Source organism: Isoptericola sp. S6320L (genome assembly GCF_023015685.1).
GTDB lineage: Bacteria > Actinomycetota > Actinomycetes > Actinomycetales > Cellulomonadaceae > Isoptericola > Isoptericola halotolerans_A.
On the sequence record NZ_JALKAT010000031.1, the window covers coordinates 1 to 46,764 of the forward strand.

Consider the following 46,764-nt stretch of genomic DNA (forward strand, 5'->3'; position numbering starts at 1 on the left):
CGGGACCCGACACCCGGCGGAACCCCCACCGCGCCACTACCTCGACCCGCGAGGTACTACGTCGCGCAACGCAGCGCTACCTCGGCGTGAGCGTTACTACCTCGCGGAAGCCGGCGCTACCTCGCGGGAATGTTCGTGCGAGACATTTGCTTGACGCAAGCATCCATCATATGGTGCCCGAGGCAACGAAAGGGGTCGACGTGTCGGAACGTGCCTCCACAGCACTCGTCGCAGCGCTCGAGTCCCTCTCGCGCGCCCAGCGCGAGGCAGCGGCCCGGATCGCACGCGACCTCGACTGGCCGCGCTCCGGGCTCGGCATCGTGCGCATGGTCCGGGCGCGCGGCGCGGTCCAGCTCTGCGAGGTGGCCGAGGCCCTGCGGGTCGACGCCTCCGTCGCCAGCCGCCAGGTCAGCGCCCTGGTCGACGCCGGCTACGTCCGCCGCACCGTCGACCGCGCCGACCGACGCGCCCGCACCCTCGAGCTCACCGACGCCGGGCACGCGTTCGCCGCGGAGTCCGACCGCTACTTCGACGACTTCGTCGACGAGGCCTTCGCGGACTGGTCCGCGGCCGACCTCACCGACGCCATCACCCAGATCCGCAACGTCGCGGCCGCCATCAGCTCAGTGACCCAGGAGGCCCCGTCCCGATGACCGACACCACCAGCTCCACCCCTGCGACCGATCCTGACGTACCGCTCGTCGACGCCCTGGCCGACGACAACCCGGCGATGACGCGCCGCGAGACCCTCGAGGCGCTCTCCGGGATCCTGCTCGGCGTCTTCGTCTCGCTGCTCGCCACCACGATCACCTCGACCGCCCTGCCGCGCATCGTCGCGGACCTCGGTGGGTCGCAGCACTCCTACACCTGGGTCGTCACGGCCATGCTGCTGACGATGACCATCTCCACCCCGCTCTGGGGCAAGCTGGCCGACCTGACGAACCGCAAGGTCCTCATCCAGGTCGCCCTGGTCATCACCGTGGTCTCCGCCGCGGCCGCCGGGTTCTCCCAGGACATGACGACGCTGATCACCTTCCGTGCCCTGCAGGGCGTCGGCGCCGGCGGGCTCATGTCGCTGGCGACCGTCCTGATGTCCGACATCATCAGCCCGCGCGAGCGCGGCAAGTACATGGGTCTCATGGGCGGCGTCATGGCCGTCGCGCAGATCGGCGGCCCGCTGCTCGGCGGCGTCATCACGGACTCGTTCCTCGGCTGGCGCTGGACGTTCTTCGTGGGCGTCCCCTTCGCGATCGCGGCCCTCATCGTGCTGCAGAAGACCCTGCACCTGCCGCCCCGGGACCAGCGCAAGGTCACCATCGACTACCTCGGCGCCACGCTCATCGCCCTCGGGGTCGCGCTCCTGCTGGTCTGGGTCACCTTCGCGGGCGACCAGTTCGCGTGGGCGTCCTGGCAGACCGCCGCGATGGTGGGGGCCGCCGTCGTCTCCCTCGCCGTGGCGGTCCTGGTGGAGCGCAAGGTGGCGGAGCCGATCATCCCGCTGCACCTGTTCCGCAACCGCACCTTCGTGCTGTCGATCGTCGCCTCCGCGGCCGTCGGCGTGGCCATGTTCGGCACCGCCGTCTTCCTGTCGCAGTACCTGCAGCTGGCCCGCGGCAAGACCCCCACCGAGGCCGGGCTGCAGACCATCCCGATGGTCGTCGGCACGATGCTCGGAGGCATCGTGCTCGGGCGGATCATCTCCCGCACCGGCCGCTACAAGGCGATCATGGTCGGCGGCGCCGCGGTGCTGTCGCTCTCCCTGTTCGGCATGTCCACCATCAGCACGGACACGAGCTTCGTCATCATCTCCGTCTACCTGTTCGGGCTCGGGCTGTCCGTGGGCGCGCTCATGCAGAACCTGGTGCTCGCCACGCAGAACACGCTCGACGTCCGCGAGATGGGCGCGGGCACCGCCACCGTGGCGTTCTTCCGGTCGCTCGGCGGCTCGGTCGGCGTCTCCGTGCTCGGCGCGATCCTCGCGCTGAACGTCAAGGACGACATCGCCGCGGGCCTGGCACGGCTCGGCGTCCCGGCGTCCGCCATGGGCGACTCCGCCGGCGCCGTGCCGGACATGTCGCAGCTGCCCGCACCGGTCGCCGACGTCGTCGCCAACGCCTACACCGACGGCATCACGGGGATCTTCCTCATCGCCGTGCCGATGGCGCTGGTCGCCCTGGTGGCGATCTGCTTCATCCGCGAGATCCCGCTCGGGGAGCGCTCCGGCATCCAGCAGGCCCGCGACCTGACCGCTGGGCAGCCGGCCACCGAGCGCTGAGCGCCGAGCGCCGAGCGCCGGACCCGGCCCGGCGGTCAGGCTCCGTCGAGCCAGGCTCCCGGCCCGGGCAGCAGCGCTTCCGCCTCGGTCCAGAACTCCTCGGGCAGCGGTGCGGCGCAGGCCTCCAGCGTCTGCGCCACCCGCTGCGGCCGGGAGATCCCGACGATCGTGGAGGCCACCCGGGGGTCGCGCACCGAGAACTGCAGCGCCGCCGTCGGCAGCGTCGTGCCGAACCGGGTGCACAGCGCGCGCAGGGCGTCGACGGCGGCGAGCGTCTCGGGCGGCGCCTCGCGGTAGCCGTACCGCCGGGCGCTCGGCCGGTCCGACGACGGCGTCTGCTGCGCGAGGATGCCACCGCCGTAGACGGCCGCGTTGAGCACGCCGATCCCCCGCTCGGCCGCCGTGGCGATCAGGGAGCCGGCCGAGCGGTCCACGAGCGTCCACCGGTTGTGCACCAGCAGCACGTCGAAGACCCCGAGGTCCAGGTACCGGCGCATCTCGGGCACCGGGCCTCCCGCGAGGCCGATCGCGCCGACCTCCCCGGCGTCGCGCAGCGCCACCAACGCGTCGACCGCACCACCCGGAGCGGTGAGCTCGCCGATGTCGAAGTTCTCCGGGTCGTGCAGGTGCACCAGCGGCAGGTGGTCCAGGCCGAGCCGCTCGCGCGACTCGTCCACCGAGCGCCGCACCCGGTCTCCCGAGTAGTCGCCGTCGCGCGGGTCGACCTTGGTCGCGACGACGACGTCGTCCGGCAGCGCGCCGTGCCGCTCGCGGTAGGCGGCGAGCCCGAGGCCGACGCGTCGCTCGCTCTCGCCGTCGGAGTAGCCGTTGGCCGTGTCGAGGAACCGGACCGGGGACCCCAGCACGGCCAGCACGGTCTCGACGGCCTGCTCGGTGGCGACGTCGTAGCCGAACAGGCCCGGCATCGAGCCGAGCGGGCCGCCGCCGGAGCAGACGGCGCTCACGGTGAGGCCCGTCCCGGGCAGCGGCCGCTGCCAGCCGGGGGCGTCCGGGGCCGGGACGGCGTGCGGATCGGGGACGCGGTGCGGGGTGGTGGCGCTCATGCCAGGAGCGTAGGGGCGCCTTTTCACCCGGCGCGAGCGCGGAATCACCCGAATCGTGACCTGGAGAAGGCCCCGCAGGCCTCCGGACGAGTCCATGATGGGGCCATGCACGACGTCGACTCCGCAGCCACCGTCCCGGACCCGCAGGCCGATCCCTTCGGGTCGCTCGAGCGCGAGGTCCGTGTGCTCATCCGGCGCGCCCACTCCACCTCGGCGCAGATGGCACGGCTCGTCCATCCGGAGCTCGACGCGTCGGCCTACCCGCTGCTCGCGCACATCGCGATGCACCCGGGCACCCGGGGGTCCGACCTCGCGGCACACTTCGGCGTCGGCCGCGCCACGGTGTCACGTCAGCTCAGCCGGCTGTCCGAGCTCGGGCTCGTGCACCGCGAGACCGACCCCGAGGACACCCGCGGCCAGCGGATCACCCTGACCGACGACGGCGCGGCCCGCTTCCGGCGCGCGCGCGACGCCCGCGTGGCCATGCTCGAGGGCGCCCTGTCGCAGTGGGAGAAGTCCGACGTCGCGGCTCTCGCCCGCCTGCTGAACCTCTACTCCACGGACGTCGTCACCTGGCTGGGCAGCCAGCAGGCGGCCACCATGCTCAGCGCAGCAGACGCGCGCGCAGCGCGCTGACCGTGCCCGGCTCGCCGCCGTGCGCGGCGAACCAGCCGGCCGCACCGTCGTCGTGGGCCGCCAGGGCGTCCAGGACCGCCTCCATCGCGTGCGCCGGCGCCGTGAGCAGCTCGGGCGGGAGCGTGGCGAGCACGTGCGCGTCACGCTCCGGCGTCCGGTGCGCGGGCCGGGCGCGGGCGATGATCCCCGGCATGTTCGGCTCGGTGCGGACGTAGTCCGTGACGATGTCCGCACGGTCGACGCCGACCAGGGAGAGCAGGATCGCCACCAGCACGCCGGTCCGGTCCTTGCCGGCGGTGCAGTGCACCAGCACGGGGGCGTCGTCCGCCGCGACGGCGCGCACACCGTCGACGAGGTACGCGGCGCCCGCCCCGTGGAGCAGCTCGACGTAGAACCGGCCCAGGTCGAACGGGGCGACGTCGCCCGCCCGGTCGGCCCGGGTGGCGCCGGTGAGGACGGGCAGGCTGACGACCCGGGCGACCTCCCGGAGCGGGTGCTCGCGGCCGCCCTCGCCGACGTCGCGCAGGTCGAGCACCGTGCGCGGCGGCCAGACGACGTCCCGCGGCCCGACGTCGCCGGGGTGCGGCGCGTCGGAGCGCAGCAGCACGCCGCGCCGCAGCCGGTCGGACGCGGCGCCGACGTCGCGCAGGTTGACCAGGCGGTCCGGCACCACGGAGGTCTCGGCACTCATGGGGTCGACCGTAGCGGTCGCGGGTGCCCGGTGCCGTCAGCCGGATCAGCCGGTCACGCGGATCAGACGGGTCAGTCGCCGGCGGGCTCGAACGTCAGGCTGACCGAGTTCATGCAGAAGCGGTCGCCCGTGGGGGTCTGCGGCGCGTCGTCGAACACGTGGCCCAGGTGGGAGCCGCAGCGGGCGCAGCGCACCTCGGTGCGCACCATGCCGAGCGAGCGGTCCTCGATCAGCTCGACCCGGTCACCGGCCAGGGGCGTGTAGAACGACGGCCAGCCGCAGTGCGAGTCGAACTTCGACTCGCTGCGGAACAGCTCGTTGCGACAGGCCCGACACCGGTAGACGCCCTCGCGCTTCTCGTCGAGGAGCTCACCTGTCCAGGCGCGCTCCGTGCCCGCCTGGCGCAGCACCGTGAACTCCTGCGGCGACAGCTCGACGCGCCACTCGTCCTCGCTCTTCGCGACCTCGTACGTCATGCCCTGGTCAACAGACGACGGCCGGGCGGTGTTCCCGCCCGGCCGTCGTTCGTCCTGGAGTCTCAGCGACGCCCGCGGGCCCCGCCCTGCGCGGACCCCTGCGTGGTGCGGCCACCCGTCGCAGCGCCCTGGCCACCACGGCCCCGACGACGGCGGTTGCGGCCGCCGCCGGCACCCTGCGGGTTCGCGGCACCCGAGCGCGGCTGCCCACCGCCCGAGCGCTGGCCCTGCGGCTTCTTGCGGGCGGGCTGCTGCTGCTCGACCGGCGGAGCCGGCTTCACGTACGCCGCGACCTCGCCGACGAGCGCGGCCACCACGGGGTCACCCGGAGCCACCTGCTGCGGGCGGGCGGTGATGCGGGCCTTGCGCGTCAGGTCGCGCACGTCGCCGCGCTCCTCGGGGAGCATCACGGTCACGACGTCGCCGACCGAGCCGGCGCGGGCGGTGCGGCCGGAACGGTGCAGGTACGCCTTGTGCTCGGCCGGCGGGTCCACGTGCACCACGAGCTCGACCTCGTCGACGTGGATGCCGCGCGCCGCGATGTCCGTGGCGACCATGACCTTGACGTCGCCGGAGGAGAACGCCGCGAGGTTGCGCTCACGGGCGCCCTGGCCGAGGTTGCCGTGCAGGTCGACCGCGGGCACGCCCGCCGCCGTGAGCTGCTTGGCGAGCTTCTTGGCCTGGTGCTTGGTGCGCATGAACAGCACGCGGCGGCCGGTGCCCTGGGCGAGCTGGTGCACGACCTGCTTCTTCGCCTCCTTGTCGGCCACGGCGAGGATGTGGTGGGTCATCTGCGGCGGCGGGGCCGCGGCGTCGTCCACCGAGTGGGTGACGGGGTCCTTGAGGTACCGCTTGACCAGCACGTCCACGCCGTTGTCGAGCGTGGCGGAGAACAGCAGGCGCTGACCCGTGCGGGGCGTGCGGTCCATGATCCGCTTGACGCCCGGCAGGAACCCGAGGTCGGCCATGTGGTCGGCCTCGTCGAGCACCGTGATCGAGACGTCGTCGAGCGTGAGGACCTTCTGGTTGAGCAGGTCCTCGAGCCGGCCCGGGCAGGCGATGACGATGTCGACACCCTGGTTGAGCGCCGTGACCTGGCGCGACTGCGCCACACCACCGAAGATCGTCGTCGTGCGCAGGCCGAGCGCCTGGGCGATCGGCTTCATCACGGCGTCGATCTGGTTGGCGAGCTCGCGGGTGGGGCACAGCACCAGGGCGCGGGGCGCGGAGGAACGCAGCCCGCGCCGGCCCGCGGCCTTGTTCTGCGCCGTCTCGCGGGCCAGGCGCGTCACGACCGGCAGGGAGAACGCCAGCGTCTTGCCGGAACCGGTGCGGCCGCGGCCGAGCACGTCGGTCCCGGCCAGCGTGTCCTGCAACGACGCGGCCTGGATGGGGAAGGGGGTGGTGATACCGGCGTCCGTCAGGTGCTTCACGACGGGGGTCGGCAGGCCGAAATCGGCAAAGGTAGTCACAGATGAGCCTCTCTGGGGACGTCGTACGACGTCCGGGTCGGGGTCCGCCGCACGCAATCCGGGGGGATCTCCACGACGTGGGGCGCGCGGGTTCGCACTGCCCTCTCACGACCATTGTCGCACGTCGACGCCGATCGGCCGCATCGGCACCCAGCGGGGCGTGGTGCAATGTGGCGCGTGGACGACTTCTTCGCGACCGTCGGTGACGTGCTCGGACAGATCTGGACGGCGGCCACCACGCCGGTGGACCCGCCCGACCAGACCGTCGTGCTCGCCGTGGCCCTGGTGGCGCTCGCCGTCGTCGTCGTCGGCCCGGTGTGGCGGGTGGCGCGGCACGTCGTCACCATCGCGCACGAGGGCGCGCACGCCGTCGTCGCCATGCTCACCGGACGCCGCCTCGACGGGATCCGGCTGCACTCGGACACCTCCGGCCTGACGGTCACGGCCGGACGACCGCGCGGGCTCGGGATGGTCCTCACGGCGTTCGCCGGGTACGTGGGGCCGGGCCTGGTCGGACTCGGAGCGGCCTGGCTGCTCCGCGCGGGGTACGCCGTCGGCCTGCTGTGGCTCCTCGTGGCGCTGCTGGCGCTGCTGCTGCTCAAGATCCGCAACTGGTTCGGGCTGTGGTCGGTGCTCGTGAGCGGCGCCGCGCTGGTGGGCGTCTCCTGGTGGCTGGAGCCCGCGACGCAGTCCGCCGTCGCCTACGCCGTGACCTGGTTCCTGCTGCTGGGCGCGGTCCGGCCGGTCCTCGAGCTGCAGGCGCAGCGTGCCCGGGGCCGGGCACGCTCCTCCGACGCCGACCAGCTCGGTCGGCTCACGGGCGTGCCCGGCATCCTCTGGGTGGTCGTCTTCGGGCTCGTCACGCTCGGCTGCCTGGTCCTCGGCGCCGGGTGGATCGTGGGACCCGTCGCCGCCTGACGGCAGGGAGGCAGGTCAGAGCTTCGCGTACCGGGCCCGGGCGAAGGAGTAGACGCCGTACGCCGCGATGCCGACGCCGGTCACGACCAGCAGCACCGTGCCGAACGGCTGCTCCCGGATCGCCTGCAGCGCGTCGTCGAGCCCGCCGGCCTTGTCCGCGTCGTGCGTCACGCCCGCCGCGACGAACAGCCCGCCCAGCACACCGAGCGCCACGCCCTTGGCGACGTAGCCGATCTGCCCGAGCCGCACCACGGCCGCGCCGACGGAGCCGCCGCCCGTGCCGCGCAGGTCCTCGAGGAACTTCTTGCGCCAGCCCTTGACCACGTGGAACACGCCGACGCCGACGACCACCAGACCGACCGCGACGACGAGCCAGCGGCCTGCCGGCGCCTGCATGAGCTTCGCGGTCAGGCTCTCCTGCTGGCCGCCTCCCCCGCCGTCGCCCGTCGCGTAGCGCGCGGCCGAGAAGGCGAGGACGCCGTAGAGGACGCCCTTGCCGGCAGCCTTGACGCGGGCAGCCGCCTCCGTGGCGTCCTCCACGCCCGGGACACCCACGGCGGCCTCGGCGAGCTGCCACAGCGCGAGCGCGGCGAACCCGAGTGTCACCGCCCAGAGAGCGACCGTCCCGCCGGGGGCGCTCGCGAGCTGCTGGAACGCGCCCGACTCGTCCGCGCTGCCGGAGGAGGAGCCGAGCGCCAGCTGGACGGCCAGCCAGCCGATCAGCAGGTGCACCACCCCGGACGCCGCGTAGCCGCCGCGGGCCAGGGCGCGCAGCCCCGTGCTGTGCTGGGCGCGGCGAGCCGCTCCCTGGGCTTGTCCTCGTGCAGACACCAGTCACCTCCGTGGGCCGCGGATCTCGCGGCGTCGACGCCACCCTGTCGTAGATCCGTCGTGCACGCCATCATGAGCATCTCGCGCGCCGCCGGCCGCACCGCGCGAGACTGACGGAGGCACCACCCGGACCAGCACACCTGGAGACCCGACATGGCCGTGTTCACCCGAGGGTTCGGTGGCCACCACCCCGAGGCAGACCGACCGCTGCCGCCGGGGCAGCACCTCACCGCGGACTTCCCGGTCCTCTCGGCGGGGCCGACGCCGAACGTCGACGCCTCGCGCTGGGAGCTGACCGTCCGCACGGAGTCGGGCGCGGAGCACCGCTGGGACTGGGCCGGGCTGCAGGCGATGCCGGCCGAGGACGTGACGGTGGACATCCACTGCGTCACCCGGTGGTCCAAGCACGACACGCGCTGGCGCGGTGTGCCGGTCGACGCCTTCTTCGAGGACGTGGAGACGGCCGCCGACTTCGTCGTGGCGCACTCGTACGGCGGCTACACGACCAACGTGCCGTTGGACGACCTGCTGGACGGGCGCGCCTGGGTGGCCTACGAGTACGAGGGCGACCCGCTCGAGCCGGTGCACGGCGGACCGGTGCGGCTGCTGGTCCCGCACCTGTACTTCTGGAAGTCCGCCAAGTGGCTGCGCGGACTGACGCTGCACGAGCACGACGAGCCGGGGTTCTGGGAGCAGAACGGCTACCACCTGTACGGCGACCCCTGGTCGGAGCAGCGGTACTCGTGAACACCTGGCACGTCGCGCAGGTCGTCGCCGTCGGCCGCCTCACGTCGACCGCCCGCACGCTGACCCTGGCGGTGCCGGGCTTCGCCGGCGCCGTCGCCGGGCAGCACGTCGACCTGCGGCTCACCGCCCCGGACGGCTACCAGGCGGTGCGGTCGTACTCCCTGGCGCGGGTCGGCCGGGACGAGGTGGTGGAGCTCGCCGTGGACCGCGTGGACGGCGGCGAGGTCTCGACCTACCTGGTCGACGTCGCCGAGGTGGGCGACCGGATGGAGGTGCGGGGCCCGCTCGGCGGCTTCTTCGTGTGGCACCCGGACGACGTCGGCCCGGTGCAGCTGGTCGCGGGAGGCTCCGGCGTCGTGCCGCTGGCGGCGATGGTGCGGGCGCGCGCGACGTCGGGGTCGCCGGCCCCGTTCCGCCTGCTGTGCTCGGTCCGCTCCCCGGCCGACGCCTTCTGGGCCGACGAGCTCTCGGCGTCCGACGGCGTCGCGACGACGTGGGTGTACACCCGCGAGGCGCCCCCGGGCGTCATCCGCCCCGTGGGCCGGCTCTCGGCCGACGACGTCGCCGCGCACGTCATCCCGCCGGGCGAGCGCCCCCGCGTGTTCGTCTGCGGGCCCACGGGGTTCGTGGAGTCCGTCGCCGAGCTGCTGCTCGACGCGGGGCACGACCCGGCGCGGATCCGGACCGAACGCTTCGGAGGTACCTGATGACGGACGACGACGTGCTCGCCGGCGATGTTCTCGACGGCGATGCTCTCGACGGCAACGTGCTCGCCGGCCCGTTGGCCGGCGTCTGGGCGCTGGACGTCACGGTCGCGACCGGACGGTGCGCAGGGTGCGGCGACGTCGCCGTCCTCGCGGGCGCCGTGGTGTTCGCCCACCCCATGGGCCGGGTCGCCCGCTGCCGTGCGTGCGGGCAGGTGCTGATGGTCGTGGTCGAACGCCCCGACGGGGTCCAGGTTGCGGCCCGCGGGCTGGCGTGGGTGCGGGGCTGAGACAGCGCGACGGCGGGCCGCACCCGAGGGGCGACCCGCCGTCGGACAGGCTGGGGAGGCTCAGGCCTGCTGGGGCGTGAGCACGAATCCCGGGCCCTCGGTGGAGGGCTCGGCGTCGAGCTGCAGCGACTCCAGGGCGCCGGCAGCCTCGTTGTCGACGAAGACCTTGGTCTCGCCGGAGTCGTCGACGACCGTGTCGTCGGGCTGGGGCGCGGGCACGAGCGCGAGCTCGAAGTTCCCGGGCTGCCCCGAGGACTGCGCGATCCGCAGCCCTCCCTCGTGGGGGACGCCGGCCTGCTGGGCCAGCGATTCGACGGCGGTGCGGGCGTTGTCCGTCACGGTGAGCACGATTGCTCCTCTCGTCGGGTACGCGACCTCTCCACCGAAGCAGTACCCGGGGTCGTCGCGCAACGCGGGGACGAAATCGTCACGCGATCTCTCGGAGGCCGAGACATCCCCTGCCGGTGCTCCGCGCCCGCCGTATGCTGCCCTCCGGGCCTGCCGAGAGGCCGGTCACACCGGAGTCGGCACGTCCCGCGGGGCGTGCCGCCCGCGTAGGCTGGCCCGCAGCCGTCGCTCGCCGACCGAGCGGCCGCGGGCCTCTAGCTCAACTGGCAGAGCAGCGGACTTTTAATCCGCGGGTTGTGGGTTCGATCCCCACGGGGCCCACTCCCCCACGAGGCGGTCACTGGCCGTGCGCGACGACCCGCCGTGCAGTCGGCGCTGGCCCGACGGCGTCACGCGCGACAGGATGGACCGGGTGACCACGCTCCTGCCCGCCGCACCGCACCCGACCGGACCCGTCGTCGTCGCGCACCGCGGCTACTGCGCCGTCGCCCCGCAGAACACGCTCGTCGCCTTCGAGGCGGCCTGGCGCGCCGGTGCCCCGGCCCTGGAGCTGGACGTGCGCCGCACGGCCGACGGCGTCCCCGTGGTGATCCACGACCCCGTGGTCGACCGGGTCACCGACGGCGTGGGCGCGGTGGACGAGCTGGACGCCGCCACGGTGCGTGGCCTCGACGCGGGCTCCCGGTTCTCGTCGGTCCACGCCGGGCAGCGGATCCCCACGTTCGCCGAGGCGGTGGACTTCCTCGCCGCGCGCCCCGGCATGGACCTGCTGTGCGAGTACAAGGGGCTGTGGACGCCGGCGGAGCTCGAGCCCACCGTGGCGGCCATCGACGCCGCCGGGCTCAGTGGCCGCACCGTCGTGCAGGGGTTCGACCGCCGCACCGTCGCGGCGCTGCGGCAGGCGGCGCCGCACCTCCCCCGGGGCTACCTCTGCGAGGCAGCCCCGGCGGACCTCCTCGAGGTGGCGGCAGAGCTCGGCGTGGTCACCGTGAACCCGGCGGTCGCCGCCGTGCTCGCCGACCCGGGCCTGGTCGCCACGGCGCACGCGGCCGGCGTCCGGGTCATGCCGTGGACCGCGAACGAGGCGAGCGAGTGGGAGGGCCTGGTCGCGGCCGGTGTCGACGCGATCATCACCGACCGGCCCGGCGAGCTGCGGGGCTGGCTCGCCGGACGCGCGGGAGCGGCGCTGCGCTGACGGGGCTGCGCTGACGGGGCTGCGCTGACGGCGCTGACGGGCTACTGCCCGCCGTCGCCCCCGTCGCCCCCGTCGCCGCGAGCGCCACCCTCGCCAGGACCGTCCGTCGGACCGCCGTCCCCGGAGTCCGGGGCGACCCGGTCACGGGCGGTGCCGCGCGACGTCGCCCGCGGCTCGCCGTCGTCGTCGATCTCGATCTCGCCGGTCATCCGCCGCTCGGCCAGCGCCTCGCGCTCGGCGATGGCGTCCTCGCCCGGTCCCTCGAAGTTCTCCCGCCGCGCCTCGGCCTCCTCGCTGCCGCTGTAGAGGCCCGCGGGCTGCGAGGGCGGCATGATCGTGGTCTCGTCCACCCCGCGCTGGGGAGCCGGGACCTCGCCGAGCACGACCGTCGCGTCCTGGGCGGGCTCGACCGGCGGCACGCCGGACCGCATCCGCTGTCGGTGGAGCACGGAGGGGCGGCGAGGCCGGCTGGTGCCGGTCCGGCCGGGGACCACCACAGGTTCGCCGTCACGCCGGCCGACCCGAGGGGCCGGCGCGGAGGCGGCGGACGCGGCGCTCGACGGCGGCTCGACGGCGACCGGCAGCGGCTTGCGCTCCTCGTCGGCACCGGTGAGCGCCGACGCTGCGTCCGCGTCCCGCGCCGCCGGCGTGCCCTCGGGCAGTGCGGTCGCGCCCTCGTAGCGACGGCGGGGCAGGGCGTACGGAGCCTCCCGTTGGAGCCACTCCACGAGCCCCTCCCGCACGTGGCAGCGCAGGTCCCACAGCGTCCCGGCGTCGGCGGCGCTGACGAGCGCGCGGGCCTGGACCACGCCGCCGGTCGCAGCGGTGACCTGCAGGATGCCCATGCGGCGGTCCCAGAGCGGCGACGCCTCGAGCAGCCGTTCGAGCTCCGCACGCATCGCGGGCAGCGGGACGTTGTAGTCCACGTCGACCTCGACGGTGCCGAGGAGATCGGCGGCACGCCGGGTCCAGTTCTCGAACGGCGTGGTCGTGAAGTAGGTGCTGGGCAGGATGAGCCGGCGGTCGTCCCAGGCGTGCACGACCACGTAGGTGAGGGTGATCTCCTCGATCCGGCCGAACTCCCCGTCCAGGACGACGACGTCGTCGACGCGGATCGCGTCGGTGAAGGCGATCTGCATGCCGGCGAACGTGTTGGCGAGGCTCGACTGCGCGGCGATGCCGGCGACCACGGAGAGCACACCGGCCGAGGCGAGGATGGAGGCGCCGGCCGCGCGCATCGCCGGGAACGTGAGCAGCACCGCCGCGATGGCGAGGATGACGATGATCGCCACGGTGACCCGGCGCAGGATCGAGATCTGGGTCTGGACCCGCCGCGCGTGCCGGTCGTCGCCCGAGTAGCTGACCCGAGCCAGGGTGCGGTCCTCGACGACGAACGCCATCGCGCCGACCAGCCACGCTCCCGCGACGATGGTGGCGATGAGCAGGCCGTGCTGGAGGAAGTCGAACCACGCCTCGTCCTCGTGCGCCGAGAGCCGGAACGCGACCCACACCGCGACGATCATCAGCAGCACACGCATGGGTTGGCGCAGCCGGGTGGCGAGGTCACGCAACAGGGGGCGACGGCTCGCGAACCTCCGGACGAGCACCGAGAGCAGGGTCACGACGACGTAGGCCGCCACCAGGGCGGCGGCCGCCCACGCCAGGGTGACGGTGAGGGACACGGTGGACTCGACCGTGCCGGGATCGATCGGGGAGTCGGAGTCGGAGTCCAGGAACATGGCTCCACACTAGGACGGGCACCTGGACGCCCGCTGCGCGTCGGCGGTGCGGTCCCCGCTCAGCGCTCGCGGGGCGGCCGGTGCAGCCACCCCTGCAGCCGGCCGGTCACCAACGGCAGGACCCAGAAGGACATGATCGGCGTGAGGACGAGCGTGGAGACGAGCACCTGGAGCACCAGGAACAGGTCCCGGAAGCCGGGGACCAGCCAGGCGACGAGCGCGGTGAAGGCCAGGTTGACGGGGAAGAAGCCCAGCCAGATCGCCACGGACTGCTTCCACCGGGGCGGTGCGTGCAGCAGCGGCGGGCCCGACGGCTCGTCCTGACGCACGGGCGGGTCGAACCAGCCCTCGATGCCGGTGCGCTTCGTGACGGCCTGCTCGGAGACGAGGTGCTCTCCGCGGGCGAGCCATGCCTGGCGCTCGGCGGAGCCCTCCCACGCCTCGAGCCGCTCGGCGTCGGCGAAGCGGTAGAGCATCACCCAGTCGGTCGACCCCTCGGCCACGCGGATCCACCCGGACCCGAGGAACCCGGGCCACCGGTTCGCCAGGTTCACGCCCGCCTGGACCCACGCGGTGACCTCCGGGACGCGTTCCGGGCTCACGACACGGTGGATCGACACGGTGACGGGTGCTGGGCTCATCCCTGCAGTGTTCGGCACGAGCACCGCGGTCGCGTCCCGGGGTGCGACGGCCGGGACCGCACGTCCCACCATCCGGACCTGTGTTCGCGCTCATACCGGCAATCGGGGGCGAGACGCGACATGTGTCCGGACTTCACCGGCGGTCCGCGAAGTCCCCGCGTGATGGCCCGCCAATCCTCGCGGCTCTCCCAGAGGGCGGTCACATCCGGCCGTCACGATGGACGGCGGCCCCGAGACCCGAGGAAACACACCCTTGAGCACACGTCGATTCACCCTGCCCCGGCTGCGTCAGACCCGCAATTCCGGCAGGCACCTCCAGCAGCGCACGCGCCGCACGACGGACAGCGCTCGTACCTACCGCACCGGCATCGCCGCGCTGACCGCCGTCCTGGCGCTCACGGCCGGTACCGCCACCGCCGTCGGCCCGCTGACCGGCGGCGCCGGCGAGAACAGCTCCACCCCCGCGGCCGAGTCCGCGCCGTCGACCGACCCCACCGCCGGGTCGCAGCCGAGCGCCGGCACCACCGCGAGCACCGCCACGGACGCCACCGAGGTCGCGGCCACCACCGCCCTCCAGCGCGCGGAGCACGTCATCACCGAGTCGACGTCCGTGTCGAAGAAGCAGCAGAAGAAGATCGCGGCGCAGGCCGACGAGGTCACCGAGATCCTCACGAGCCGCAGCGACGAGGCCGCGTCGCGGTCAGCCGAGCGCACCCCTCTGCCGGCGCCGGCCCTGCGCGACGAGGACACGGCCGAAGAGCCCCCGGCCGACGACGCACCCGCCACCGCGGAGCCGTCGGCGTCCTCGGCGCCGGCCGAGACGGAGGCGTCCGGCACCGCGGCCGAGCCCGAGGCGGAGCCGTCTGCCGAGCCAGAGGCCGCGGCAGGTGACGCCGAGGCTGCCGAGGCGGAGGCGGCGCTCACCGCGGCCACCGAGGAGCTGACCGTGCTGCTCGAGGACGCCGAGTCCACCGTGGAGGTCGACGCCGCGCCCCCGACGCCGGCAGAGATCCTGGCCAACCAGAAGGCCAAGGCCGACGAGGCGGCCGCCGAGCTCGCCAAGCAGGCCGGGTCGGTCGCCGCCTACGAGAACGGGCAGATCCCGACGGCCGCGATGTGCGAGCTCTCCTTCGCCCCCGGCGAGACCCTGCGCTGCGACGCGGGCGCGCAGCTCGAGCGCCTCGACCGCGCGTACAAGGCGAAGTTCGGCTCGCACCTGTCCATCACCGACTCCTACCGCTCGTACGCGTCGCAGGTCGCCACCAAGGCCGCCAAGGGCTACCTCGCCGCCGTTCCCGGCCACTCGAACCACGGGTGGGGCGTCGCGGTGGACCTCGGCGACGGCGTGGAGTCGTTCGGCACCGCGCAGTACGACTGGCTGCGCGAGAACGCCCCCGCCTTCGGCTGGGACAACCCGGGCTGGGCCCGGGCCGACGGCCGCAAGCCGGAGGCGTGGCACTGGGAGTACACGCCGCTCGACTGAGAGCGGCGGTCTGTCCCCGTCTGCGCGCTCAGCCCCAGCCGAGGGCGTGCAGCCGGTCGTCGTCGATCCCGAAGTGGTGCGCGATCTCGTGGACCACGGTGACGGCGACCTCCTCGGCGACGTCGTCCACGGACTCGCAGAACGCGAGCGTCGGGTTCCGGTAGATCGTGATCCGGTCCGGCAGCGAGCCCGCGGCCCACGACTCGCCACGCTCCGTGAGCGGAACGCCCTCGTAGAGCCCGAGCAGCTCGGGGTCGTCGGCGGGCGCGTCGTCCTCCACCAGGACGACCACGTTGTCCATGAGCCTGGTCAGCTCGGCCGGTACCTGGTCCAGGCCCTCGGAGACTGCTGTCTCGAAGTCCTCGCGCGACATCTCCACCACGTCGCCCATCCTCTCCCACGACGGCACCGGACGTCCGCAGGTTCACCCTGCGCGGCTCCCCCGGTATGCTGTCTCGGCCGGCCCCCATCGTCTAGCGGCCTAGGACCCCGCCCTTTCACGGCGGTAGCACGGGTTCGAATCCCGTTGGGGGTACTCGAGTGACGTGACCCCGGTCACCTCGGTTGCCCCGTCACGGGGCATCGTGCCTGGTCAGGATTCGATTTTAGGATCCAGCCAAGCATGGGGTACGCTTTTCCTCGGCTCGAAAAGAGCCCCTGGATCGGACGTTCACGACCGATCTTGGCCCTGTAGCGCAGTTGGTTAGCGCGCCGCCCTGTCACGGCGGAGGTCGCGGGTTCAAGTCCCGTCAGGGTCGCGCATGTAGCGCCCGGTTCGTCGGTATCGGCGCCCCGGGCGTTCGTGTCACGGCTCGGCTCTGTAGCTCAGTTGGTAGAGCGTTCGACTGAAAATCGAAAGGTCACCGGATCGACGCCGGTCGGAGCCACCACCGAAGACCCCCGGGCAGCAGCCCGGGGGTCTTCGTCGTTCCCGGGTCGTTCCCGGGCTCCCGCACAGGCGGCGACACGCGCCCCACGATCCCGTCGTCCGGCCGCCGGCAGACGACCTCTTCGGCAGACCCGGGGCGACTCACCGGGGCTCTGGAATTGCCTGGACCAGTCAGGACGGGTTGAGTGGGACCACACGCACACACTCGTCGAGGATCGGAGCAGCCGATGACGGACTGGGACGACGGGCAGACACCACCGGCAGACCGGCCTCCCAGCATGGGCCGGCTCGTCGAACAGCTCTCGGAGCAGGCCACCCGCCTGGTCCGGGCCGAGATCGCCCTCGCCAAGGCGGAGCTGGGCGAAAAGGCCAAGCGCTCCGGCATCGGCGTCGGGCTCGTGTGCGCGGCACTCGTCATCGTCTTCTACGCGGTGGGGGTCCTGGTGTTCACCGCGATCGCGGGCCTCGACGTGGTCTGGCCGCTGTGGCTCTCGGCCCTCGTCATCGGTGTGGCGATGCTGCTGTTCGCCGCGCTGCTGGTGCTGGTGGCCGTCCGCCAGCTCAAGCAGGCCGCGCGCCGGCCGGAGACCATCGACCGCGTCAAGGACGACGTCACCGCGCTCAAGGAGGGGATCAAGGGATGAGCACGGAGCGAGCAGCCCAGACGGCGGCACCCGGGGACAACGGCACGGCGACCATGAGCCGGGCGGAGCTGGAGGCCCAGGTGGTCGAGGCGCGGCGCGAGCTCGGCGACGCCCTCGACGAGCTGACGACCCGGCTGTCACCCTCCTACCAGGCGGCGCAGCTCGCGCACGGGACGAAGCAGGCCGCGGCCGACGTGGGCGGGCTGCTCACCGGCAACGGCCTCCCCGAGCACGACCCGTCCCGGTCGCGCAACGCCAAGATCCTCCTCGGCGTGGCCGCCGTCGGGGCGGCGACCGTCGCGATCATCCTCGTCCGCGCGGTCCGTCACTGATCCCCGGTGGTCGTCGGCCCGGTCACGGGCCGGCGACTCACCGCTGCCGGTCGTCCTTCCCGGGGTCTGCCGCCGCGGCGTTCGCCGCCGCCTCGGCCTCGGCCGCCTCGGAGGCGGCACCGAGCAGCGCCCGGACCTCCGACTCCTTGTAGCGCCGATGCCCGCCGAGCGTCCGGATGGACGAGAGCTTGCCGGCCTTGGCCCAACGAGTCACAGTCTTCGGATCGACACGAAAGAGGCTGGCGACCTCGGCGGGCGTCAACAGGACCTCGGAGTCACCGTGAAACGACATCCCCTGCACCTCCTGGCACGCGGCCGGTCCGGGCGGCGCCCTGAAGCTCCACGGCCGTGTCGTTCCATTGTGTGCAGAAAGCGGGATTGAGGCGACTTGAACCGAGCAGAGGCTTTGCGGTCGTGAGGTCCTGCTCGCCCCGTGGGTCCGGATCGCCGCGCTTCCCGACGTGACATGAGTCACGCCCCGGACGGTCCCCGACCTGACCAGGCGCAGACTGGTGAGGTTCTGGTGCCGCGCCGAGTGGAGGGAATGCCGTTCCAGCATGTACCGTTGGAACCTGAACAGACGAAATCTTCTCTCGGGGCCGCACGTCTGCGACGTTGCCGCCCCGCTCTTACGTTGAGGGGGTCGGAGCCATGGGCCGGGGCCGTCAGAAGGCTAAGCACACGAAGGTCGCTCGCGAGCTGAAGTACTACAGCCCCGAGACGAACTACCACGCTCTGGAGCAAGAGCTCAAGGCCGACCAGTCGACCGACGTCGTCACCGAGGACCGCTGGAACGACAGCGCGGACTCGGCGTACGACAACGGCTACGCCTCGTGGGACGACGACCGGCGCTGAGCCGCACCTCCGTCGCCAGCACGCGTCTCGACAGGGTCGGACGGCAACCGCCGTCCGACCCTTCGTGCGTCCGTCAGCGGTAGTCGCCGACGAGCCGGACCGCTCCCGCGTGCACGCCCTTCGTCCCCACCACGAGGTCCTCGGCCGGGGCCGCGGGGTCGTGCTCCGCCACCGTGCCCATGGTCCAGGCGTCCACACCGAGACGCCGCAGGTGCTCCAGAGCCGCGTCCACGCCGTCGGGCCCGACCACGGCGACCATGCCCACGCCGAGGTTCAGCGTGTTCTCCAGGTCGCGGCGCGGCACCCCGCCGAGCTCCCGCACCGTCCGGAAGACGGCCGGCACCTCCCAGGAGGAGCGGTCCACCGTGGCCACCACACCCTGCGGGAGCACGCGCGCGAGGTTCGCGGCGAGCCCTCCCCCGGTGACGTGGGTGAACGCGTGCACCTGGGCCGCCTCGTCGCGGGCCAGGGCCAGGCAGTCGCTCGCGTACACGCGCGTCGGTTCGAGCAGCTCCTCGCCCAGCGTCCGGCCGAACTCCTCCACGTGCCGGTCGAGCTCCCAGCCGGCGTGCTTGATCACGGCCCGCACGAGCGAGTAGCCGTTGGAGTGGATGCCGCTGGACGCCATGCCGACGAGCACGTCGCCGGCCCGGACCCGCTCCGGGCCGAGCACCGCGTCCGCCTCGACGATCCCGGTGGCCGCACCGGCGACGTCGTACTCGTCCGGGGCCAGCAGGCCGGGGTGCTCGGCCGTCTCGCCGCCCACCAGCGCCGTCCCGGCGACCTCGCACGCCTGCGCGATGCCACGCACGATGTCCGCCACCCGCTCGGGCACGACCTTGCCCGTGGCGATGTAGTCGGTCATGAACAGGGGCTCCGCACCGACCACGACGATGTCGTCGACGACCATGCCGACCAGGTCGAACCCGATCGTGTCGTGCTTGTCGAGCGCCTGCGCGATCGCGACCTTGGTGCCGACGCCGTCCGTGGACGTGGCGAGCAGCGGCTTGCGGTACCGCTGGAAGGCCGAGAGGTCGTAGAGCCCGGCGAACCCGCCCACGCCGCCGAGGACGGCCGGGCCGTGCGTCCGGCGGACCGCGTCCTTCATCAGCTCGACGGCCTTGTCGCCGGCCTCGGTGTCGACGCCGGCGGCGGCGTAGGTCAGTCCATCAGTCACGGGGCGAGGCTCCTGGGATGTCGCGGGGCGGTGCGGGTCAGGGGTGGTCGAGCGCGGTCTGGCCGCCCACGCCGACGGAGAGCTGCGAGAGGCCGTCCTCCGGGGCGCCGAGGGGCAGCTCCGCCTGCTCCAGCTGGTACTTGCCGAGCTGGTGCTCCTCCGGGAGCTCGATCGGGTAGGTGCCGGTGAAGCAGGCGGCGCAGAGCTGCGACGCCGGCTGCTCGGTGGCCGCGATCATGCCCTCGGTCGAGATGTAGCCGAGGCTGTCCGCGCCGAGGGACTGGCCGATCTCCTCCGGGGTGAGGCCGTTGGCGATGAGCTCCGCCCGCGAGGCGAAGTCGATGCCGTAGAAGCACGGCCACTTGACCGGGGGCGACGAGATGCGCACGTGCACCTCCGCCACACCGGCCTCGCGGAGCATGCGGATCAGCGCGCGCTGCGTGTTGCCGCGGACGATCGAGTCGTCGACGACGACGAGCCGCTTGCCGCGGATCACCTCGCGCAGCGGGTTGAGCTTGAGCCGGATGCCGAGCTGGCGGAGCGTGTCGGACGGCTGGATGAACGTCCGCCCGACGTAGGCGTTCTTGGTGAGTCCCTGGCCGAACGGGATGCCGGACTCCTGGGCGTAGCCGACGGCCGCCGGGGTGCCCGACTCGGGCACCGGGATGACCAGGTCGGCGTCCACCGGGTGCTCCCGGGCCAGGACCCTGCCCATCTCGACGCGGGCGGCGTGCACCGGCCGGCCCTTGATCGAGGTGTCGGGCCGGGCCAGGTACACGTACTCGAAGACGCAGCCGGCGCGCTCGGGCGTGGCGAACCGCGTGGAACGCAACCCGTCGTCGTCGATGCTGATCAGCTCGCCCGGCTCGACCTCCCGGACGAACGACGCCCCGACGATGTCGAGCGCGGGCGTCTCCGAGGCGACCACCCAGCCGCGCTGGGTGCGCCCGAGGACGAGGGGACGCACGCCCTGCGGGTCACGCGCCGCGTACAGGGTGTGCTCGTCCATGAACACCAGCGAGAAGGCGCCGCGCAGGCGGGGCAGCACCTCGAGCGCCGTCTGCTCGAGGGTGTGGTCCTCGTCGCCGACGAGCAGCGCGGTCACCAGCGCGGTGTCCGTGGTGTTGCCGCGCGCGAGCTCGCCGCGGCGCTGCGCGCCGTAGCGCTCCGCGACCAGGTCGACGAGCTCGGCCGAGTTCGTCAGGTTGCCGTTGTGACCGAGGGCGACCGTCCCGGACGCCGTGGCGCCGAGCGTGGGCTGGGCGTTCTCCCACGTCACGCCACCGGTCGTGGAGTAGCGGCAGTGTCCGACGGCGATGTGCCCGGTGAGAGCGTTCAGCGCCGTCTCGTCGAACACCTGGGAGACGAGTCCCATGTCCTTGTAGACGAGGATCTGCTCACCGTTGCTGGTGGCGATGCCGGCGGACTCCTGGCCGCGGTGCTGCAGGGCGTACAGGCCGAAGTACGCGAGCTTCGCGACCTCTTCGCCGGGGGCCCAGACGCCGAAGACACCGCAGGCGTCCTGCGGCCCCTTCTCGCCGGGCATGAGGTCGTGGTTCAGACGGCCGTCAGGGCGCAGGGGCATGCCCCGAGTATCCCACAGACGACGGCACGGGCCCGCGTCGCGCTCACCTGCGGCGCAGGCTCCGGCGGTCCGCCAGCGCCGCGAGACCGCCCGCGAGCAGCACGAAGAAGGTCGTGGTGCCCAGCACCACCACCGAGACGAAGACACCCGGCTTGAGGAGCAGCGCACCCTCGTCCCCGGCGACGTCGGTCAGCCACATGCCGAGGACCACGCCGACCACCACGCCGACGACGGCCCCCACCGTGAAGAAGCCTCGGTAGCGGGGCGCCCGCCGCACCCGGGCCGGGTCGACGAGCAGGTGGTCGTCCGGCGCGGGCTGCTCGGCCGACTCCTCGGCCGGCTGCTCGACGGGCTGCTCGGCCGGCTGCGCGGGAGAGGGCTCGGGGCTGGTGCTGCTCACCCCTCGAGCCTATCTCCCGCGCAGGAGAGCGCCGATCAGTCGAGCAGCTCCCACGGGCCGTGGCGCTGGCCGGGCTCCTGGTTCCGCGTCCACCAGCGGGCCCGCCACCGCTCGCCGTCGTGCACCACGGTCTCGCCGCCCACGTACACCTGCGAGGACGTCCAGGCGGGGAAGGTGCCGGCCTCGGTCTCGACGGGCGTGCCGATCTCCGCCCAGGCGCCCCAGGGGCTCGCTCCCGGCGTCTGGCCGCGGGTCCACCACAGCGCCTCGAAGACCCGGCCGTCGTGGCTCACCCGGTCCCCGGCGGTGTAGACGACGTCGCTCTCCCAGGCGGGGGCGTCGGGCTCGCCGGAGCCGTCCGCCGGGAGGTCCAGCCCGACGAGCACCGGGTCGTGGTCGGACGACCGGAACGGCGTCTCGTCGTACAGGTCGGTCACGTTGTACTCGTACCGGCTGTACTCGTTCGCGACGGGCTCGTCGGCGTTGATGTCCCAGACGTCGACGCCGGTCACCGCGTCGAGCGCCGCCGGCGAGGCGAGCACGTGGTCGAGGGAGCCGACCTGACCGCTGAACAGGTAGGTGTACTCGCCCGTCGTCGGGCCCAGGTCGGTGTACCCGGCGTCGGTCAGGACGACGATCGGGTCCTCCTGCTCGTACGCGTTGAAGTCGCCGGCCAGCAGGACCCGCTCGGTACCGGCCTCGGCCGCGACCTCGTCGGCGAAGTCGACCAGCGCGGTCGCCTGACGCACCCGGGACTCGTTCGACGCGCCCTGGCCGTCGCCGGTGTCGGCGTCCCCGGGCCACGGCCCGGCCGACCCCTTGGACTTGAAGTGGTTCGTGACGACCAGCACGTCGTCGCGCGGGTCGCCCGACGCCCCGCCCGCCGGCTGGAACACCTGCGCGAGCGGCTCGCGCGCGTTGCCGAACGCCTCCGAGCCGAGCAGGATGCGGGATTCCCCGACCGGCTCGGCCGCCGCCGGGCGGTAGATGAACGCGTTGCGGATGACGTCCTCGTCCGCCGGCACCTGCGCAGGTGACGGCACGTACGCCCAGGTGCCGGTCCCCTGCGCCGCGTTCAGGGCGTCGACCAGGTCCGCGAGGGCCTGGTCGCGGTCCTTGCCGAACGGCGCGGAGTTCTCGATCTCCTCCAGCGCGACCACGTCGGCGTCGAGCGCGCCGATCGCGGCGACGATCTTGGTCTCCTGGCGCTCCAGGTTCTCGGCGTCGGCGGCGCCGCGGGCGAGGCACCCGGTGCGGACGCTGATCGGGTCGCCGTCCCGGTCGGTGTAGTACTGGCACCCGTCGAGCTGGTCGCCGGTGGTGGTGAAGTAGTTGAGCACGTTGAAGGTGCCGACGGTGAGGTTGCCCCCGACGTCCTCGGGAGACGGCTCGCGCGTGTCGGCGAACGTGGCCGGCTGCACGCCGTCGGCGTTCTCACCCGTGAGCTGCTCGAGCGGCTGGAACGACCAGGCGCTGTACCGGTAGTCGAGGACGACCGGTCCGGTGAAGGTGACGGACGCGCCGACGCGCAGCGGGTCGGTGCCGTTGAGCCACGGCAGTGGCGTGCCCGAGCGGGAGGAGCTCGTGTAGTCCCACGTGGCGCCGTCGTCGAGCTGGACGGCGCGGGCCGCGTTGTCGACGGCCTGCGCGGCCGCCTCCGGCGAGCCGGGACGGCCGACGCTGGTGGGCTGCACCAACGGGGTGTCGCCCGCGGCGAGGCCGACGGTGCCGTAGCGGTTGGTGGAGTAGTTGTCGGTCACGGTGAAGTCGCCCTGAGGTTCCAGCAGCATGCCCTCGAGCGCCTCGCGCTCGGCCTCGGCGGCGGGCCAGGTGGTGGTGGTCGGCTTCACGGCGACGGCCGGCTCGTCCAGGACCGTCCAGGCCGACGGCGTGACCTGCGTCAGGCCGTAGATCTCGCCGACGACGCCGGTCACCTCGAGGTGGTCGCCGACCTCCACCTCCCGGGCCGCGGCGGCGGAGTAGACGAAGAGCGCGTCGGACGCGCCCGGGGTGGCGTCGTCGGCCGGGGCGCCGCCGGTCCCCGCGGTCTGCAGGTAGAGGCCGTCGAAGCCGCCGGTGGGGTAGACGGCGGTCACCACGCCGCGCGTCGTGACGACCTGCCCGTCGAGCGGCGAGGCGTCACCCGTCCCTTGGATCTGGGCGATGGTGGCGGCCTGCGGGTCGGGGTCGTCGGTCGGCGTGGGGTCCGGGTCCGGGTCGGTCGCCGCGCCGCTGTTGGCCGGCGTCGGCGTCCCCGCCACGAAGTCCACGGCGTTGTCGACGGTGTGGGCGTGCCCGACCCGCGCGACCGACGTCGCGTTGCTCGTGCCCGGGGCCGCACCCGACCCGAGGTAGGTGTTCGCCGAGCCCCAGCCGACCAGGTCAACGAGGTCCGCGACGTCGGCGCACGCCGCGCCGGTGCAGTCGAGCCGGTCCGTGGAGGAGACCAGCGCCACCTCCGCGCCGGAGCCGGACAGGAAGATCGACCCCTCGGCGTCGGGCGTCGGGAGGTCCGGCAGGTCGGTGTCGTTGCCGCGCGACTGCCCGACGAGGAACGACCCGCCCGCCGGGATCTCGCCCGACAGGGCGGTCTGCCCCGACCAGGTGGTGCCGCCCGCCGAGCCGTACTGGACCGACCAGCCGTCCAGGGAGACGGGCTCGTCACCCGGGTTGTAGAGCTCCACGAAGTCCTGGTCGTAGACGGCGCCGCTGTTGCCGCCACCCCCGTAGACCTCGTCGACGAGGACGACGGCGTCCGACGACGGCACGGCCGCGGCAGGCAGGGCGGGCAGCGCGGCGGCCGGGAGCAGCAGCGCGGCGACCGCCGCCGTGCCTGCGGTCCGGGGACGTCGTGGGGTCGGTGACGGATGAGTCACTCTGGTCCTCCTCGATCAGGGTCGACAGGGCGGGCTCAGCCAAGCAGGCCGGTGTGAACCCCGGTTGAACCCCGGGTCACGGGCGTGCTGCGGGCAGGAGGCCGGTGCCCGCGACGCTATCGCCACCCACCGACGGCGGCACCCCGTACTGCTCAGCCGCCGAGGGGGTCCTGCTGATCGCCCGCGTCGACGTCGACGAGCGCGCGGAGGATGGTCTCGGCGACCTCGCGCCGATCCACGCTGCGGTGCTTCGAGGCGGACTCGAGGATGTGCCGCGCCTGGTCCTCGCTGCACCCGTTGGTCTGCATGATGGCGCCCACGGCACGCTCGGCGACCAGCGCGTCGCCCATGTTCCGGTACAGGCCGGCCGCGGCGTCCTCGATCTCGGCGAGCTGCAGGCGCACCCGAACCATCGAGGCGATGAGCTGGGCGTAGCCGTCCGCGGCGGTCAGCACCTCCGGCGTCCACGGGTCCGGGGAACGCGAGTAGAGGTTGAGGGCGACCGCGAGGTCCTCGCGCACCAGCGCGGGGACCGCGAGCGCCGACACGTAGCCCTCGGCGAGCGCCTGCTCGCGCCAGCGCTCCCAGCCGGTCGAGTCCGCGATGTTCGGCACGACGCGGACGGACCGTTTGTCCATCGCGTCGACGCACGGGCCGGCGTTCGCTGCCGTCTCGGCCTGGTCGCACCGGGCAGAGGCCGGGGAGCTGCTCCCGGCGCGCAACGACAGCTGGTGGTCGCGCACGATCACGCTCGCCTCGATGTCCAGGCCCAGGACGGTGGCAGCCCGGCGTGCGAACTCCTCCGGGTACGAGGAGATGCTCATCCTCAGTGCTCCTTCCGCGGCGGGCGGCCGGCACCCTCACGACGTCCGGCCCGCCCGGCACCGGCGTCGCTCCCCCGGGAACACCGTAGGCACAGGAGCCCGGGACCCGCACCACCCGGCGGCAGGTCGTCCGCTCAGCGCTGGCGGGCTGCCTGCAGCGGGAGCAGCGCCGCGAGGTCGGCCCGCTCCCCGGACGCGTGCACGCGCCCCGACGCGACGGCCTCGGCCCACGTCTCGCGACCGGTCGCGAGCGCCAACCAGGTCTGCACGTCGGTCTCCACGACGTTCGGCGGGGTGCCTCGCGTGTGCCGCGGCCCCTCGACGGCCTGGACGGCGCCGGCCGGCGGCACCCGCACCTCGACGGCGTTGCCGGGCGCGACGTCGGCCAGCTCCTCGAGGGTGAACCGGACCGCCGTCGTCGTGCTCCGGCGGTCCGCCGTCCCGGTGAGCCACTCGGCCACCGCCGCCCGGCCTGTCGCCGGGTCCGTCCGTCGTCGTGCAGGCATGGGGACAGGCTATGTCGGTGCCGGCGCGGAGATGTGCCTCCTGCGCGACCTCTACCGGGCGGGGTTCACGGCAGGGTGAAGAGCACGCGCCGCTCGGCCACGGAGGCCTCCGCCAGCGTCACGCGCACGCGCTCCCCCAGCGGCAGTTCCACGCCGTCCGTCCCGACGACGGCGGCGCGCACCGCCGGGTCGCGGAGCATGACCTGCCCTCGCGGCCGCCGGGACCGGCCGTGGTCGTCCACGGCGCCGCCGTCGGTGTCGACGACCACCCCGTCGAACTGCCGGCCGACGCGCGAGCCCAGCAGCACCGCCTCGACGATGTCGATGCACGCCCGCTCGAAGGTGTTCGCGCGGCGCGCGGCGGTCTGCATGGTGACCGGCAGGGTCGGCAGCGCGGCCAGCGCCCACTCGGGCGCGTCCCGTCCGGCGGACTGCGCGAGGCAGATCTCGGTGCCGTACCGGTCGACCAGCCGCCGCAGCGGGGCCGTGACGTGGGCGTACTCCGCCCCGATGGCGGCGTGCCGGGCGTCCGCCGGGAGCGGGACCCGCGGGCCGCCGTCGGGCCCCGGCACCCCGAACGCGAGGTAGCCCGCACCGCGGAAGAGGGTCGTGGCCTCGTTGAGGAAGGCGGCGTGGGACGACCGCCGCGACTCGAGGCGCGGCAGCAGCTCGGCGTAGGTGGTCTGCTCGGGCCAGTCGATGCCGAGGGCGGCTGCCGTGCGCCGCAACCGGGCGACGTCGCCCGCTTCGGCCGGTGGCAGCGTGCGGAGGATGCCCACGCCCGCCTCGCGCATGAGCCGAGCCGCCGCGATGCCGGTCAGCAACGAGATCTGGGCGTTCCACTCCTCGATCGGCAGCGTCCGGCGCAGCTCCAGGTCGTAGGCGCCGTCCGCCCGCCGCACCACCTCCTGCTCGGGCACCGCCAGCGAGACCCCGCCGCGGTCCTGCTCCCGCGCGTGCCGCAGCCGTCCGACGTCGGCCAGGAGCGTCAGGGACTCCGGCGCGGACCCGGCGTCGAGCGCGGTCTGCGCCTCGCCGTAGGTGAGCCGTGCCCGCGACCGCACGACGGCGCGGGTGACGGTGGTGCTCGAGATCTCGCCGGAGGAGTCGACGGCGATGGTCCACAGGACGGCCGGCCGGTCCTCGTCGGGCAGGAGGCTCGCCGCGCCCTCCGACAGGACGGCCGGGTGCAGCGGCGTGCGCGAGTCCGGGCCGTAGAACGTCAGGCCGCGGCGGTGCACCTCGGCGTCCAGGGCGCCCCCGGGGGACACGAACGCCGCGACGTCGGCGATGGCGTAGCGCACGATGTACCCGTGGCCGGAGGACGCGACGTGGACCGCCTGGTCGAGGTCCAGCGAGCCCGGCGGGTCGATCGTCACGAAGTCGATGTCCCGGCGGTCCTGGCGGAAGTCCTTCAGGTCCCCGCGCGCCGCACGCTCCGCCTCCGCCCGGGCGTCGGTGGGGTACATGGCGGGCACGCCGATCTCGGCACGCAGCGCGGCGAGCGCGGACACGACGTCGTCGGGGCTGACGGGCGCGAGTCGCAGGTCACGGGTGGGCACGCCACGACCGTAGTTCTGCCCGTGCGCCGCCGCGCGCGGAGCGAGACGCTGTTTCGACACGGCCGCTCGGAGCAAAGTATCTTGATATCAAGCAATCTCGACGTCCTCAGGAGCATCTCCGCATGACGACCCAGCCGCAGTCAGCCGCCGCCCGGATCTACTACACGTACACCGACGAGGCGCCGCTGCTGGCGACGTACTCGTTCCTCCCGATCGTCCAGGCGTACGCGGCCAAGGCCGGCGTCGAGGTCGACACGCGGGACATCTCCCTCGCGGGGCGCATCCTCGCGCAGTTCCCGGACCACCTGACCGAGTCCCAGCGCGTCGGCGACGCCCTCGGCGAGCTCGGCGAGCTGGCCACCACGCCCGAGGCGAACATCATCAAGCTGCCGAACATCTCGGCGTCGGTGCCGCAGCTCAAGGCGGCGATCGTCGAGCTGCAGGGCCAGGGCTACGCGATCCCGGACTACCCGGAGGACCCGTCCACGGACGCCGAGCGCGAGGCCCGCGCCCGCTACGACAAGGTCAAGGGCTCCGCCGTGAACCCGGTCCTGCGTGAGGGCAACTCCGACCGGCGCGCCCCGGCGGCCGTGAAGAACTACGCCAAGGCGCACCCGCACAGCATGGGCGAGTGGTCCCCCGAGTCGCGGACCAACGTCGCCACGATGGGCGCGGACGACTTCTTCTCGAACGAGAAGTCGGTGACGATGCCCGCCGCCGACACCCTGACGATCCGCCTGCGCACCGCCGAGGGCACCCAGGTGCTCAAGGACGACCTGGCCGTCGAGGAGGGCGAGGTCGTCGACGGGACGTTCCTGTCCGTCGCCGCGCTGCACCGCTTCCTCGCCGAGCAGATCCAGCGCGCGAAGTCCGAGGGCGTGCTGTTCTCCGCGCACCTGAAGGCCACCATGATGAAGGTCTCCGACCCGATCATCTTCGGCCACATCGTCGAGGCGTTCCTGCCCGAGGTCTTCGAGCAGTACGGCGCGCAGCTCAAGGCCGCCGGTCTCTCGTCCCGCGACGGTCTCGGCGGCATCCTGTCCGGGGTGGACGCGCTGCCCGACGGCGAGGCCATCAAGGCCGCCGTGGCGAAGGGCCTCGAGGAGGGCCCGGCGCTCGCGATGGTGAACTCGGACAAGGGCATCACCAACCTCCACGTGCCCTCGGACGTGATCATCGACGCCTCGATGCCCGCGATGATCCGCATCGGCGGCCACATGTGGGGGCCGGACGGCGCCGAGCACGACACGCTCGCGGTCATCCCGGACTCCTCCTATGCCGGGGTCTACCAGGCCGTCATCGACGACTGCCGTGCCAAGGGCGCCCTCGACCCGGCCACCATGGGCTCCGTGCCGAACGTCGGCCTCATGGCCAAGAAGGCCGAGGAGTACGGGTCGCACGACAAGACGTTCGAGATCCCCGCCGACGGCACCGTGGAGGTCGTGAACGCCGCCGGCGAGGTGCTCTTCTCGCACGACGTCGCCGCCGGTGACGTCTGGCGCGCCTGCCAGACCAAGGACGCGCCGATCCGCGACTGGGTGGCCCTCGCCGTCCGCCGTGCCCGGGAGACCGGCGACCCGGCCGTCTTCTGGCTCGACGCGAACCGTGCGCACGACGCCCAGCTCATCGCCAAGGTGGAGAAGTACCTCGGGGAGCACGACGACCTCGAGGGCCTGGAGATCCTCGTCATGGCTCCGGCCGAGGCGACGCGCTACTCCCTGGACCGGATCCGTGCGGGCCTGGACACGATCTCCGTGACGGGCAACGTGCTGCGCGACTACAACACCGACCTCTTCCCGATCCTCGAGGTCGGCACGTCGGCCAAGATGCTGTCGATCGTCCCGCTGATGAACGGCGGCGGGCTCTTCGAGACCGGTGCGGGCGGCTCGGCGCCGAAGCACGTCCAGCAGCTGCTGGCCGAGAACTACCTGCGCTGGGACTCGCTCGGTGAGTTCTTCGCGCTGTCGGCGTCGTTCGAGCACCTGGCCCGCGTGGCCGGCAACGCGAGCGCCCAGGTCCTCGCGGACACGCTCGACCGCGCCACCGGCACGTTCCTCGACCAGGACAAGTCCCCGACACGTCGCGTGGGCGGCATCGACAACCGCGGCTCGCACTTCTACCTCGCCCTGTACTGGGCGCAGGAGCTCGCCGCGCAGACCGAGGACGCCGAGCTGGCCGCGGCGTTCGCCCCGCTCGCCGCCACGCTGGCGGAGCAGGAGGCGACGATCGTCGACGAGCTGCTCGCGGCCCAGGGCAACCCGGTCGACGTCGGCGGGTACTACTACCCGGACGGCGACAAGGCCGCTGCGGTCATGCGCCCGTCGCGGACCCTCAACACGGCGATCGACTCGTTCTGACCCGAGGACGAGGACGGGCCCGGCCGAGATCTCTTCCTCGGCCGGGCCCGTCCACGTTCGTCACCAGGACCAGCCACGGGCGCTGAGCTCCAGCTCCTCCCGCAGCCGCTCGTCCTCGGTGACGCGCTCGTCGGCGCGCAGGGGGTGGTCGACGACGGCCAGACCGGCCGCGCGGCACGCGTCCCGCAGCATCGCGTCGTACGCGTCCTGCGCGGCTCTCCAGTGGTGGGCACGGGCGTAGACGTCGGGATCCTCGGTGACCTTGCGCAGCTCGTGCGACAGCTCGCCGAGGCGGATCTGGATCGCCAGCGTGACAAGGGGGTCGGGCCCGGCGCGGCGCCGTCGCCGCCGTGCCACCGCCGCCCGGTGGGGTGCCGAGCGCAGCCAGGTGACGACGGCCATGATCGTCAGCACGAGCACGACCGACACCAGGTACGCCAGCGGCCACGTCATCGAACAGCCTCCCGGTCCCAGCACGGTGACCTGTGCCACATCCTACCGCCGGAGATCGGCACTGGCGAAGGTGTGCCTGGCCTGCCCGGGCTCCCGAAGGCACGCCTGTCCTTGCTGGCGCACCTGCGGGAATGCTCCTAGCCTGGAATCGTTCAAGAGAACGGGAAGCACCGCGAAGCAAGCACGGTGACCGCCACCGGGCGATCCCCGAGAGAGCGAGGAACACCATGTCCGCACCGTCGATCCATCGCAGCACGCACCGCGCCGAGGCGTCGGAGAAGCTCCACGCACACCTGCAGCGGGTCCTCGTGGCCCTCGTCGACCTGCACGTCCAGGGCAAGCAGGCCCACTGGAACGTGACCGGGCGCGGGTTCCGCGACCTCCACCTGCAGCTCGACGAGCTCGTCGACGTCGCCCGCGAGCACAGCGACACCGTCGCCGAGCGCCTGCGGGCGCTGCAGGCCGTGCCGGACGGCCGCACCGAGACCGTCGCCACCCAGACCGACCTCTCGCCCTACCCGGCCGGGCTGGTGTCCGTCGGCGACACCGTCGACACGATCGTCGAGCGCGTGGCGCAGACCGTCGAGGTCGCCCGCGAGGTGCACGACGAGGTCGACGCCGAGGACCCGACCTCGGCCGACCTCCTCCACGAGATCATCGCCGACCTGGAGAAGCAGGCCTGGATGATCTCCTCGGAGAACACCGAGGCCTGAGCACGCCGCACGCACGACGGCGCGGCCCCTCACCCGAGGGGCCGCGCCGTCGTCGTGTCAGCCGAAGATGCGGGGCAGCGTGCCCTCGTGGGCCTCGCGCGCCTCGTCCAGCGCGATCGCGAAGGACTCGTCGCCGAACGACACCGTCACCGCGTCGCCGCCGGTCTCGCCGAGCCGCGCGACAGGCACGCCCGCCGCCTCGGCCGCTGCCACGAGCTCTGCCTCGCGCTCCGGCGCGACGGCGACCAGCGCCCGGGCGGTCGACTCGCTGAACAGCGCGCTGAAGGGCGTCACGGCGTCCCGCGCCGTGACCGCGTCCACCGTGGCCGTCACACCCACGCCGTAGCGCAGCGACGCCTCGAGCAGCGCCTGCACGAGCCCGCCCTCGGACAGGTCGTGCGCCGCCGTCGCCGCCCCGGAGCGACGCGCCTCCACGAGCACGCCGGCCAGGGCCCGCTCGGCCGCGAGGTCGACGCGCGGGGGCAGGCCGCCCAGGTGGCGGTGCTCGACGTCGGCCCACGCCGACCCGTCGAGCTCGTCGGCCGTGGCGCCCAGCAGCAGCACCGACAGGCCCGCGGCGCGCCAGCCCGAGGGCAACGCGGTGCGGACGTCCTCGATGACCCCGAGCACGCCGACCACGGGCGTCGGGTGGATCGACGAGTCGATCTGGCCGGGCTCACCCGAGCCGTTGTAGAGCGAGACGTTGCCGCCGGTGACGGGCACGCCGAGCTCCTGGCAGGCGTCGGCCAGCCCCTCGATGGCCTCGACGAGCTGCCACATGGAGTCGGGGTGCTCCGGCGAGCCGAAGTTGAGGCAGTCGGTGACGGCGAGCGGCGTCGCCCCCGTCGTCGCCACGTTGCGGTAGGCCTCCGCCAGCGCGAGCTGGGCGCCGGCCCGGGGGTCCAGCTTGCCGTAGCGGCCGTTCGCGTCGGTGGCCAGGGCCACGCCCAGACCGGTCGACTCGTCCACCCGCACCACGCCGCCGTCGTCGGGCTGCGAGAGCGCGGTGTTGCCCTGGACGTAGCGGTCGTACTGGTCGGTCACCCAGGCGGGCGAGGCGAGGTTCGGCGAGGCGAGCAGGCGCAGCGCGGTGGCCCGCAGGTCGTCGGCGGACTCCGGGCGGGTGAGCCCGAGGCCGACGACGGACGCCTTCTGCAGCTCGTCCTGCCAGACCGGGCGGGCGTACGGGCGGTCGTAGACCGGTCCCTCGTGCGCGACCGTCCGCGGGTCGACGTCGACGATGCGCTGGCCGTGGTGGTCGATGGTGAGGCGGCCGGAACCGTTGACCTCGCCGATCACGGACGTCTCGACGTCCCACTTGTCGGTGATCGCCAGGAAGGCGTCGAGCTTCTCCGGGGTGACGACGGCCATCATCCGTTCCTGCGACTCCGACATGAGGATCTCGCCGGCGTTCAGGGACGGGTCGCGCAGCAGGACGTCGTCGAGGTCCACGTGCATGCCGCCGTCGCCGTTGGAGGCGAGCTCGGACGTGGCGCAGGAGATGCCGGCCGCGCCGAGGTCCTGGATGCCCTCGACGACCTTCGCCGCGTAGAGCTCGAGGCAGCACTCGATGAGCACCTTCTCCATGAAGGGGTCGCCCACCTGCACCGACGGGCGCTTGGCGGGCACGCCGTCCTCGAAGGTCTCCGAGGCGAGGATGGAGGCGCCGCCGATGCCGTCGCCGCCCGTGCGGGCACCGAACAGGATGACCTTGTTGCCGGTGCCGGAGGCGTTGGCGAGGTGGATGTCCTCGTGCCGCAGCACACCCAGGCAGAGCGCGTTGACGAGCGGGTTGCCCTGGTACGAGGAGTCGAAGACGAGCTCGCCGCCGATGTTCGGCAGGCCGAGGGAGTTGCCGTAGCCGCCGACGCCGGAGACGACGCCGTGCACGACGCGGGCGGTGTCGGGGTGGTCCACCGCGCCGAACCGCAGCTGGTCCATCACGGCCACGGGGCGCGCGCCCATCGAGATGATGTCGCGCACGATGCCGCCCACGCCGGTCGCGGCGCCCTGGTAGGGCTCGACGTAGCTCGGGTGGTTGTGCGACTCGACCTTGAAGGTCACGGCCCAGCCGTCACCGATGTCGACGACGCCGGCGTTCTCCCCGATGCCCACCAGCAGGTGCTCGGTCATCTCGGGCGTGACCCGGTCGCCGAACTTGCGCAGGTGGTTCTTCGACGACTTGTACGAGCAGTGCTCGGACCACATCACCGAGTACATCGCAAGCTCGGCGGCCGTGGGGCGCCGCCCGAGGATGTCACGGATCCGCTGGTACTCGTCGGCCTTGAGCCCGAGCTCGCCGTACGGCTGGGGCTCATCAGGGTTCGCGGCGGCGTTCTCCACGGTGTCGAGCGTCGGGCGCGGGGGCGGCACGGTGGCGGCACGGTCGGCAGCGGCGGTCATCAACATCCCTCGGGTCGCACGGGGCGCCGGACCGGGTGATCTCCGTGGGCACGGGACGGTCGCCGCACGCCCACGGAATCCGGCGTCGGTCCGGGCCAGGTCGCGCGCGACCCCTGGTCCCGACGGCGTGCCACGAGCGGGCTCGACGCGGGGCGGGGCGGCGCAGGGTCAGTCTACCGGCGCGGGAGCGGTCCCCGGAGCGCCGGCGGCCCGGCCCTCCGGGGCGTCGGTGACCACGTGCGTCGCGGCGTCGTCGTGCTCGCGTGCGAGCTCGGCGGCCATCGCCTCCAGGAAGTCGCGGACCGCGGGGCGCGCGGACGCCGGGACGGCTCGCGCGATCTCGAGCATGCGCGAGTGCATGCTCCCCAGGCGTTCCCGGACCTCGTGGTGCGCGCCGCCCGTCGCCCGGACCACGACGGAGCGGCGGTCGGTGGGGTGCGGCTGGCGCTCCAGGTGGCCGGAGCGGCAGAGCCGGTCGACGAGCTTGGTGGTGGCGGCGGTGGAGATGTCGAGCTGCGCGGTCAGCATGCGCGGGGTCACGGGGGTGCCGCTCTGCTCGCTCTCGATCACGTAGCGCAGGGCCCGCAGGTCGATCACGTTCATGTCCATGTCGCGGCTGGCGCGCTGACGCATGGACTCGTCGGCACGGCGGAATCCGCGCACGGCGTCGAGAAGTCCGCGCGCCTCGGCGTCCGCGGTGTCGTACCAGTACGGCGACGATCCGCTGCTTGCCTGGGTCACGGCGACATCGTAGCCTCATTGTGGTTAGTATCTCGCCTAGCAAGATACTTACTCAGCAGACTGAGGTTCTAGAAGGAGGCCCAGCGTGGCTCGACGACAGCCGGACACCGGCGGGAGCGGCGTCCTGGCGCGTCGGCACCCACCGGCCGGCGGCACCACCGCCGAGACCGCCGAGTGGTCGGCACCGGCGTCGTGCGACATGCTGAACGACGTGCTGACGACGGCGGAGCGCGAGACGGCGGTGCGAGCGTCGGGCCCGGCTCCTGCCGCGACCCTGGTGGCCGCCGCATGACCGCCCCCGTCCCGCCCCTCACCGACTTCGACCGCGCCGCCCGGCGGACCGCCGCCGCCGTCGTCGACACCTACTCGACGTCGTTCGGCTGGGCCTGCCGCCTCCTCGGCCCCTCGGTTCGCGACCACGTGCGAGCCGTCTACGCGCTGGTGCGGGTGGCGGACGAGATCGTCGACGACGTGGCCGCCGACCTCACCGTCGCGGAGCGCGACGAGCTGCTCACCGGGCTCGAGGAGGAGGTGTCCTCCGCCACGAAGCGCGGCTACAGCCACCACCTGGTGGTGCACGGGTTCGTCCGGACCGCACGCCAGTTCGGGATCGGCGCCGACCTCGTCGACCCGTTCTTCGCGTCGATGCGCACCGACCTGTCGGTCACCGAGCACGACGCCGAGAGCTTCGCGCGCTACGTGCACGGCTCGGCGGAGGTGGTCGGGCTGATGTGCCTGCGCATCTTCGTCGACGGGGCGGACGGCGCCTACGCGCGCCGGGCGGCAGGTGCCGCGCGCCTCGGTGCCGCCTTCCAGAAGGTCAACTTCCTGCGGGACCTCGCCGACGACGTCGACGCCCGCGGGCGTCGCTACTTCCCCGGACTCGACCCGGCGGCGTTCGACGACGCCACGAAGGACCGGCTGCTGGACGACATCGAGGCGGACCTGGCCGTCGCCCAGCGAGCGATCCGGGACCTGCCCCGGTCCAGCCGGGTGGCCGTGCAGCTCGCGCACGACCTCTTCGCCGAGCTGGCACGGCGGCTGCGCGACACCCCGGCCGCCGCCCTGCGTCACGATCGGGTGCGCGTGCCGGACCCCGTCAAGGCACGACTGGTCGCCCGCGCCCTCGCCCGGGAGGCGGTCCGGTGAGGGTCGTCGTGGTCGGCGGCGGGATCGCCGGCCTGGCGACCGCCGGCCTGCTGGCGCGCGAGGGGCACGACGTCGAGGTCCTCGAGCGGCACGACGCCGTCGGCGGGCGTGCCGGCTCCTGGGAGGCGGACGGCTTCCGGTTCGACACCGGCCCCTCCTGGTACCTGATGCCCGAGGTGTTCGACCACTGGTTCCGGCTCATGGGCTCCTCCGCGGAGGCGGAGCTGGACCTGCACGCGCTCGACCCGGCCTACCGGGTGTTCTTCGAGGGGCACGCCGGCCCGCTGGACGTCGACCGGGTCCGGGCGCGCAACGTGGCCGCCTTCGAGGCCGTCGAACCGGGTGCCGGGGCTCGGCTGGAGCGCTACCTCGACTCGGCGCACGACACCTACGACATGGCGGTGCGGCACTTCCTGTACACGACCTTCGCGTCGTGGCGGGGCCTCGCGACGCGGGAGGTGCTGACCCGCCTGCCCCGCCTCGGGACGCTCCTGGGCCGCTCGCTCGAGTCGTTCGTCGCCGGTTCCTTCGACGACGTCCGGCTGCGTCAGGTGCTCGGATACCCGGCTGTGTTCCTCGGCTCCTCGCCGGACCGCGCGCCCAGCATGTACCACTTGATGAGCGCGCTCGACCTGGACGGAGGCGTGCGTTATCCCCAGGGCGGCTTCCACGCGCTCGTCGCCGCGGTCGCACGCCTGGCCGAGCGGGCCGGCGCCCGCGTGACCACCGGCGCCCGCGTCACGGAGATCACGACGGCGTCCGGCCCGGGCACGGCACCGGGCCCGCGCCGCGCCCGCGCCCACGTCACGGGGGTGCGATGGACGGACCCGGAGGGCACGTCGCACCAGGTCGGCGCGGAGGTCGTCGTCGGGGCCGCCGACCTGCACCACGTCGAGACCGAGCTGCTGCCGGCCTCCCTGCAGACGTTCCCGCAACGCTGGTGGGACCGGCGCGACCCGGGGCCGGGCGGCGTCCTGGCGATGCTGGGGGTCCGCGGTCGGCTCCCCGAGCTGGCCCACCACTCGCTGTTCTTCACCGCCGACTGGCACCGGAACTTCGGTGACATCGCCGCGGGGCGCGTGCCCGACCCGGCGTCGCTGTACGTGTGCGCCCCGTCGCGCACCGACCCGACCGTCGCGCCGGCCGGCGACGAGAACCTGTTCGTGCTCGTACCCGTCCCGGCCGACCCCGCCATCGGCCGCGGCGGGATCGACGGTGCCGGGGACGCGACGGTCGAGCAGGTGGCCGACGCAGCGATCGACCGGGTGGCCGCATGGGCGGACGTGCCGGACCTGCGCGACCGCATCACGGTGCGCCGCACCGTCGGGCCCGGGGACTTCGCCACCGACCTGTCCTCGTGGTCCGGCGGGATGCTCGGCCCGGCGCACACCCTGCGCCAGAGCGCCATGTTCCGTGCCGGCAACCGTTCGCGCCACGTCGGCGGCCTGCTCTACGCGGGCGGTTCCACCGTCCCCGGCATCGGGCTGCCCATGTGCCTCATCAGCGCCGAGCTGGTGCTCAAGCGGCTGCGCGGCGACACGAGCAGCGGTCCCCTGCCCCTCTCCCGGCCCCGTCCCGACGCCACACGCGCGGCGGAGGTGCCGTGAGCTGGACCGACTTCGTCTACCTCGGGCTGCTGCTGGGCGCGCTGGGGTGCATGGCCCTGATCGACCACCGCGCCCGGCTGCTGCTGTTCTCGGCGCACCCGGTGCGCGGTGCCGCCGTCCTGCTGACGGGCACCGCCGTGTTCCTCGCCTGGGACGTCGTGGCGATCGGCGCCGACTACTACGAACGCGGCGGCGGCGCCATGACCGGGATCGAGCTCGCCCCGCACCTCCCGCTCGAGGAGCTGTTCTTCATCCTGTTCCTCTGCTACGTCACACTGGTGCTGCACGGGCTGACGGCGCGGTGGGCCGCCGCGCGCGCCCGCCGCGCACGAGGGGGGACCCGATGACCTACGCGCTGCTCGCCGTCCTGGTCACGGCCGGGGCCTTGGCGGTCGCCGTCGTCGCCGCGGTGGTGCGCGGGCTGGGTGCGCGGTGGTGGGCCACCGTCGCGCTGACCGCCGCCGTCCTGATCGTCCTGACCATCGTCTTCGACAGCCTCATGATCGCCGCCGACCTCTTCCGCTACGGTGAGGACGAGCTGCTGGGCCCGGTGATCTGGCTGGCACCCGTCGAGGACCTGGCCTGGCCGGTCGTCGCCGCGCTCCTGCTGCCCGGACTGTGGGCACTGGCCGCACCGAAGGAGAGCACCCCGTGACCGCCGCCACCCAGCACCGGACCTCGACCGCGCTGCGCCAGATCGTCGGGTCGTCGCGCCCGGTGAGCTGGATCAACACCGCCTACCCGTTCGCCGCCGCCTTCGTCATGGCGGGCGGCATCGCGGGCACCGGTGTCACCGAGCTCGTCCTCGGCGCCCTCTACTTCCTGGTGCCCTACAACCTGCTGATGTACGGGCTCAACGACGTCTGGGACTACGAGTCCGACCTGCGCAACCCCCGCAAGGGCGGCATCGAGGGGGTCGTGCTCTCGCGCCGCTGGCACCGGGTCACGGTGTGGGCGGCGGTGGCGACCAACGTGCCGTTCCTCGTCTACCTCGTCGCGGTGGGCGACCCGACGTCGACGGCGGTGCTCGCCGTCAGCGTGTTCGCCGTGGTCGCCTACTCGGCACCGCGCCTGCGCTTCAAGGAGCGCCCGGTGCTGGACTCGGCCACCTCGAGCACCCACTTCGTCAGCCCGGCGGTCTTCGGGATCGCCCTGGCGGACGGTGCGTTCACCGGACCGGTGCTGGCGGCGCTGATCGGCTTCTTCTGCTGGGGCATGGCGTCGCAGGCCTTCGGCGCGGTCCAGGACGTCGAGGCGGACCGTGCCGTCGGCATCGGCTCGGTCGCCACCTGGCTCGGGGCGGCCCGGACCGTCCGCGCCGCCATGGCCTGCTACGTGGTGGGCGGGCTGGTCCTCATCGCCACCGGCTGGCCGGGGATGCTCGCGGCACTGCTCGCCGTGCCGTACGTGGTGAGCATCGCGCCGTTCCGGAACCTGGCCGATGCCGACTGCGAGCAGGCGCACGCCGGCTGGAGCCGGTTCCTGTGGCTCAACATCGTCACCGGGTTCCTGGTCACGCAGCTGCTCATCTGGATCGCTCTGCGCTGAACGGCCCCTCGACCGCCGCGAGTCCTGCTGCGGCGGCGCCGAGGACGAGGCCGACCCTCGTGTGCGGGGCCCGGACCCCGCGTGCGCGCAGGCGCTCGCCGACGCGGTAGGCCCACCGCTCCCCCAGGACGGCGAGGCTCCCGGCGAGCGCCAGTCCGGCCGTGACGGCGACACCGGCGACGACGGCCCGGCCGGGTCCGGTGGTCCCCTCCGCCGGGTCGTCGTCGGGGACGCCCGACGGATCGAGGTCGAGGTCGAGGTCGAGGTCGAGATCCTGATCGTGACCGTCGTCGGCACCCGGACCCTCGCCCCCGGGGGCGTCGGCGACGGCACGCAGCCGGTCGCGCAGGTCGCGGACCTCGCGGACGGCGGCGCGCGCCTCCGCACCCTCGCGCGTCACGGCGAGGGCGAGCCCGACGCCGGCCACGAGCACGGTCGTCTTGACGAGCACGCGGGCCCAGCGGGGGCGGACGACGTCGGGCACCGCGTACCAGGCGAGCGTGGCGCCGGCGCTGAGCGCGACGGAACCCAGGTCGACGCCGTGCGGCGCGGCGCCGTCCGGCCCGGTGCCAGGCCGTGGCTCGGTGGAGAGGTGGAGCGTGGTCATGCCCGGGACAACGCGCCGCGCCCGGCGCGGGTTCCCTCCCGGCCTGGACTTGAACAACCCTTGGACCACGTGACCCGTCCCCGTGAAGCCGGTCACATCTTGTTCAGCGGCGGCCGGGGTTTGCCTCGGTCCGACACCGTGCTTTGATGCGCTCGTGGAACTCCTCCGACCATTCACCCCCGGTGCCTTCCGTTACGGGCTGGCGTCCTGGACGTGGCTCGGCATCCACGGCAAGACGCCGCGCTTCGCCTCCCTCTTCGGGGACGTGTTCCTCGAGTCGCTCGAGGGGTGGTGGTTCCTGGACACGGTGGAGGGCACGCTGGAGCTGCGCTGGCCGACCGCCGTCGAGCTCACGGCGGAGCTCGAGTCCCCCGACGGTCGCACCGACATCCTGCTCGAGGACCTCGTCATCGAGGCGGCACGGCACGGCGTGATCCCGCAGCACGACGAGGTGCTGACGTTCATGCCGCACCCCCGCCTCGGCGGCCGGTTCAGCGCCGACTCCGTCGTGCCGGTCCGGTTCGAGCTGGCTCTGCGGCTCGCCGGCGAGGTGCACCGCCAGGCCCGACCGGAGCCGTCGCCGCTGCTGCTGGGGCACAGCCTCGCCGGGCGCCACGCCCACTCCTGAAGGGCCCGATCTTCACACCGTCCTGAGGTGGCCGAGAGGTTCGGTCGCGGTCGGTACCGAGTTGTGACCTGCTGGAGCGCCCCTGCGGATGCGGCGGGGGCTCATCTGTCGTGTCCTGGAGTGGCACGGATGAGGCGGACCGTGGAGGTAGGTCATGAGACGGGTGCTGCTCGTGGGGAGCGCCGTCGCCGTCGGCGACGGCTTGCTCCTCGGCTCGGCGATCGCGTTCGGATGGACGGTGCTGGCGCTGCTGGCGATCACCGCGGGAGCCGTCGGGACCCTCGCTGTCGCGATGCTGACACCGCCCCCGCGCACCCCGGCACGGCCGGCCACGGTCACGCTGGGGCTGCCCCTGCGGGAGACCGCCGCCGAGCCCGAGGAGACGACGGCCGGCGAGGACGCGGTGGTTGCGGACGACCCGCTCGCCTACCCCGCAGCGCCCGAGCGCGAGCCGGCTGGCACCGTCGTCGGGCGACCCGCCCCGGTCGCCGCCTGAGGGCGGGCGGAGCAGCCCGCGACGGGCCGCTCCGCCGGTGGTTCAGCGCTTCTTCTTCAGGGACTTCTCGCTCACCGGCGCCTCGCCGCTCGCGCGCCGGGCCGCGTAGTACGCACGGGCCTCGGCCTGCCGCTCGGCCTCCGCCCCCGAGGCGATCTTCGCGCGCAGGTGCTCCTGGCCGAACCCCCAGCCGTCGACCAGGTCCACGGCGTGCGGGCGCAGGCGCAGCAGCAGCCGGTCGACGTACGCGGTCACCGTGCGGGCGCGCTGGTCGGAGAGCCGGCCGTGCAGCAGGTACCAGGTGAGGTTGCGCTCGATGACGGTGAGCCCGAAGACGTCCCGCACCCACGTCATCACGCGACGCGTGTGGGCGTCCTCGATCGAGGGCAGGGCGTCGGTGAACGCCTCCCAGCGCAGCAGGTCGGCGTGCGCCTTCGCCGCCTCGACGAGCGCCACCTGGTTCTGGTCCAGGATCCGCGCCGCCTCGGCAGGAGCGGCCTTCTGCGCGGGCCGCAGCGCCAGGGCCACGTCCTCGACCATCGTCGCCACCCGGTCGGCGAGCAGCTCGCGCTGGGTCTCGGCGTCGCGCAGGTGCCCGGCCGCCCGGCGCGGGTCACCGACGTCGGCGATCGCCTGCGTCACCCGGCGCAGGCCGGTCCGGTGCAGCGCGGCGTCCGTGGCCCGCTCGACGACGAACCGGGCCATGCCCGCCGGCGTCTTCGTGGCGCCCTTGAGCTCGCGCCCGTAGTCGCCGACCAGCCGCTTGGCGACGAGCTGCGCGAGCACGGTGTTGTCGCCCTCGAACGTGGCGTACACGTCGAGGTCGGCACGCAGCGACGTGATGCGGTTCTCGGTGAGGAACCCGGCGCCGCCGCACGCCTCGCGGCACTCCTGCAGCGTGTCGAGCGCGAACGCCGTCGACGTCGACTTCAGGGCCGCCGCCGTCGTCTCCAGGTCCTCACGGTTCTCCGGGGTGTCGTGCTCGCCGGAGAAGACGTCGTCGAACAGGTCGAGGAGGCGTTCGTTCGCGAAGTGCCCGGCGTACGCCTCCGCGATCCGCGGGAACAGGCGGCGGCGGTGCGTCGCGTAGTCCAGGACCACCATCTCGTCGACGCCGGGGCCGGCGAACTGCCGCCGCTCGGCGCCGTACTTCACGGCGATGGCGAGCCCGATCTTGGCCGCGTTGACGGCCGAGCCGTCGAGCGAGACGCGGCCCTGCACGAGCGACCCCAGCATGGTGAAGAAGCGACGCCCGGGGCTGTCGATCGGCGACGAGTAGGTACCGTCCGGGGCCACGGAACCGTAGCGGGCCAGCAGGTCGGTGCGCGGGACGCGCACGCCGCTGAAGTGCAGGCGCCCGTTGTCGATGCCGCGGAGCCCGCCCTTGAGGCCGTCGTCCTCGCCACCGACGCCCGGGAGGAACGCACCGGCGCTGCCGTCGGCGTTCGTCTCGCGGATCGGCACGTAGAAGCAGTGCACGCCGTGGTCCACACCGTTCGTGATGAGCTGGGCGAACACCGTGGCGGCGGTGGCGTGCTGGGCCGCGTTGCCGAGGTAGTCCTTCCACGCGCCGCGGAACGGGGTGTCGAGCACGAACTCCTCGGTCTCCGGGTCGTACGTCGCCGTGGTGCCGATGGAGGCGACGTCGGAGCCGTGCCCCGTCTCGGTCATGGCGAAGGCGCCCGGGACGGTCAGGTCCATCGCGCCGGGAAGCAGGCGGTCCTGCTGCTCGGGCGTGCCCAGGTGCAGGATCGCCGCACCGAACAGGCCCCACTGCACGCCGGCCTTGATCTGCAGCGACGGGTCGGCCGCGACCAGCTCGGAGAAGCAGGCGAGGTTCGCGCCGGGCTGGTCCCGGCCGCCCATGCGCTCGGGGAACGCCAGCCAGGTGATCTTGTCGTCGTCGGCGACCATCTCGCGCATCTGCTCGAGGGTGCGCTCGCGGTGCTCGGCCGGCGTCAGCGTCTCGTCCTTGTGGAACCGCGGGTCGGCGGAGCGGTCTCGGGCCGCGCGACGCTCGGCGGGCCAGCGGCCCAGCAGCAGCCGGGTCAGGCCGTCGACATCGATCCGGGCCTCCGCGTCGCTCGCCGAGGGGCGGCTCGCGGAGGCGGTGCTGGCGTGGTCGGCCGCGGGGCGGTCGGACGTCGTCGTCATCAGGGCTCCTGCTTCTCGGTGGTGGATGTGTCCGTGGGTTCCGCGGACCGGCCGGTGGCGCCGTGGTGCAGCACCCCGACGGGTCCGTTCCACAGCCAGGTGGTGATCTGGTCCGTGAGCTCCTCGCGCGTGAGTCCTGCGGCGAGCGTGTGGCCGAGCCACCACTCGCCGGTGCCTCGCACGAAGCCGACCGCACCGGCCGCCCAGGCGGCCGCCGTCGGCTCCGGGACACCGGCGGCCTGCGCGGCCGGCTCGGCGACCAGCGTGATGACCGAGTCCAGGTAGGCGCCGAGCGCCTCCACCCGGCCGGACCCGCCGTCGTCGGGCACGTTGCCGCCGATGGCGGTGCGGGTGACGAACCAGTACACGTGGGGCGAGCCCTCGATGGTCTGCAGGTAGACGCGCACCATCGCCCGCAGGGCGGCGTGCGGCGTCGGCGCCTCGTGGGCGGCCTCGGCGAGCCGCCGGTGCATGCCCGCCACGACGGATTCGGCGACGGCGAGCCGCAGCCCGGCCTTGTCGTCGAAGTACCGGTAGAAGATCGACTTGGAGGTGCCGGCGGCGGTCGCGATCTCGTCCATGGAGGCGCCGGGGCCGAGCTCGTGGATGGCCCGACGGGCGTCGCGCACGAGCGAGGTCCGCCGCTGGGCACGATGATCGTCCCAGCGGGTCGACCGGCCGTCAGGCCTCGGGCGGGACTGCGTCCCCTGTGCTGCGACCGTCATCGGTCACCCCTCACGACTCGTCTCACGAAACTCAGAGTATCAGGTACTGTGAGTACCACCTGTACCCGTCGGAGTGTAAGGAAGCACCGCAGTGGCTACTCGCCAGAAGACCAGCGCCCCCGCGGCCGGTGGCGCAGCCGCCCAGCCGCAGACCGTCCGTGACGCCGTCGTCGTCGGCGGCAACCGCATCCCCTTCTCGCGCGCCGGGAAGAAGTACGCGGACGCGTCCAACCAGGAGATGTTCACCGCCGCCCTCGAAGGACTCGTCGCCCGGTTCGGCCTCCAGGGCGAACGGCTCGGCGAGGTCGTCGGCGGGGCCGTGCTCAAGCACTCCCGCGACTTCAACCTGGTCCGCGAGTCGGTGCTCGGTTCGTCCCTGTCCCCCGCCACACCGGCCTTCGACCTCCAGCAGGCCTGCGCGACCGGCCTCGAGGCGACCATCAACGTCGCCAACAAGATCCGCCTCGGCCAGATCGAGTCCGGCGTCGCCGGCGGCAGCGACACCGTCTCCGACGCGCCGATCGCCGTCAGCGAGGGCCTGCGCCGCGCGCTGCTCGAGGCCCAGCACGCCAAGACCTGGCAGGCCCGCGCCAAGGCGCTCGCCGCGCTCCGTCCCGGTGACCTCAAGCCGCTGACGCCCGCCACGGACGAGCCCCGCACCGGGCTGTCCATGGGCGAGCACCAGGCGATCACCACCGCCCGCTGGGGCATCGCCCGCGAGGCGCAGGACGAGATCGCGCTCGCCAGCCACCAGCACCTCGCCGCCGCGTGGGACGCCGGGTTCTTCGACGACCTCGTCACCCCGTTCCGCGGGCTGACCCGCGACGACAACCTCCGCGCGGACACCTCGATCGAGAAGCTCGCGAGCCTCAAGCCCGTGTTCGGCAGGTCGCTCGAGACACCGCCGACGATGACCGCCGGCAACTCCACGCCGCTCACCGACGGCGCCTCCACCGTGCTCCTCGGCTCCCGCGAGTGGGCCGAGTCCCACGACCTGCCGGTCCTCGCCCGGTTCGTCGACGCCGAGACCGCCGCCGTGGACTTCGTGCACGGTCACGAGGGCCTGCTCATGGCCCCGGTGCACGCCGTGCCCCGGCTCCTCGCCCGCAACGGGCTCACCCTCGACGACATCGACTTCTTCGAGATCCACGAGGCGTTCGCCTCGACGGTGCTGACCACGCTCGCCGCGTGGGAGGACGTCGACTACGGCAAGAACGAGCTCGGTCTCGCCGGCGCGTTCGGCACCGTGGACCGCGCCAAGATCAACGTCAACGGGTCGTCGCTGGCCGCCGGGCACCCCTTCGCCGCCACCGGTGGACGGATCGTCGCCACCGCCGCCAAGCTCGTCGCGCAGCGCGCCGCCGAGACGGGCAGGCCCGCCCGCGCCCTCATCTCCGTCTGCGCCGCCGGCGGCCTCGGGGCCACCGCCGTCGTCGAGTCCGTCTGACCCGGGAAGGAAACCGATGACCGACCGCTACACCCAGGCCGTCAACTCCGGGTTCACCAAGACGCTCGCCAAGAAGCTCGGCCTGCCCCGCCCCGCCATCCTGCGCCGCTACCGCGCCGGCGACCCGCTCACCGTCGGGCCCGTGCTGGTGGTGGCCGACGGCGCCTCGAAGGCCGACGCCGACGCGCTCGCCCAGGCGCTCCTCGCCTGGGACGTCGACGTGCGCCGCCAGCCCACGGACGACGTCCGCTGGGGAGCCGTGCTCCTCGTGGTCACCGAGGCGGCCCACCCCACCGACCTCGCCGAGCCGGTCCTCGCCGTCGGCTCCGTGCTGCGCAGCCTCGCGCCGAACGGCCGCGTCCTCACGGTCTCGCGCGCCCCGGTCGACGGCGACTCGCCCGCCCTGGCCGCCACGCGGAACGGTGTGGACGGGTTCCTGCGCTCGCTCGCCAAGGAGCTGCGCGGCGGATCCACGGGCAACGGCGTGGTGCTCACCGACGGCACGGCCGTCGACGCCCCGTCGACGCTCGCCACCGTGCGGTTCTTCCTGTCGGCCAAGAGCGCGTACGTCGACGGCCAGCTCCTGCGCGTCGGCCCCGCCGGCCCCGTCGGGACCGACCTCACCACCGACCGCCCGCTGGCGGGCAAGGTCGCCGTGGTCACGGGGGCCGCCCGCGGCATCGGGGCGGCCATCGCGAAGACGCTCGCCCGCGACGGCGCCACCGTGGTCTGCGTGGACGTCCCCGCCGCGGGCGAGGGCCTCAGCCGCACCGCCAACGACGTGGGCGGCACCGCGCTGCAGCTCGACGTCACCGCCGACGACGCGGGCGAGCGCATCCTCGCCCACGCCCGCGAGCGCCACGGCGCGCTCGACATCGTGGTGCACAACGCCGGGATCCTGCGCGACAAGCTGCTGGCCAACATGAAGCCGGGCCAGTGGGAGTCGGTCGTCGCCGTCAACCTGGCCGCGCAGCTGCGGATCAACGAGTCCCTCCTGGCTGCCGGGCTGGAAGGGCTGCACATCGTCTCCCTCGCGTCCACCTCGGGCATCGCCGGCAACAAGGGGCAGTCGAACTACGCGTTCTCCAAGGCGGGCGTCATCGGGCACACGCGGGCGACCGCTCCCCTGCTCGCCGCGCAGGGCGGGACGGCCAACGCCGTCGCACCCGGCTTCATCGAGACGGACATGACGTCCTCGATCCCGTTCGCCACCCGCGAGGTGGCCCGCCGGCTGCCGACCCTCGCCCAGGGCGGCAAGCCCGTCGACGTCGCCGAGGCCATCGCGTTCCTCGCCTCCCCCGCGGCCGCCGGCGTCAACGGCCAGGTCCTGCGGGTGTGCGGCCAGCACATGGTGGGCCAGTGACGGCCGAACCCCTGCGGACCGGCGACGGCACGGCGCTCCGCGTCGAGACCCAGCCGAGCCTCCCGGGGCTCGGCGGGCTCTACGCGCGGGGCGCTGCGGCGTCGGGCCGGATCGCCGCCGGCCGCGCCCTGCCCGGGCTGCCCGTCATCGGGGCCGGGCGGTCGCCGTCGGACACGGACCACGACGGCGGCCCGCTCACGCTGCCCGACGTCGCGTACCGCGTCGCGGGCGTGTCGACCGCCGGTCTCGGTCGGCACCTGCACGAGTACCAGCGGTTGCTGCACGAACCCGTCGGCGACGTCCTGCCCGCCGGCTACCTGCACGTGCTGGCGTTCCCGCTGGCCACGGCGGTCATGGTGCGCGGCGACTTCCCGCTGCCCCTGCTCGGCATGGTGCACCTGCACAACGCCGTGGAGCTGCGCGGCCCCGTCCGGCTCGGGGACGCCCTCGAGGTGCGGGCCTGGGCGGAGAACCTGCGCCCGCACCGGCGAGGTGTCCAGGTGGACCTCGTCGGGGAGATCCGGCGCGACGGCGGCGACCCGGCCGAGCGGCCCGTGTGGCGCGGGGTGTCGACGTACCTCGCCAAGGGCTTCTCCCTGCCGGACGCCCCGGCGGCCGACGACGAGCCCCGCGCGGAGTGGCACCTGCCGCTGCCGACAGGGCGCTGGGCGCTCGGCCCCGGCACGGGCCGCGCCTACGGCGCCGTGTCCGGCGACCGCAACCCCATCCACCTGTCAGCCCTGTCGGCGAAGGCCTTCGGGTTCCCGCGGGCGATCGCCCACGGTATGTACACCGCCGCCCGGGCGCTGGCCGACGTCGGGCACCAGCGCGGCGACGCCTACCGGTGGACGGTGGAGTTCGCCAAGCCGGTGCTCCTGCCCGGGACGGTGGACCTCGCGGTCACCCAGGAGGAGGACGAGTTCGAGTACGTCGGCTGGAACGGTCGGCGTCGGCAGAAGCACTTCTCCGGGACGGTCACGCCGCTCTGATCGGCACGTCCGTGCCGGCGACGTCGTGGAGGGTCATGCTTCAGGTGCTGAAGCACGACCCTCCGCTACGTCGCACCGGCGAGGCCGGGACGGTTCCGGACCCGCCACAGCAGGACCATGAACCAGACGAACCCCACCAGGGCGACCACGAGCAGCGGGAGCACGATGAGGCCTCCCGGCAGCATCCACGTCGGCAACATCTCCATGACCCCCCCCCCCCCCCC

At 73.5% G+C, this 46,764-nt stretch carries 48 protein-coding genes and 4 tRNA genes; 29 read left to right on the plus strand and 23 right to left on the minus strand.

Annotated features, from left to right (window positions below; translation table 11 throughout):
• The first annotated feature begins 200 nt into the window (after nt 1-200).
• Together MWU57_RS14370 and MWU57_RS14375 are read left to right on the plus strand one after the other, a co-directional pair.
• Nucleotides 201-653: a MarR family winged helix-turn-helix transcriptional regulator gene (locus tag MWU57_RS14370; RefSeq protein ID WP_243400788.1), complete on the plus strand. Its 453-nt coding sequence runs from the start codon at nt 201-203 to the stop codon at nt 651-653.
• Nucleotides 650-2,275 (plus strand): MDR family MFS transporter, encoded by a 1,626-nt coding sequence (locus MWU57_RS14375; RefSeq protein ID WP_165799938.1) that lies wholly within the window; start codon nt 650-652, stop codon nt 2,273-2,275. Before MWU57_RS14370 ends, MWU57_RS14375 begins: the two co-directional genes overlap by 4 nt.
• Nucleotides 2,276-2,310: 35 nt before the next feature.
• Here the strand turns inward: MWU57_RS14375 and MWU57_RS14380 are convergent, their stop codons facing one another.
• The gene (locus MWU57_RS14380) at nt 2,311-3,339 is read right to left on the minus strand and encodes an aldo/keto reductase (protein ID WP_246910025.1); all 1,029 of its coding nucleotides are present in this window, start codon (nt 3,337-3,339) and stop codon (nt 2,311-2,313) included.
• A 105-nt stretch (nt 3,340-3,444) separates the two neighbouring features.
• Here MWU57_RS14380 and MWU57_RS14385 point away from each other — a divergent pair, with 105 nt between their 5' ends.
• Nucleotides 3,445-3,975, plus strand: a complete 531-nt coding sequence (locus MWU57_RS14385; RefSeq protein ID WP_246910027.1) for a MarR family winged helix-turn-helix transcriptional regulator — start codon at nt 3,445-3,447, stop codon at nt 3,973-3,975.
• Here MWU57_RS14385 and MWU57_RS14390 read toward each other — a convergent pair.
• The 3 genes from MWU57_RS14390 to MWU57_RS14400 form a co-directional block, all read right to left on the minus strand.
• Nucleotides 3,944-4,666 (minus strand): tyrosine-protein phosphatase, encoded by a 723-nt coding sequence (locus MWU57_RS14390; RefSeq protein WP_246910029.1) that lies wholly within the window; start codon nt 4,664-4,666, stop codon nt 3,944-3,946. The two genes, MWU57_RS14385 and MWU57_RS14390, sit on opposite strands and share 32 nt — an antisense overlap.
• Before the next feature lie 71 nt (nt 4,667-4,737).
• Complete coding sequence (gene msrB / locus MWU57_RS14395) at nt 4,738-5,142, minus strand: peptide-methionine (R)-S-oxide reductase MsrB (RefSeq protein ID WP_106264663.1); 405 nt, start codon at nt 5,140-5,142, stop codon at nt 4,738-4,740.
• Between the two features lie 62 nt (nt 5,143-5,204).
• Nucleotides 5,205-6,614 (minus strand): DEAD/DEAH box helicase, encoded by a 1,410-nt coding sequence (locus MWU57_RS14400; RefSeq protein WP_246910031.1) that lies wholly within the window; start codon nt 6,612-6,614, stop codon nt 5,205-5,207.
• 168 nt (nt 6,615-6,782) lie between these two features.
• Between MWU57_RS14400 and MWU57_RS14405 the strand changes: the two genes are divergently transcribed.
• Nucleotides 6,783-7,532, plus strand: a complete 750-nt coding sequence (locus MWU57_RS14405) for a M50 family metallopeptidase (RefSeq protein ID WP_106264659.1) — start codon at nt 6,783-6,785, stop codon at nt 7,530-7,532.
• Nucleotides 7,533-7,547: 15 nt separating this feature from the next.
• Here the strand turns inward: MWU57_RS14405 and MWU57_RS14410 are convergent, their stop codons facing one another.
• Nucleotides 7,548-8,363, minus strand: a complete 816-nt coding sequence (locus tag MWU57_RS14410) for a DUF1206 domain-containing protein (protein ID WP_246910033.1) — start codon at nt 8,361-8,363, stop codon at nt 7,548-7,550.
• Between the two features lie 153 nt (nt 8,364-8,516).
• Here MWU57_RS14410 and MWU57_RS14415 point away from each other — a divergent pair, with 153 nt between their 5' ends.
• From MWU57_RS14415 to MWU57_RS14425, 3 genes are read left to right on the plus strand one after another with little or no spacing between them, the layout of a single operon-like run.
• Nucleotides 8,517-9,110: a sulfite oxidase-like oxidoreductase gene (locus MWU57_RS14415; protein WP_246910035.1), complete on the plus strand. Its 594-nt coding sequence runs from the start codon at nt 8,517-8,519 to the stop codon at nt 9,108-9,110.
• Nucleotides 9,107-9,817, plus strand: a complete 711-nt coding sequence (locus tag MWU57_RS14420; protein ID WP_246910037.1) for a ferredoxin reductase — start codon at nt 9,107-9,109, stop codon at nt 9,815-9,817. The genes MWU57_RS14415 and MWU57_RS14420 overlap by 4 nt, the downstream gene beginning before the upstream one ends.
• Nucleotides 9,817-10,104 (plus strand): DUF6510 family protein, encoded by a 288-nt coding sequence (locus tag MWU57_RS14425; protein ID WP_246910039.1) that lies wholly within the window; start codon nt 9,817-9,819, stop codon nt 10,102-10,104. The genes MWU57_RS14420 and MWU57_RS14425 overlap by 1 nt, the downstream gene beginning before the upstream one ends.
• A gap of 60 nt (nt 10,105-10,164) precedes the next feature.
• On the opposite strand, the gene MWU57_RS14430 is transcribed toward MWU57_RS14425, so the two are convergent.
• The gene (locus MWU57_RS14430) at nt 10,165-10,452 is read right to left on the minus strand and encodes an iron-sulfur cluster biosynthesis family protein (RefSeq protein WP_246910042.1); all 288 of its coding nucleotides are present in this window, start codon (nt 10,450-10,452) and stop codon (nt 10,165-10,167) included.
• Nucleotides 10,453-10,700: 248 nt separating this feature from the next.
• Between MWU57_RS14430 and MWU57_RS14435 the strand changes: the two genes are divergently transcribed.
• Nucleotides 10,701-10,773, plus strand: a tRNA-Lys gene (locus MWU57_RS14435).
• A gap of 91 nt (nt 10,774-10,864) precedes the next feature.
• The gene (locus MWU57_RS14440) at nt 10,865-11,647 is read left to right on the plus strand and encodes a glycerophosphodiester phosphodiesterase family protein (RefSeq protein ID WP_165799937.1); all 783 of its coding nucleotides are present in this window, start codon (nt 10,865-10,867) and stop codon (nt 11,645-11,647) included.
• 41 nt (nt 11,648-11,688) lie between these two features.
• Here MWU57_RS14440 and MWU57_RS14445 read toward each other — a convergent pair whose 3' ends face one another.
• Together MWU57_RS14445 and MWU57_RS14450 are read right to left on the minus strand one after the other, a co-directional pair.
• On the minus strand, nt 11,689-13,386 hold the full coding sequence (locus MWU57_RS14445) for a mechanosensitive ion channel family protein (RefSeq protein WP_246910044.1): 1,698 nt from the start codon (nt 13,384-13,386) through the stop codon (nt 11,689-11,691).
• Between the two features lie 59 nt (nt 13,387-13,445).
• A complete protein-coding gene (locus tag MWU57_RS14450) occupies nt 13,446-14,027 on the minus strand; it encodes an antibiotic biosynthesis monooxygenase (protein ID WP_246910045.1) in 582 nt (193 codons plus the stop codon).
• Between the two features lie 253 nt (nt 14,028-14,280).
• Here MWU57_RS14450 and MWU57_RS14455 point away from each other — a divergent pair, with 253 nt between their 5' ends.
• A complete protein-coding gene (locus MWU57_RS14455; RefSeq protein ID WP_246910047.1) occupies nt 14,281-15,510 on the plus strand; it encodes a M15 family metallopeptidase in 1,230 nt (409 codons plus the stop codon).
• 28 nt (nt 15,511-15,538) lie between these two features.
• On the opposite strand, the gene MWU57_RS14460 is transcribed toward MWU57_RS14455, so the two are convergent.
• On the minus strand, nt 15,539-15,901 hold the full coding sequence (locus MWU57_RS14460) for a metallopeptidase family protein (RefSeq protein WP_106264643.1): 363 nt from the start codon (nt 15,899-15,901) through the stop codon (nt 15,539-15,541).
• Between the two features lie 71 nt (nt 15,902-15,972).
• Between MWU57_RS14460 and MWU57_RS14465 the strand changes: the two genes are divergently transcribed.
• The 5 genes from MWU57_RS14465 (at nt 15,973) to MWU57_RS14485 (ending at nt 17,375) form a co-directional block, all read left to right on the plus strand.
• Nucleotides 15,973-16,045 (plus strand) — tRNA-Glu (locus MWU57_RS14465).
• A gap of 149 nt (nt 16,046-16,194) precedes the next feature.
• Nucleotides 16,195-16,268 (plus strand) — tRNA-Asp (locus MWU57_RS14470).
• A gap of 56 nt (nt 16,269-16,324) precedes the next feature.
• A tRNA-Phe gene (locus tag MWU57_RS14475) sits at nt 16,325-16,400 on the plus strand.
• A 226-nt stretch (nt 16,401-16,626) separates the two neighbouring features.
• On the plus strand, nt 16,627-17,043 hold the full coding sequence (locus MWU57_RS14480) for a phage holin family protein (protein WP_106264641.1): 417 nt from the start codon (nt 16,627-16,629) through the stop codon (nt 17,041-17,043).
• Complete coding sequence (locus MWU57_RS14485) at nt 17,040-17,375, plus strand: DUF3618 domain-containing protein (RefSeq protein ID WP_246910049.1); 336 nt, start codon at nt 17,040-17,042, stop codon at nt 17,373-17,375. Before MWU57_RS14480 ends, MWU57_RS14485 begins: the two co-directional genes overlap by 4 nt.
• Nucleotides 17,376-17,412: 37 nt before the next feature.
• Here the strand turns inward: MWU57_RS14485 and MWU57_RS14490 are convergent, their stop codons facing one another.
• A complete protein-coding gene (locus MWU57_RS14490; protein WP_106264639.1) occupies nt 17,413-17,667 on the minus strand; it encodes a BldC family transcriptional regulator in 255 nt (84 codons plus the stop codon).
• 359 nt (nt 17,668-18,026) lie between these two features.
• On the opposite strand from MWU57_RS14490, the gene MWU57_RS14495 reads away from it, so the two are divergent.
• Complete coding sequence (locus tag MWU57_RS14495) at nt 18,027-18,230, plus strand: DUF3073 domain-containing protein (protein WP_106264637.1); 204 nt, start codon at nt 18,027-18,029, stop codon at nt 18,228-18,230.
• Between the two features lie 73 nt (nt 18,231-18,303).
• Here the strand turns inward: MWU57_RS14495 and purM are convergent, their stop codons facing one another.
• From purM to MWU57_RS14530, 7 genes are all read right to left on the minus strand, one after another.
• Nucleotides 18,304-19,407: a phosphoribosylformylglycinamidine cyclo-ligase gene (gene purM, locus MWU57_RS14500; protein ID WP_246910051.1), complete on the minus strand. Its 1,104-nt coding sequence runs from the start codon at nt 19,405-19,407 to the stop codon at nt 18,304-18,306.
• Between the two features lie 37 nt (nt 19,408-19,444).
• Nucleotides 19,445-20,992 carry an amidophosphoribosyltransferase gene (gene purF / locus MWU57_RS14505; RefSeq protein ID WP_106264634.1) on the minus strand — a complete coding sequence of 516 codons (1,548 nt, stop codon included), beginning with the start codon at nt 20,990-20,992 and terminating at the stop codon, nt 19,445-19,447.
• Between the two features lie 43 nt (nt 20,993-21,035).
• Nucleotides 21,036-21,392: a histidine kinase gene (locus MWU57_RS14510; protein ID WP_106264632.1), complete on the minus strand. Its 357-nt coding sequence runs from the start codon at nt 21,390-21,392 to the stop codon at nt 21,036-21,038.
• Nucleotides 21,393-21,427: 35 nt separating this feature from the next.
• On the minus strand, nt 21,428-24,268 hold the full coding sequence (locus tag MWU57_RS14515) for an ExeM/NucH family extracellular endonuclease (protein ID WP_246910055.1): 2,841 nt from the start codon (nt 24,266-24,268) through the stop codon (nt 21,428-21,430).
• Nucleotides 24,269-24,420: 152 nt separating this feature from the next.
• Complete coding sequence (locus tag MWU57_RS14520; RefSeq protein WP_246910058.1) at nt 24,421-25,092, minus strand: GAF and ANTAR domain-containing protein; 672 nt, start codon at nt 25,090-25,092, stop codon at nt 24,421-24,423.
• A 134-nt stretch (nt 25,093-25,226) separates the two neighbouring features.
• Complete coding sequence (locus MWU57_RS14525; RefSeq protein WP_246910060.1) at nt 25,227-25,598, minus strand: sterol carrier family protein; 372 nt, start codon at nt 25,596-25,598, stop codon at nt 25,227-25,229.
• Between the two features lie 65 nt (nt 25,599-25,663).
• The gene (locus MWU57_RS14530; protein WP_246910063.1) at nt 25,664-27,160 is read right to left on the minus strand and encodes an RNB domain-containing ribonuclease; all 1,497 of its coding nucleotides are present in this window, start codon (nt 27,158-27,160) and stop codon (nt 25,664-25,666) included.
• Between the two features lie 122 nt (nt 27,161-27,282).
• Here MWU57_RS14530 and MWU57_RS14535 point away from each other — a divergent pair, with 122 nt between their 5' ends.
• Nucleotides 27,283-29,517, plus strand: coding sequence for an NADP-dependent isocitrate dehydrogenase (locus tag MWU57_RS14535; RefSeq protein WP_246910065.1), 2,235 nt, complete (start codon nt 27,283-27,285; stop codon nt 29,515-29,517).
• 60 nt (nt 29,518-29,577) lie between these two features.
• On the opposite strand, the gene MWU57_RS14540 is transcribed toward MWU57_RS14535, so the two are convergent.
• Nucleotides 29,578-29,970 carry a hypothetical protein gene (locus tag MWU57_RS14540; protein ID WP_106264623.1) on the minus strand — a complete coding sequence of 131 codons (393 nt, stop codon included), beginning with the start codon at nt 29,968-29,970 and terminating at the stop codon, nt 29,578-29,580.
• Between the two features lie 227 nt (nt 29,971-30,197).
• On the opposite strand from MWU57_RS14540, the gene MWU57_RS14545 reads away from it, so the two are divergent.
• Nucleotides 30,198-30,683, plus strand: a complete 486-nt coding sequence (locus MWU57_RS14545) for a Dps family protein (RefSeq protein WP_246910069.1) — start codon at nt 30,198-30,200, stop codon at nt 30,681-30,683.
• A gap of 57 nt (nt 30,684-30,740) precedes the next feature.
• Here the strand turns inward: MWU57_RS14545 and purL are convergent, their stop codons facing one another.
• Together purL and MWU57_RS14555 are read right to left on the minus strand one after the other, a co-directional pair.
• Nucleotides 30,741-33,086: a phosphoribosylformylglycinamidine synthase subunit PurL gene (gene purL / locus MWU57_RS14550; protein ID WP_246910071.1), complete on the minus strand. Its 2,346-nt coding sequence runs from the start codon at nt 33,084-33,086 to the stop codon at nt 30,741-30,743.
• Between the two features lie 168 nt (nt 33,087-33,254).
• The gene (locus MWU57_RS14555) at nt 33,255-33,827 is read right to left on the minus strand and encodes a MarR family winged helix-turn-helix transcriptional regulator (RefSeq protein WP_243400787.1); all 573 of its coding nucleotides are present in this window, start codon (nt 33,825-33,827) and stop codon (nt 33,255-33,257) included.
• An 85-nt stretch (nt 33,828-33,912) separates the two neighbouring features.
• Here MWU57_RS14555 and MWU57_RS14560 point away from each other — a divergent pair, with 85 nt between their 5' ends.
• Genes MWU57_RS14560 through MWU57_RS14585 form a run of 6 tightly spaced genes read left to right on the plus strand, consistent with a single transcriptional unit; the run spans nt 33,913 to nt 38,131 of the window.
• The gene (locus tag MWU57_RS14560; protein ID WP_246910073.1) at nt 33,913-34,119 is read left to right on the plus strand and encodes a hypothetical protein; all 207 of its coding nucleotides are present in this window, start codon (nt 33,913-33,915) and stop codon (nt 34,117-34,119) included.
• On the plus strand, nt 34,116-34,976 hold the full coding sequence (locus MWU57_RS14565; RefSeq protein WP_246910074.1) for a squalene/phytoene synthase family protein: 861 nt from the start codon (nt 34,116-34,118) through the stop codon (nt 34,974-34,976). The genes MWU57_RS14560 and MWU57_RS14565 overlap by 4 nt, the downstream gene beginning before the upstream one ends.
• Complete coding sequence (gene crtI, locus MWU57_RS14570; protein WP_246910076.1) at nt 34,973-36,583, plus strand: phytoene desaturase family protein; 1,611 nt, start codon at nt 34,973-34,975, stop codon at nt 36,581-36,583. The genes MWU57_RS14565 and crtI overlap by 4 nt, the downstream gene beginning before the upstream one ends.
• On the plus strand, nt 36,580-36,930 hold the full coding sequence (locus tag MWU57_RS14575) for a lycopene cyclase domain-containing protein (protein WP_246910078.1): 351 nt from the start codon (nt 36,580-36,582) through the stop codon (nt 36,928-36,930). Before crtI ends, MWU57_RS14575 begins: the two co-directional genes overlap by 4 nt.
• Complete coding sequence (locus MWU57_RS14580; protein ID WP_106264617.1) at nt 36,927-37,238, plus strand: lycopene cyclase domain-containing protein; 312 nt, start codon at nt 36,927-36,929, stop codon at nt 37,236-37,238. Before MWU57_RS14575 ends, MWU57_RS14580 begins: the two co-directional genes overlap by 4 nt.
• A complete protein-coding gene (locus tag MWU57_RS14585; protein WP_246910080.1) occupies nt 37,235-38,131 on the plus strand; it encodes a prenyltransferase in 897 nt (298 codons plus the stop codon). Before MWU57_RS14580 ends, MWU57_RS14585 begins: the two co-directional genes overlap by 4 nt.
• Here the strand turns inward: MWU57_RS14585 and MWU57_RS14590 are convergent.
• The gene (locus tag MWU57_RS14590) at nt 38,109-38,738 is read right to left on the minus strand and encodes a hypothetical protein (RefSeq protein WP_246910083.1); all 630 of its coding nucleotides are present in this window, start codon (nt 38,736-38,738) and stop codon (nt 38,109-38,111) included. The genes MWU57_RS14585 and MWU57_RS14590 overlap by 23 nt on opposite strands.
• 154 nt (nt 38,739-38,892) lie before the next feature.
• Here MWU57_RS14590 and MWU57_RS14595 point away from each other — a divergent pair, with 154 nt between their 5' ends.
• A complete protein-coding gene (locus MWU57_RS14595) occupies nt 38,893-39,366 on the plus strand; it encodes a hypothetical protein (protein WP_106264612.1) in 474 nt (157 codons plus the stop codon).
• A 154-nt stretch (nt 39,367-39,520) separates the two neighbouring features.
• The gene (locus tag MWU57_RS14600) at nt 39,521-39,862 is read left to right on the plus strand and encodes a hypothetical protein (protein ID WP_246910086.1); all 342 of its coding nucleotides are present in this window, start codon (nt 39,521-39,523) and stop codon (nt 39,860-39,862) included.
• Between the two features lie 42 nt (nt 39,863-39,904).
• Here MWU57_RS14600 and MWU57_RS14605 read toward each other — a convergent pair whose 3' ends face one another.
• Together MWU57_RS14605 and MWU57_RS14610 are read right to left on the minus strand one after the other, a co-directional pair.
• Complete coding sequence (locus tag MWU57_RS14605) at nt 39,905-42,016, minus strand: acyl-CoA dehydrogenase (protein ID WP_106264609.1); 2,112 nt, start codon at nt 42,014-42,016, stop codon at nt 39,905-39,907.
• Nucleotides 42,016-42,741: a TetR/AcrR family transcriptional regulator gene (locus MWU57_RS14610; protein ID WP_106264607.1), complete on the minus strand. Its 726-nt coding sequence runs from the start codon at nt 42,739-42,741 to the stop codon at nt 42,016-42,018. The genes MWU57_RS14605 and MWU57_RS14610 overlap by 1 nt, the downstream gene beginning before the upstream one ends.
• 91 nt (nt 42,742-42,832) lie before the next feature.
• Between MWU57_RS14610 and MWU57_RS14615 the strand changes: the two genes are divergently transcribed.
• From MWU57_RS14615 to MWU57_RS14625, 3 genes are read left to right on the plus strand one after another with little or no spacing between them, the layout of a single operon-like run.
• Nucleotides 42,833-44,188, plus strand: a complete 1,356-nt coding sequence (locus MWU57_RS14615) for an acetyl-CoA C-acetyltransferase (RefSeq protein WP_246910088.1) — start codon at nt 42,833-42,835, stop codon at nt 44,186-44,188.
• 16 nt (nt 44,189-44,204) lie between these two features.
• On the plus strand, nt 44,205-45,551 hold the full coding sequence (locus tag MWU57_RS14620; RefSeq protein WP_246910092.1) for a 3-oxoacyl-ACP reductase: 1,347 nt from the start codon (nt 44,205-44,207) through the stop codon (nt 45,549-45,551).
• Nucleotides 45,548-46,540 (plus strand): MaoC/PaaZ C-terminal domain-containing protein, encoded by a 993-nt coding sequence (locus tag MWU57_RS14625; RefSeq protein WP_246910095.1) that lies wholly within the window; start codon nt 45,548-45,550, stop codon nt 46,538-46,540. The genes MWU57_RS14620 and MWU57_RS14625 overlap by 4 nt, the downstream gene beginning before the upstream one ends.
• The last annotated feature ends 224 nt before the right edge of the window (nt 46,541-46,764 follow it).

What these genes read in the sequence shown, in the direction of transcription:
- MWU57_RS14380 (WP_246910025.1), bottom strand. Translation starts at nt 3,339, where the DNA reads ATGAGCGCCACCACCCCGCACCGCGTCCCCGATCCGCACGCCGTCCCG.
- MWU57_RS14405 (WP_106264659.1), top strand. Translation starts at nt 6,783, where the DNA reads ATGTGGCGCGTGGACGACTTCTTCGCGACCGTCGGTGACGTGCTCGGA.
- MWU57_RS14605 (WP_106264609.1), bottom strand. Translation starts at nt 42,016, where the DNA reads ATGACGACGACGTCCGACCGCCCCGCGGCCGACCACGCCAGCACCGCC.
- MWU57_RS14580 (WP_106264617.1), top strand. Translation starts at nt 36,927, where the DNA reads ATGACCTACGCGCTGCTCGCCGTCCTGGTCACGGCCGGGGCCTTGGCG.
- MWU57_RS14540 (WP_106264623.1), bottom strand. Translation starts at nt 29,970, where the DNA reads ATGACGTGGCCGCTGGCGTACCTGGTGTCGGTCGTGCTCGTGCTGACG.
- MWU57_RS14525 (WP_246910060.1), bottom strand. Translation starts at nt 25,598, where the DNA reads ATGCCTGCACGACGACGGACGGACCCGGCGACAGGCCGGGCGGCGGTG.
- MWU57_RS14480 (WP_106264641.1), top strand. Translation starts at nt 16,627, where the DNA reads ATGACGGACTGGGACGACGGGCAGACACCACCGGCAGACCGGCCTCCC.
- MWU57_RS14600 (WP_246910086.1), top strand. Translation starts at nt 39,521, where the DNA reads ATGAGACGGGTGCTGCTCGTGGGGAGCGCCGTCGCCGTCGGCGACGGC.
- MWU57_RS14490 (WP_106264639.1), bottom strand. Translation starts at nt 17,667, where the DNA reads ATGTCGTTTCACGGTGACTCCGAGGTCCTGTTGACGCCCGCCGAGGTC.
- MWU57_RS14495 (WP_106264637.1), top strand. Translation starts at nt 18,027, where the DNA reads ATGGGCCGGGGCCGTCAGAAGGCTAAGCACACGAAGGTCGCTCGCGAG.
- MWU57_RS14375 (WP_165799938.1), top strand. Translation starts at nt 650, where the DNA reads ATGACCGACACCACCAGCTCCACCCCTGCGACCGATCCTGACGTACCG.
- MWU57_RS14415 (WP_246910035.1), top strand. Translation starts at nt 8,517, where the DNA reads ATGGCCGTGTTCACCCGAGGGTTCGGTGGCCACCACCCCGAGGCAGAC.
- MWU57_RS14390 (WP_246910029.1), bottom strand. Translation starts at nt 4,666, where the DNA reads ATGAGTGCCGAGACCTCCGTGGTGCCGGACCGCCTGGTCAACCTGCGC.
- MWU57_RS14485 (WP_246910049.1), top strand. Translation starts at nt 17,040, where the DNA reads ATGAGCACGGAGCGAGCAGCCCAGACGGCGGCACCCGGGGACAACGGC.
- MWU57_RS14535 (WP_246910065.1), top strand. Translation starts at nt 27,283, where the DNA reads ATGACGACCCAGCCGCAGTCAGCCGCCGCCCGGATCTACTACACGTAC.
- MWU57_RS14545 (WP_246910069.1), top strand. Translation starts at nt 30,198, where the DNA reads ATGTCCGCACCGTCGATCCATCGCAGCACGCACCGCGCCGAGGCGTCG.
- MWU57_RS14425 (WP_246910039.1), top strand. Translation starts at nt 9,817, where the DNA reads ATGACGGACGACGACGTGCTCGCCGGCGATGTTCTCGACGGCGATGCT.
- MWU57_RS14520 (WP_246910058.1), bottom strand. Translation starts at nt 25,092, where the DNA reads ATGAGCATCTCCTCGTACCCGGAGGAGTTCGCACGCCGGGCTGCCACC.
- MWU57_RS14385 (WP_246910027.1), top strand. Translation starts at nt 3,445, where the DNA reads ATGCACGACGTCGACTCCGCAGCCACCGTCCCGGACCCGCAGGCCGAT.
- purL (WP_246910071.1), bottom strand. Translation starts at nt 33,086, where the DNA reads ATGACCGCCGCTGCCGACCGTGCCGCCACCGTGCCGCCCCCGCGCCCG.
- msrB (WP_106264663.1), bottom strand. Translation starts at nt 5,142, where the DNA reads ATGACGTACGAGGTCGCGAAGAGCGAGGACGAGTGGCGCGTCGAGCTG.
- MWU57_RS14565 (WP_246910074.1), top strand. Translation starts at nt 34,116, where the DNA reads ATGACCGCCCCCGTCCCGCCCCTCACCGACTTCGACCGCGCCGCCCGG.
- purF (WP_106264634.1), bottom strand. Translation starts at nt 20,992, where the DNA reads ATGCCCCTGCGCCCTGACGGCCGTCTGAACCACGACCTCATGCCCGGC.
- MWU57_RS14450 (WP_246910045.1), bottom strand. Translation starts at nt 14,027, where the DNA reads ATGAGCCCAGCACCCGTCACCGTGTCGATCCACCGTGTCGTGAGCCCG.
- MWU57_RS14610 (WP_106264607.1), bottom strand. Translation starts at nt 42,741, where the DNA reads ATGACGGTCGCAGCACAGGGGACGCAGTCCCGCCCGAGGCCTGACGGC.
- MWU57_RS14590 (WP_246910083.1), bottom strand. Translation starts at nt 38,738, where the DNA reads ATGACCACGCTCCACCTCTCCACCGAGCCACGGCCTGGCACCGGGCCG.
- MWU57_RS14620 (WP_246910092.1), top strand. Translation starts at nt 44,205, where the DNA reads ATGACCGACCGCTACACCCAGGCCGTCAACTCCGGGTTCACCAAGACG.
- MWU57_RS14445 (WP_246910044.1), bottom strand. Translation starts at nt 13,386, where the DNA reads ATGTTCCTGGACTCCGACTCCGACTCCCCGATCGATCCCGGCACGGTC.
- MWU57_RS14460 (WP_106264643.1), bottom strand. Translation starts at nt 15,901, where the DNA reads ATGGGCGACGTGGTGGAGATGTCGCGCGAGGACTTCGAGACAGCAGTC.